Below are 44,653 nucleotides of genomic sequence, written 5' to 3' on the forward strand. Positions count from 1 at the left end.
TGTTTTTCGCACAATAAAAAGTAAATTCGCACGATAATCTTGTTTTTCGCACAATAAAAGTAAATTCGCACGATGATCCTGTTTTTCGCACAGTAAAAAATAAAACTCTCATGATAACAGTCAAACTCAAACGAAGGAGAGATCAAAATGCTTATTACGTTGACGGAGTCAGCTTTAAAGAAGCTGAAATTTTTGGATATAAAAGAAGGAAAAATTCCCCGGATTGATGCTGATGTTACCGGTGGCTGCGGAATGTCGGTGTCTTTCAAATTCGTCGTAGATGAACCGAGGAAAAACGACCATATAGTTGAATATAACGGTATTCAAATTGGTATGGACCGATTTACTCTTCGCAATTTGGGGAATATGACTGAAGTAGATTATACGGAAGAAAAGGGGTTTATTGTCGGAGACAGTTTATCCTCAGGCACCTGTGCAATCGAGTTCAATCATAAATATTGAATAAGAGGGGAAGATGGGAAATGAGAAAAATATATGATGTAGTCATTATCGGCGGAGGGCCAGGGGGATATGTAGCAGCCATTCGGGCTTCCAAGTTAGGGCTGCAGGCAGCTCTTGTGGAAAAAGCGAAATTAGGGGGAACTTGTTTACATGCCGGCTGCATTCCGAGCAAGGCATTGTTAAGAAGTGCTGAAATTTACGCCAACATGAAAAATGCAGAACAATTCGGGGTTGTTGTTCCGGAAGTGGATTTCGATTTTTCGAAAGCTCAATCAAGGAAAGAACAAATTACGGAGCAGCTTTATAAAGGTGTTCAACATTTAATGAAAAAAGGAAAGATTGATGTTTACGAGGGATTTGGAAGAATTGCCGGACCGCGAAGTGTCCTTGTAGAGAAGTCGGGGGATGGGATACTCACTTTGGGAGCTGAAAACATTTTAGTGGCAACGGGGTCACGGCCAAGGAGCCTGCCGGGCCTTGAACCTGATGGGAAATATGTGATGACTTCAGATGAAGCGTTGCAAATGACAGATTTGCCGAAATCGATTATCATTGTGGGCGGCGGTGTAATTGGTATCGAGTGGGCATCGATGTTCTCAGATTTTGGATTGGATGTAACGATTATTGAATATGAAGATCGTATCCTGCCATTGGAAGACCGGGATATCTCAAGAGAAATGCAGCGCCTTTTGAAGAAGAAAAAAGTGAAGATGATCACGAATGCCAAGGTTCTTCTCGAAACCTTGGAAAAAGGTAACGGAATTTTCATTAAGGCTGAACATAAGGGGGAGGAAAAATCTTTTACAGCCGAAAAAATCCTCGTATCGATCGGTAGAAACCCAAATACGGAAAATATCGGTTTGGATATTTTGGATGTTGAAATGGATCAGGCATTTATTAAAACGAATGAATATTATCAGACAAATGTGCCGAACATTTATGCGATCGGCGATGTTATTGGCGGGCTTCAATTGGCTCATGTGGCTTCTCATGAAGGGATGATTGCTATTGAGCATATGGCGGGGAACTGTCTGGCCAGACTTGACCCCATTCTTGTTCCAAAATGTATATATAGTAATCCGGAAGTTGCGAGTGTGGGATTAACGGAAGAACAGGCTAAAAAAGAAGGATTTTTTATAAAAACAAGCAAATTCTCTTTCCGGGCTATAGGAAAAGCCCTTGTGTTCGGAAATTCGGATGGATTTGTCAAGTTTGTGGTGGAAGAAGGATCCAGCCAGGTGCTGGGGGTACATATGGTTGGCCCAAATGTAACGGAAATGATCTCCGGAGCAGGGCTAGCACAGGTGTTTAATTTAACAGCAATGGATATTGCTGAGACTATACATCCGCATCCGACTTTGTCCGAAGCCATTGGTGAGGCTGCTTTAGCAGTTACCGGCATGGAGATTCATATGTAGTCGGCTTAATTAACAATAAACGGAGGAATAGATATGCAGTCAGAACAAAATAAAAACAGGGCGACCTTACTGATTTCCTGTCCGGAAAAACCAGGGATTATTTCGACAGTGTCCAATTTTTTACTGGAGCACCAGGCGAATATTGTCCAATTTGATCAGCATACAACAGACCCCAAAGCAGGAATGGTCTTTATGCGAATTGAATTTGAATTGAACGATTTTGAGGCCTCTCATGACAAACTGCATGAAGACTTGCAGACTCTCGGAAATGAATACAAGATGAAATGGCAGATAAACAACAAGAGGGATAGAAAACGTATGGCCATATTTGTAACCAAGCAGGATTCCTGCCTGATGGAATTGATATGGAGAGTCAAGTCAGGTGAAATAGACGCGGACATCCCAATGGTCATCAGCAATCACAATGAATTGAGAGAAATCGTTGAGAGAGAAGGAATTCCTTACTATCATATTCCAGTAAGCGCAGAAACAAAGGATGAGGCCGAAAAGCGGACTTTGGAACTCCTGGAAGGAAAGGTCGATTTTATCGTTCTTGCGAGATATATGCAAATCCTTTCTCCTGAATTCATCTCAAAGTTCCCGAATCGAATCATCAATATCCATCATTCCTTTTTACCGGCATTTGTGGGCGCGAACCCTTATGTGCGCGCTTTTAACCGCGGAGTGAAATTAATCGGTGCCACCGCCCATTATGTGACAAACGATCTTGATGAAGGTCCGATTATTGAGCAAGATGTAATTAGGGTTACGCATCGTTACACAGCGGACGACTTGAAGGTTGCCGGCCGCCATGTGGAAAAACATGTCCTAGCCCATGCTGTTGCGTGGCATGTGGATAACAAAGTGATTGTACATGGGAATAAAACAATCATTTTTACTTAAACGGCCTATCAATGGAGTGCCATTTTTGACTTAGCCGACCTGAGCATTCTCCATATTGAAGGAAGAATAGATAAAGGTGATATCCAAAATCATTTTGGGCAAACTAGCTCTATATCGAAGATTGTAGTGATTTTGGGAGGCTATCAAGTTGTTTAAACACTCATTACTTAAAAGTGTATGTGCATTCATCATATTGTTTTTAACAGGGATGGTTCAGTTAAAGATCGCATCGGCTGTTGAGACAGGGGCCTCACCGTCAAAAGATGGATATCATGTTCCCATATTAATGTACCATGCGATTGATGAATACAAAGGAAATGGCATGAAAGAATTGTATGTGACACCGGAAAATTTTGAGAGTCAGATGCTTTATTTAAAATCCGCCGGATTTACACCGATCACATTCGAAGACCTGTCGCATATTGGAAACATTAAAAAGCCAATCATCATTACATTGGATGATGGATATAAAAATAACATGAATGCTTATTACATCTTAAAGAAAATAAGTGATGCTTCATTTAAACCGAAAGCCGTCATCTTTATGATCGGAAAAAAAATAGGCAGCCAATCAGGGCTTTCTGTTAACCAATTAAGAGAAATCAGTGATTCCGGCATTATAAGCGTCCAACCCCATACGGAGACACATCCAAGACTAACAGAAACCGTAAATTACACAAAAGAATTGCAGGATATAAAAGCAAAGTTGGAAAAAATAACAGGACGAAAGGTTTCAACACTTGCTTATCCGTATGGAGATTATAATGATAAAGTGATTGAGGAAACAAAAAAGTACTATCAATATGCCGTTACGACAAATCCAGGTATAGCGAATACGACTGATTCTCCGTATGAACTGAAGCGTATACGTGTAAATTACAGCACATCATTGACTACCTTTAAAAATATGGTCAATCCATAACATCTTGCCAACAGAAACCTCCTTTTCACGAAGGGAATCAAATTTTCCTTCATGTAAAAATGTGGATGGGAATAAAACAACCATCTTTACCTGAGCAGCCGGCAGATACACGAAAAATGAAAAAGCATTTAGAGGAAACTCATACTTGAAAAAAAGTGAACAGATATGATAAAGTATAGAAGGAAAAATTCTTATAATCGCAAGCATGTATAACCTCAATAATCTGGTTTGAGGGTCTCTACCAGGAACCATAACTCCTGACTACAAAAATGGCAATTTTATTTTTGTAGTCAGGTTTTTTTATTTCTATAAAAAAGAATAAGAGGTTCATAAATGCAGTGTAACAGTATAAGGGGGAGCTTTAATGAATGTAAGAGTATTTATACTTGCTGCATCGACGATTGCAGTGGGGCTGGTTGAATTAATAATTGGTGGAATTTTACCAGTTATTGCTGATGATTTGCATGTTTCTCTTGGCACAGCCGGGCAGCTTATTACAGTGTTTGCTCTTGTTTATGCCATTTCCGGTCCTGTCCTTTTATCATTAACGGCAAAAGTTGAACGGAAAAAGTTATACCTTGTGGCTTTATTTATATTTTTTCTTGGGAATTTAATGACTTACTTCAGCCCTAATTTTTCTATAGTTATGGTTGCGAGAATCATAACAGCTATGAGTACAGCCCTAGTCGTTGTCCTTTCATTAACAATTGCTGCAAAAGTCGTTGAACCAGCACATAGAGCGAAAGCTTTGGGTTTTATTTATATGGGAATCAGCTCATCGCTTGTCTTAGGTGTACCAATAGGCATCTTGATTACGGATCATTTTGGATGGCGAACTGTGTTTTTGGGAATTGCTCTTCTTTCGATCATATCTATTCTTTTAATCTATGTATTTTTAGAGAGTATTCCTACTGAAAAAGTCCAGCCTCTATCCGTACAATTAAAATCTCTTGGCAGCATTAAAATGGCGAGTGCTCATCTAACAACTATGTTTATGCTGGCTGGGCATTATACGCTTTATGCCTATTTTACTCCTTTTTTGGAAACCACCTTAAACTTAGGTCAATATTGGATAAGTATTTGCTATTTCTTGTTCGGTCTCTCAGCCGTATTCGGTGGCGCCCTTGGTGGGACATTAGGTGATCGAATTGGGTCTCAAAAAAGTATTTTATTGGTCATCAGTTCCTTTGCCATTGTATTATTTTTACTTCCATATTCCACGTTTTCTTTTCCAATATTCCTAGTAGCGATGCTGCTATGGGGAGCACTAAGCTGGAGTCTTGCTCCTCCTCAGCAGAACTACATTATACAAATTGATCCTGATGCTTCTGATATCCAACAAAGCATTAACAATTCAGCTTTGCAAATTGGAATATCGTTGGGCTCAGCGATTGGCGGAGTGGTATTGGAGTATACACATTCAGTCATTAGCACAGCACATGTTGGTGCTGGAGTTGTTGTGATCGCTTTGATATGCGGGATTATTTCTTTAACGAGGCCCTACACGGTCAATCAAGCGGAAACATTAAAGCAAGAAGGTTGATTAATCCTTTATTTTTTTAATTTTAACGGAGAAGATGGGGGACACTATGTTCCGGTCTTGTGGGGTATGACAGCAGATCAATCAGGTCTCAGAGTATATTTATTCGGCAATTGACGAAAGGTATTACCATTATACTTAAAAGGTGGTAATGTGATGAACGCTATGCGTGCACAGGAAATTGCCAATTCTCCAGTAATGGCCATTGTAATGTTGAATGGAGAAAGGGTGTATATCCAACACGTAGATGGAGACAACGAAACAGCAAGAGTCTACCCGCTTGACGATCCTTCTAACGAACAGAATGTTCATCTATCTGATTTAGTGGAGCATGAATAACGTATTGTAGGAGGATCAGTGTCGGTGACATTTTCCTGAGACATCATCGACTATTTTCTGCTGGAATGCAGCTATCAAATATACGATGCTCTAAAAAAAGACTGCCAGAAAGTCATTATCATTGACTTTCTGGCAGTCTTTTTTATCGTGGGAAAAAGTGCCAAAAAATAAGTAGGGGAATATTGGATGAAATAACCTTTCTAAAAGACGAACATTAATAATTAAATAAAGTTTAATGTTCATAAATAAGCTAAAAAATATGCAGTTTTAACCGCTTTTTTCCTTTTTGCTATGTTATAATTAATTGCTTTTTGATATTGGATGTTTTCATACACTCAAAATAGTGGAGATTTTCCAATTTAATCCAAGGTTTTTAACCAAAGAAGTTAGAAACCTTCTCAATTCCTGGAGGTGTATTGAATGGCTCTTTTTAGTCTGAAGGAAAACAATACGAACGCCCGTACAGAGCTAACAGCTGGAGTAACTACGTTTTTCACAATGGCTTATATTATTGTGGTGAACCCGGCTGTTCATGCTGCGGCAGGAGTTCCATTTGAACAAGTATTCATGGCTACGATCATATCAAGCATTATAGGAACTTTGATTATGGCATTCTTCGCCAATTATCCAATCGCTGTTGCCCCAGGGATGGGTTTAAATGCCTACTTTGCCAGTGTTGTTGCTTCTCAGGGAATTTCGTACCAAGTTGTGTTTGGTGCAGTTTTTCTAGCAGGAGCAATATTTGCCCTGTTGAGCTTTACAAAATTTAGGGAGATATTAATCAGTGCCATTCCTGAATCTTTAAAGTACGCAATTACTGCAGGCATCGGCTTATTTATCGCCTTTTTAGGGTTTACAATGTCCGGTCTTATTGTTCCAGGTGAGGCAAATATCATCGAATTGGGTGATATACGTGAACCTATGACCGCTTTAACTATTGTAGGTCTTTTTATTACATTAATTTTAATGGCAAGGAATATTAAAGGAGCTTTATTTCTAGGCATGGCTGTAACGGGGATTATTGCCTACTTTTCCGGACAGCTCGAGTTCACAGGCTGGGTATCCGCACCGCCGACGCCTGTTTTCTTTGATTTGGATATTAGCGGAGTCTTTAAGCAAGGACTATATTCTATACTGTTCGCCTTTTTATTGGTAACCATATTTGAAACAACCGGAACAATCATAGGGGTGGCGGAACAGGGCGGTTTTATGAAAAACGGACAGTTGCCAAGGGCAAAATCGGCGTTATTTGCTGATGCAAGTGCAACAATGGTGGGCTCTATGTTCGGAACAAGCCCTTCAAGTGCCTATATTGAGTCTTCAGCGGGTGTGGCTGCGGGCGGAAAAACAGGAATGACTACTCTTGTTGTAGCAGCGTTATTTGCTGTTTCTGTCTTCTTTACCCCTATCATCGGGGCAATCGCTAATGTAGCGGCAATTACAGCACCGGTTCTGATTATCGTCGGCTGTTTTATGATGGATGGGCTGGCACATATCAAATGGAGAAAGTTCGATGAAGCCTTCCCGGCTTTTGCAGTCATCATGGCAATGCCCTTGACATCAAGCATAGCTACCGGTATTGCTGTAGGGTTTATTACTTATCCTTTATTAAAATTGGTGACAGGAAAAGGAAAGGAAATCCATTGGATTATCTATTTATTTGCTGTTATTTTTGTTTTGCAAATGTTATACTTCCCGGCGAATTAATTAAAACAAAAGACTGCCATGAAAGTCAGCGGTAACTGCTTTCATGGCAGTCTTTTTCATACAAAACTTATTCCGTACCTAATTTGACACCGAGCTTTTTCAAATATTGACGATAGGCAATACTCATGCGATCGCACACTAACGACAATTCAACCTGCAAATCAAGTGGCAGCTCTTCCGGCTTTTGGTTCTCGATGATTGGCTTGTCCTCTTCAAAGATTTCGTCTTGGAAGAAAACAATCTGTTCATCCGTCAATCCCGTATCATAATTAAATGATTCGATAGCGTATGCGACGGATGTCTCCTCATCGACCGGTCTGATGGTAAATGTAATAGACATGATTGAATCATCTTCAGGATCTCTTTTGGAGAATTTCACCGTGCAAGGGCGTAGGATTTCATACGTATAATACATAATCTTCTCTTTACCGGTCCCATCTGCATCAGGCTGGTAGACAGGGATCTCATCTGAATAGATTCGTCCGTCTTCTTCATGTACTTTATAGTCTTTAATTTCACGGTGTTCTTCAGATCCTAGAGTTCCTTCATGGACAACGGCAAGATGCCCGACATCAAGGAAGTTTTCCGCAACCCGCGGCGGTTTCGCTTTTGCTTCTTGCGGTCCCCAGATGACATGGTGGAAAGAGTCATCCTCCGATTCGGTATGGCGGAACATCTCCGGCTCATTTCCTGCAAAATTGACCCAAATCAGCCCATATTTCTCTGTACAGCTATATTTGAATGCTTTTGCCTGTTTAGGAATTTTTCGTCCTTCCGGTAATTGAGGGATACGGACACACGCTCCGCTGTCATCGTATTCCCAACCGTGGTAAGGGCAAACTAAACAATCGTTTTTAACTTCTCCCAAAGATAATGCCGCTCCTCGATGGCAGCACAAATCTTTAAAAGCATGAACACCTTTGCTATTTCTGAAAATGACTAATCTTTCACCCATTAATTTAATCTGGATGGGTTCTTCTTTCACATCTGCAGATCGGCAAGCAACTAGCCAGTCTTCTTGCAGTACTTGATCATCCAATAAGTTGCTCCGTTTTAAATTGGTTGCCATACATGTCCCTCCATAAGTAATAATAGTATTCCCTTTTTAACTATATCTTTTCTTTGGCTGTTGTAATGCCTGTTCTGTTTTCGGTTTGGGCTATCCATAAAAAACAGCACCTTTTATTGTAATGGATAACAATAGAAGGTGCAGGTGATTAATATAATTGAAACTCCATCGGAGGGGAGTATTATTTAACAGTCGGTCCACCCAATTCAGCAATGGAGTTATCGACATGGTCAAATTTTTTGAAGTTGTTATTAAACTTATCTGCAAGTTCTTTAGCCTTAGCCTTATAGTCTTCTTCGTTGTCCCAAGTTTTGATTGGTTGTAAAACTTCGTCAGGTACTCCTGGAACGTGAAGTGGAATAGAGAGGCCAAACACTTCATCTTTTGTTGTTTCCGCATTATCAAGCTCACCGTTTAAAGCTGCTTGGACCATGGCACGAGTATAGCCTAGGTTCATTCTTTTACCTACGCCGTATGAGCCGCCAGTCCATCCAGTGTTGACAAGGAAGACTTGAACGCCATGCTCATCGATTTTCTTTCCGAGCATTTCTGCATAGCGTGCTGCAGGAAGAGGCAGGAATGGTGCACCGAAGCATGTAGAGAATGTCGCTTCAGGTGAAGTGACCCCACGTTCTGTTCCAGCAAGCTTGGATGTAAAGCCGCTTAGGAAGTGATACATAGCCTGCTCTTTAGTCAGCTTGCTGATTGGAGGCAATACTCCAAATGCATCGGCTGTCAAAAATACGATAACAGATGGATGTCCTGCAATGCTTGGTTCGACAATATTATCGATGGCTTGAATCGGATATGCAGCTCTTGTATTTTCTGTCAAGGATGTGTCATCATAGAGAGGTTCACGTGATACTGGGTCTACAATCACATTCTCCAAAACAGAGCCAAAAGTAATAGCATTATAAATTTGTGGTTCTTTTTCATATGACAGACCTGCTGTTTTCGCGTAGCATCCACCTTCAACATTAAAGACGCCGTTTGGAGACCAGCCGTGCTCGTCATCACCAATCAAGCGGCGGTTCGGGTCGGCAGAAAGGGTTGTTTTACCTGTTCCGGATAATCCGAAGAAGAGGGCAACGTCGCCTTCAGTTCCTACGTTTGCGGAGCAGTGCATGGATAAGATATCTGCTTCTGGAAGTTCATAGTTCATGACAGAGAAAATGGATTTTTTCATTTCTCCTGCATATTCTGTACCGCCGATTAGCACGATGCGGCGTTCAAATGAGACAATGATGAATGTTTCGGATTTTGTACCGTCAACATTTGGATCTGCTTTGAAGCCAGGTGCAGAAATAACAGTGAATTTTGCGTCGTGTTCGGTTAGTTCCTCGCCAGTTGGGCGGATGAACAGTTGGTGGGCAAACAGGTTATGCCAGGCATATTCGTTGATTACCTGAATAGGCAGGCGGTATTTTTCATCGGCACCTGCAAATCCTTTAAATACAAAAATTTCTTCTTTTTCCTGTAGGTATGAAACAACTTTTGAATATAAATTTTCAAATGACTCGGATGAAATCGGCTGGTTCACAGAACCCCAATCGATCTTGTCTGTGACAGACGGTTCATCAACGATAAATTTGTCTTCAGGAGAGCGGCCTGTATATTTCCCAGTTTCGGCACGAACAGCACCAGAAGTTGTCAGAACCCCTTCTTCACGGCTTAGGACCTTCTCGACAAGTTGTGGTACTGATAATTGAGTATGAACATTCTGTCCATTCAATAATTGCACTAATTCGCTTTTGATGCCTACTGAACTCATATGTTTACCCTTCCTTTGTTATATATTTAAGCTATAAAGTTTACTTGAGAAATAGTATAACACATTTAATTCATTAGTCTATACTAATTTTGAATTATTTCTTGAACAGGATTTGACGAAATGAAATTTGTTTAGAAGGAATCAAATAAAATGGTGAAAATTAAGTCGAGATGGCTGTATTTTAACTTCATTCAGCAGAAGTCTCCCACTTCAGTAAGTGGTGAGACGAATGCCTATTGGTATTCCATTCAGCGGGGGTTCAAACCCGGACTGAATAAAGTTAAAGCCTCCGACGGATGCCACAGATTTTTAGAGGAAATTTATCGAGCGGAGATCGATAAATTCTGGGCGCAAATACGCCAAGGCGCATTTGATCTCTTAAAGCTGTAAAGAAAAAAGTGGATGTCTTCATTAATATTACTTTTCCCGGTTGACATTGATTTATTATTTGAGTTATGATTTTGAGTTGAACGGATACTCTTATCCTGAGATGGTGGAGGAAACAGGTCCTTTGAAGCCCGGCAACCTGCTGTCTGCTTTACAGACAGAAAGGTGCTTACCTGTAGCAAGGCTATTAGCCTTGGGCGATAAGAGTGAAAGGCTCGGAACACATCGACTAAACCTTTCCTCAACTTAATGTCAAGGAAAGGTTTTTTATTTTAATCAGTCCCATTTCCAAGGTGTGCTTCTATAATAAAGGACAGAGTACCGTTGTTTGGATAAATATTTCATTTTAAGAAGTTCAAAAAGTCACCAAATAATAAGCGGCAAATCCCTTCGTTGGCTTGTTTCTGTACTGCTCATGTATCTAAAAGCATGCATTCCGCTGCGTATAACAAGCCGCTTTGACCTTTTTGCATCTAAAATTGGTACCTTTTTGAACACGCATTTAACAAAAGGAGGAGCTTTGATGTCCCATAATCGGCATTTGTTTACATCGGAGTCTGTTACGGAAGGACATCCGGACAAAATTTGTGATCAAATATCAGATGCGATATTGGATGCGATTCTTTCGGAAGATCCTAATGCACGTGTTGCTTGTGAAACTTCCGTGACTACAGGGCTGGTGCTCGTTGCCGGAGAAATTACAACAACTACTTACGTGGATATTCCAAAAATTGTCCGTAACACGATTAAAGAAATCGGGTATACTCGTGCGAAATATGGATTTGATGCTGAAACGTGTGCGGTGCTCACATCCATTGATGAGCAGTCTCCAGATATTGCAGCAGGGGTGAATACAGCACTAGAAGCGAGAGAGGGCAATATGAGCGAAGAGGAGATCGAGGCAATTGGCGCGGGGGATCAGGGTCTTATGTTTGGTTTCGCGTGCAATGAGACAGAAGAACTCATGCCGCTTCCAATCTCACTTTCTCACAAGCTTTCCAGAAGGCTGGCACAAGTGCGTAAAGAGTCCATTTTGCCTTATTTGAGACCAGATGGTAAAACTCAGGTCACGGTGGAATACGACGAAAATAATCAGCCAGTAAGAATCGATACGATTGTTTTGTCTACCCAGCATCATCCTGAAATCGAACTTGAGCAGATCAAAGCGGATATTAGAGAACATGTGATCAAACCTGTAGTACCTGCTGAATTATTGGATGATGAAACGAAATATTTCATTAATCCGACAGGGCGCTTTGTGATTGGCGGTCCTCAAAGTGATGCGGGATTGACAGGAAGGAAAATCATTGTTGACACTTATGGAGGATATGCACGCCACGGCGGAGGAGCTTTCTCAGGGAAGGATGCTACTAAAGTTGACCGTTCAGCCGCTTATGCTGCTAGGTACGTTGCCAAAAATATTGTAGCAGCAGGGCTTGCCGATAAATGTGAAGTGCAGCTTGCCTATGCAATTGGTGTGGCGCAGCCAGTATCCATCTCAGTCGATACATTTGGAACAGGAAAAGTTTCGGAAGAAAAGCTTGTGAAGGCCATCAGGGAAAACTTCGATCTTCGTCCGGCAGGTATCATACTCATGCTTGACCTGCGCAAACCTATTTACCGTCAGACAGCGGCATACGGGCATTTTGGACGTACCGATATCGACTTGCCTTGGGAAAGAACAGACAAAGCGGAGGCGCTTATTCGTTCTACTTCACTTTAATTTCATTATGGAAATGTAAAAGGGCGGGGGTGCGGAAGGCATCTCCGCTCTTTTAGAGGATTGTACTTTTATGTAGAAACTTAAGTAATAAACCTGCCAAACGATGTGAAATAATGATAATATAAAAAAGGTGTGCAGAATTCACTAAGAGCACTTGAATCTTATTAGAGTAGGTGACACTAAATGTGCGGTTTTATCGGGTGTATGCATAATCATGCAAGGGAAGAAGCAACGACTGACCAAAAGTTTCAGCAAATGAACAATATAATTACTCACCGCGGGCCTGATGATGAAGGATATTTTCAGGATGAATATGTCCAGTTTGGCTTCCGTAGGCTAAGCATCATCGATATTGAAAGCGGGAGCCAACCGCTTTCTTATGAAAATGAGCATTATTGGATCATTTTTAATGGAGAAGTATACAACTTTGTCGAACTTCGTGAAGAATTGACTGAAAAAGGTTTCACATTTGAAACTGATTCCGATACAGAAGTGATTATTGCTTTGTTTAGTGATTTAAAAGAAAAAGCGGTTGAGAAACTTCGAGGAATGTTTGCCTTTTTGATATGGGATAAAGAAAAGCAGGAACTATTTGGAGCAAGAGATCCATTTGGAATCAAGCCTTTCTTTTATATAGAGGAAGGAGACCGTTCATTCTTTGCTTCAGAGAAGAAAAGCATATTGCTGGCCATGGATAAAAAAGAATTGAATACTGAAGCCCTTCAGCAATATATGACATATCAGTTCGTTCCGGAGCCGGAAACGATGACACGTCACATCAAGAAGCTTGAACCTGGGCATTATTTTACAAAAAAGCCTGGCCAATCGATGAACATTAAACGTTACTGGAGAGCGAACTTTAAGCCAGTCCAGCATAAGTCCGAAGAAGATTTCATCAATGAAATCAGGGATGTTTTATTCGACTCGGTCAATATCCATATGCGCAGTGACGTGCCGGTCGGTTCATTCCTTTCTGGAGGAATCGATTCTTCTATCATCGTTTCAATTGCGAAGCAGTTCCATCCAAATATTAAAACCTTCTCAGTCGGGTTTGAACGGGATGGTTTCAGTGAAATTGATGTGGCTAGAGAGACAGCCGACAGACTTGGAGTTGAAAATATCAGCTATGTGATCAGCCCGGAAGAATACATGAAAGAATTGCCTAAAATTATGTGGCATGCGGATGATCCGTTAGCTGATCCTGCTTGTGTACCGCTTTATTTTGTTGCAAGGGAAGCAAGGAAACATGTAACAGTTGTTCTTTCAGGTGAAGGAGCAGATGAACTTTTTGGCGGGTACAATATATACAGGGAACCTCAATCTCTCGAAATGTTCGATAAGATTCCAGAAGTGGGAAAATCCCTTTTACGGGCACTTGCTAAAACTCTGCCAGAAGGCGTTAAAGGCAAGAGCTTTATTGAGCGCGGTGTAACACCGATGGAAGAGCGTTATATTGGAAACGCAAAAATGTTTTTAGAGAATGAGAAAAAGGAACTGTTAAATCATTATCATCCGGATATCAATTATCTTGATGTTACAAAACCGCTCTATGCAGAATCGGCAGGATATGCTCCTGTTGAGCAAATGCAGTTCATCGATATCCATACTTGGATGAGAGGCGATATTTTACTGAAAGCGGATCGGATGACGATGGCCCATTCACTTGAACTCAGGGTGCCATTCCTTGATACGAAGGTATTCGATTTGGCTTCCACAATTCCGACAAGCCTCAAAACAGCAAACGGAACTACAAAATATGTTCTGAGAAAAGCAGCTGAGGGAATTGTCCCGGATCATGTATTAAACCGTAAAAAACTGGGCTTTCCGGTGCCAATCCGTCATTGGCTGAAGGATGAAATGCATGATTGGGCCAAAGATGTCATAAAAAACAGCCAAACAGATCATTTGATCAATAAGCAGTATGTTTTGAAACTGTTGGAAGATCATTGCCAGGGGAAAATGGATTACAGCCGTAAAATTTGGACTGTGCTTGTATTCATGGTTTGGCATGCAGTCTTTGTTGAAGAACGATATAATTTTGAAAAAGAAATGGCAGCCGCTCACTCAACCTTATAGGTGAGCGCTTGGCTGCCCATTTGCACCCATGATTTCTCGAAATCTCCAATGGGTGCTTTTTTATTTTTCTTTCCAGTAAGGGGATCATTGAAGTATACATATTTATCATCATAGCCAGTGACTAAAACTGAATGTTCTTCCATTGTGATTTTGATCGGTCCAGAACCTGTTTCCCACGTTTGAAAGTAAGAGTCGGGTAGTTCGCGGTATTCGGCGTTAATGATGACCCACACTGGCCTTTCGTCAGACAATGGAATTTTCAATTCTTGAAATGGTTTGCCGGATAAATCAACCATTTTCCCCGGCATATATTCTTCTCCAAGCTCCTGGATCGGTTCGTGATAAACACCGAGTCCCGGTTTGCTGAATGAGTACATATCGCCAACAAAGCCGTTATGCGGATTCCCAAAATGAACCTTCCCGTTCTTTATGACCCGGTGGGCGGGGTCTTTTTTTAATTCTTCGGCCAACTTCATCTTATCTGTCTCAATTCCTGCATGTTCAAGAAGCATTGCTAAGGAAGTCACTTCGCAGCCGCGTGGCAGTTCAGGGAGCTGATTGATAACAGGAGCATCAATTGAGACTTTATCCTTTATTTTGATTTCAGGCGGCTTTTCTTGTTTCACTTGGATAGGACGAAAGTCGGTTTGTGTTTCCACAGGTGGGGGAGCCGCTTGATCTCTGGAGCAGGCAACAAGAGTGGTGGTAAAAATTATCGGAAAAATACAGACGAAATTACGCCTGGCATATTTTAACGGGAGAAGAAATTTACAAATGGCAGTAATGTTGAACATCATGCCCTTCATTTTCACATATCTCTCCTTTGAACAGTACTTTAATCATATTGTCGGTATTTGACTGTCCAAGATACGGAACATTAAATGGAAGTCATGCAGGGACCCTTTTCCTTTTAATAAAAAAAAGCAGCCGCTCACTCAACCTTATAGGTGAGCGCCTGGCTGCCCATTTGCACCCATGATTTCTCGAAATCTCCAATGGGTGCTTTTTTATTTTTCTTTCCAGTAAGGGGATCATTGAAGTATATGTATTTTTGGTCGAATCCTGTTATCAGGACAGAATGTTCTTTCTTCGTGATTTTTACAGGTCCAGAATCTGTTTCCCATGTTTCAAAGTAAGAATCTGGAAGTTCACGATATTCGGCATTGATGATGACCCAAACAGGTCTGCCGTCAGACAGCGGGATTTTTAATTCCTCGAAAGATTCTCCTGTCAAATTCACTATTCTTCCAGGCAGATACTTTTCTCCTAGTTCCATGATGGGTTCATGGTAAACCCCAAGCCCGGGTTTACTGAAGTCATACATATCTCCCACAAATCCCTTATGGGGATTTCCAAAATAGACTTTTCCGTTTTTGATTACATAAGAGGAGGGATCCCTTTTTATTTCTTTAGCAAGTGTCATTTTATCTGCGCTTGTTCCCGCGCTTTCAATTAGCATGGCAAGCGAAGTGACTTCACAACCGCGCGGAAGCTCCGGCAATTGCTCGATAACAGGAAAGTCCAATAAAACCTTGTCTTTTATTTTAATTAACTGAATATCATCGTTTTGCTGCATTTCCTGGGATGCCGTAGCTGTTTGCTGTTCCGTATCATTCATTGTGTTAAAAAGGACAATAGTGAATGTGCACGCTGCTATAAAAAAGGAAAAAATTGCCTTGTGTGAGCTGCGATTTCCCAAAAGAAGAATGAGCATAAAACCGATAATAAGAACTAAGAAAATAGGCCATGCATTCATATTGGATCTCCTTTTTAAAGAGTAAGAAAATGTAAAATCCAACGAAATACTTACATATGTCTACAAGTGCAATCGAAGCGACAGGATGCCGCGTCCCGAGCCTGCCGAAGCCACAGGATGTGGCGGTCTGAGGCGGTCAGGCGCCATCGGCGCACGGATCAAGTCAAATGGTTGGCAGAGGGACTAGCTCCTCGCAATCGCCTCGAGCTTTTCTTAGAAAAATACTCCGTTATGAATTACATCGACATAATTGTACAAAGTTCCACTGTTTCATGTGAAAAGTATTTGAACTCTTATTTATTTTTTTGCATAGCTTGATAATATTGGCCTTTTTCAACATACTCTCTTGAGATGCGGATCATTTCTGCACGGTCTTTTTCATTCACTTCCCGGATCACTTTGGCAGGGCGTCCGAAAGCGACGGTGTTTGGAGGGATAATCTTACCTTGTGGCACAAGACTTCCTGCTCCAATGAACGCTCCTTCTCCGATTTCCGCATTGTCCAAAATGATGGACCCCATGCCAATCAAAGCTTTTTTCCTTATGACACAGCTATGCAAAATTACCTGGTGTCCAACCGTGACCTCATCTTCAATGATGAGTGGGTTTCCCGGACTTTGATGGAGTACAGAATTATCTTGGATATTGACTTTTTCTCCAATGATGGTTGGAGCTACATCACCTCTGATCGAACAGTTGAACCAAATACTTGAATTTTCGCCAATGATGACATCTCCTGTAATGGTGGAATAATCGGCGATAAGTACTGACGAAGGGATCTGCGGAGACTTCCCTTTATATGGATAGACAGCCATAACTAACATCCTTTCAATACTTTTTAACACTATCATAACGAAAAAATGTCCAGTGCTCTATAGGAAAAGAGATTCTTGAGTGGAAAAGGGGTAGAATACTTTTAGATACAATTGGGAGGAGTCTGGAAAATGCGGAAATGGGAAGCAGAAGGAAAAGCCAAGGGAGTTATGGTCATTGTTCATGGAGCCATGGAGCATCACGGGCGGTATAGCTGGCTACGAAACATGTGGGTGCTGAATGGGTTTCATGTTGTGATGGGCGATCTTCCAGGACAAGGACTGACGACAAGAGCATACAGAGGTCATATTGATTCATTTAATGAGTACGTGGTAGAGGTGAAGAAATGGATGCAGGAAGCGGCAGAATACCGCCTGCCCGTTTTTCTTCTTGGCCACAGTATGGGCGGATTGACTGTGATCAGGATGCTTCAAGAAGGGGAACAAGAGGTGGCAGGAGCTATTCTTTCATCGCCGTGTCTTGGCTTAGCTCACTACCCACCAATGTCGCTCAATGCCTTGTCAGTCGGTTTGAATTGGATTGCCCCAGAGTTAAAAGTAGACAGTCATTTAGACGTCGACCTTGCTACTCGAAGCTTGGATGCAAAAGATCGTGCGTTGAATGACAGTCTATTTGTGACAAAGGTTTCGGTCCGCTGGTACAGGGAGTTATTAAAAGCGATGAAAGAAGCCTTCGCGAATATTTCGGATTTTCCTGATGTTCCTATTTTGGTGATGCAGGGCGGAGATGATAAAATTGTGAATAAAATCGATGTGCAAAATTGGTTTAACGAGCTGGGCATAACCGAAAAGCTTTATAAAGAATGGCCAAAGTGTTATCATGAAATATTCAACGAGCCTGAAAGGGAAATGATTTTTGACTATGCAAAAAGCTTTGCCGAGCTTCGGCTGCGGCTTCTACAATATCAAATTTAGAGTAAGCTAGGTGATATCATTTATGCTGCCAACCCATCCTATTACACTTATGAATAAAGTTTACCGGGAGATAATGCCGACAGTTCATATGGAGTTATCCTACTGGAAGGACCGGGCGGGCGCGATTCCAAACGAAGAGCTGAGACGGCAGGCTCTGGCAAGTATACAATATAAAACTTTTCACTGCGAAGGCGGGGCAATTATGGCCCTTGCTGCTTTGGAGCATAAAAAAGACGCCATCAAATTTATCGTGGCCTATCAAACAATCAGTGATTATTTGGATAATCTATGCGATAGGAGCACTTCCATGGATCCAAAGGATTTTGCGGCTTTACATGAATCTATGGAGGATGCATTGACGGTAGGCGCAACAGAGCGGGATTATTATCGCTTTCGTGAGGACAAAGATGATGGAGGATATTTGGCAGACTTGATGAAGACGTGCCAATCCGTTCTTAAAAGCGAGCCTCATTATGAGATGATCAAGCCCTACCTGCTTGAGCTTTGTAAGTATTATTGCGATTTGCAAATACATAAACATGTTTGCAAAGAAGAGAGGGAAGAACGCCTTAAAAAATGGTTTGCTGAACATGAGCGCCACTTGCCAAAAATGGGCTGGCACGAATTCTCAGCCTGCTCTGGCTCGACGCTTGGCATTTTTTGCCTCGTTTCCTATGCTTTGAGGGATGATTTCGAAGAAAAGCATGCGAAAATGATTCGAGAAGGCTATTTTCCGTATATTCAAGGGCTCCATATTTTGCTTGATTATTTTATTGATCAGGATGAGGACAGGGAAGGTGGAGACTTGAACTTCTGTTTTTATTATAAGAATGAAGAGGAGATGCTGGACCGTTTTATCCATTTCCTCGAGGAAGCCGACAGACAAACCAAACACTTGCCAGACAGGAAGTTCCATAAGCTGATCAACCGTGGTTTGCTTGGGGTGTATCTTTCCGATCACAAAGTGAATGAGCAGGCCGATGTCAGGGCGCTCGCCAAAAAAATTATGAAGCGCGGTGGTCTGATTAGCCGTTTTTTCTATTGGAATGGCAGAGCGTACAGAGCATTCCAAAAGAAGTTTACTGGAACAAGAAAATTTTCATCGACCACAGTAAAGTCATAGATCATTCACAAAACGCTCTTCCCTAGTGGAGGGGCGTTTCTTGTTGAAAAGGATCAAAGTTTTTAGCATTCCTGGAAAGAGAAAGAGGTTGTACTGGTTGTAGGAGGAAAGAGGGGAGAAACGATTATCTTGGAACCAGGGTGAAATTGAAATTAGAATTGAAGTGATCGAGGATGACGGCGTGCTGCTGTATTGTGGAGAAATGTGAATAATAGCGAGCTCAATTAAACGTCCTCTTTCCTCACAAAGTCTAAACAATTCCGAGCTAAAAGAAAAGGCCCTGCAGAGACTTTTTGAAACTTCCCTAATAAAGGTTCGAGGAACTTCAGGAGCAGCAGGTACTATCTCCACTTTACAAGGATAATGAGGCATGTATATAGAGATATACTACATACTATAGTCAATGGGACACCAGAGGCAACTGGTATCCCGACATACGGCTGCACTGCATGAAGTGCAGCGACCCGACAGAAGAAACGACTCTCCTTACTGGTCAAAGCAAGGGAGAGTTATTTCTTTTACTCTGTAAAATTAAAGACAAGTGAATGTATTATCTAGTTGTAATAACATGATACTATCTTTAATGTCATACATTATATTTAATAATTAGTACATCATTTTAAAAAGTGGTGTACTTTTTTTGTTTAAAAGACCCTTTAAAAGACCTTATTTACTACTACAACATCCAAGTGATGAAGGTTTGCTGTTAAACAAACGAGCAGGTAAAAAACGAAAATTTATTTTTTACAAAATAATGTAAAATGAGAAATGAAAGGGTTCTAAGGGGAGGTAATATCTATGGAATTTTATACATTTAATAAAGAAGAAAGTAATGAAGTTAGAAATTATAATTCAATTTCAGCTTTTTATTCAAAAATATTAAAAACAGAAGAAGCAACTAATATAGGCTTTATCCATATTGAACCTAATGGTATTGTTGGTTATCACGAGGCACCTGTTCCACAGTTATTCATAGTAGTACAAGGGGAAGGTTGGGTAGAAGGAGAAGATGGACAGAGAGTTACTCTAAAAAGTGGAGAAGGTGTATTCTGGAAAAAGGGTGATGGACATTTATCAGGGAGTGTAAAAGGAATGACAGCCTTAGTCATTCAATCAGAAAGACTACCAAATCCATACATATAAGGGGATTGAATCAGTCACACATTAGTTTTAGAAAAAGTTTGTGAAGGATTGTACTTAAACAAACGGGGCTTCAATTCAAGAAGGATTAAGGAACCTTTTTGTTGAACTCCTTATTGAGCTAAAGTTGCAGGTTAGGGTAAGAACGAAGTTAAAATGTAAGAAACAAAAGAGCTGTGGAGGGAGGGAAATAGTTGAGGTGAACATACGAAATAACTTTAACCCCATATTGAGAGATAAGATTAGAAAATGTATTAACCTTTTAGATGTTGAATACAAGACACTGGACTATACAATTGATTTTTACGTAACAAGGGAACGCCTGGAGAAAGAGCGAAAAAACAAACCAGATTTAGACGGTAAAGCTTATAATCAGATTCTTAACGGGAAAATCGAAACTTCAGCAATAACGCTTGGACAGAAGAAACTAATCAAGATTTTCTTATATATGTATGACAACTCAGAAACAAATTTCGAACAATGTATCAAGTTAATAGCAAAAGTTTACCATGAGATACGTCACGCATGGCAAAATGCCAATCGTCGTTATGAAAACGAACCAGAAATACTTAACGTTGACGCAAACTGGGAAGAGTATGTAAGATTACCCTCTGAGAAAGTCGCATATAAGTTTGAAGAACAACAAATGAACAATCATATGTTGAAAATATGTGAGATATTTGGGTCTGATAAAGGGTTCAATTATACTTTTCACAAGCCCATAAAAGAAATAGTTTATTCTGAATGAGCAGTTTGATTAATAACTAATTCTTGTTCAACGAATGGGTGCTTTAGTGCAACAATTGATATTGTTGTTGTAGTAAATGAGGTCATTTGTAGTACAAAAAAGGATAGTTAGAGCATATTTTGATCTACTCCCTATCCTTTTTTGTTTTAGTCAATAGAATGTGTGACATTACATCGGGAAACTTATAGATAAAAAATTTTTAAATATCCTTTGACTTTAATAAAATTGTGTAGAGAAATAACTACGGCGAACACTGACACGACTAGACTTGAAAACATTATCATCAAGACTATTGCTTCGTATAAGCTTACCATCAGCGTCACCTCTCCTCTATTGAGGAAGTGGCCGCTGCCTAATCTGCTTATGTAGCTGTAATCCTGTAATATATCATAATCGACAGGAATTTTTTGAAAGCTTTCATTTTGTTGAACGAATCGTTCACTTATTAAATAACCTTTCGCCCATCGGTGAAAGGTCTCTTTTTTTCCTCATTGCGGTACGAAAAATTTCCGGGAGTGGCAGGCATTACCAGCCCTACCAAAATATTTGACATATATTTATCATTTTTTCTCAAACGCCAGCAGAAAAGGCGGGTTGTTTTTCTGATTGATAAAACCGTATTGAAGTACGTTTACCTTTGATTGATCCAAATTTTTAGCATACTCCATAAGTTGATCCCGTTCATAGGCTCCTTCTTCATGCCCAGGGTAAACGATAAGTCCCAGAATGCCTCCTTTAGCGAGTATTCTGATCACCTGGTCAATGGCAGCAATCGTTGTATTCGGCTTCGTTACAATCGATTTGTCACCGCCTGGCAAATAGCCAAGGTTAAACATGGCTCCCTGGATTTTCCCTTGATATTTGACAGGCACAGATTCCTCAAGTTTTTCATGTCCCTTTTGGAATAGCGTTACCCTTTCTGCCACATTATTTTTTGTTAAAAGCTCTTCTGTCTGTATAATGGCCTGTTGCTGGATGTCAAAACCAAAAACATGGCCCTTTTCACCGACAAGCTCGGCTAGATACAAAGTGTCGTGCCCATTGCCGATAGTCCCGTCGATTGCCATACCGCCGGGTCTGACTACTCTTTGCATAAGGGAACGGGAATATGAAAGAATACCCTCAATATTCATCCCAAAATACCTCCTCATAATCATACGAAAAATTGTATCATAACTGCCTTGAAATGAGTACAAACTATAATTGCCAGGCTACAAAGCTGAGCCACTGGAGAAGGGGAGGATGACGTGACTACTCGGCAATCCATTGACAATTTTATTAATCGCTGTGAATCAGTGATTCTTTTGGCAGAGGAACAGTACGAGGAAGGCAGCCGGCAGGAGCATTATCATGATGTGGATTATAGCGAAGCGATGATGGATCTAGAAACAATGCTTCAGCAGCTCCATAAAATGAATGAAAGTGCGAATGCGCAGCAGCGCGACCAGCTCCACCGGGTACGTCTAAAGATACAGCAGCTCCAAAATAAAATGATCCTTCTGAATCACGATAGGCCGCTATATAGCACATGGCACTGATATAGAGACAGGGAAAACCTGTCTCTCTTTTTATTACCTGTGAGCTCTCGATGCTGATAGCTTCGCGGGTCTGCGCTTCAATATAGGCTTGAAAATATGTCTAAAATTGTCTACAATGGGGAATAAAGGACTTAATATATACAACGGTTAAAAAGGACCAGTAATGGTGCCATCCTGTTTCAGAGAGTCGGCGGGAGGTGGAAGCCGACCAGGACCATCATGAACTCCCCTTTCATTCTGCAGGTGTGAAGGAACAGATCTGAAAGCAACGATCAATCTTGTAATACTTGCCGTATTCTGCGTTAAAGAATAAAGAAGTGAGTGGCCTATGCACTAAATTGGGTGGTACCGCGGGAGAAAGCAACCTTCCGTCCCAGGAGTTTTCTCGGGGATGGGAGGTTTTTTAATTGAAAAAGTCAGGAGGTTTCTTCATGAGTTATAGCCATAAGGAATTGGAGCAAAAATGGCAACAATATTGGGAAGAAAATAAAACATTCAAAACAAATACGGATGAAGCTAATGAAAAATTTTATGCGCTTGATATGTTTCCGTATCCTTCGGGAGCCGGACTTCATGTTGGGCATCCAAAAGGATACACAGCGTCTGATATTCTTGCGAGAATGAAACGAATGCAGGGATGCAATGTGCTTCATCCTATGGGCTGGGATGCCTTCGGCCTTCCGGCAGAACAATATGCTATCGATACAGGGAATGATCCGGCAGAGTTTACTCAGCACAATATCGATACATTCCGCCGCCAGATTAAATCTCTCGGGTTCTCTTATGACTGGGACAGGGAAATTAACACCACAGATCCCGACTATTACAAGTGGACACAATGGATTTTTGTCAAGCTGTTTGAACATGGTCTCGCCTATGTGGATGAAGTGCCGGTAAACTGGTGTCCGGCTTTAGGAACCGTTCTTGCTAATGAAGAAGTCATCGATGGAAAAAGTGAACGCGGCGGACATCCCGTTGAACGCCGTCCGATGAAGCAATGGATTTTAAGGATCACGAAATATGCAGATCGGCTTCTTGAAGACTTGGAAGATTTAGATTGGCCTGAAAGCATCAAAGACATGCAAAGAAACTGGATTGGCCGTTCCGAAGGCGCAGAAGTCACTTTTGCCATTGATGGTCATCCAGAAACTTTTACTGTATTTACAACAAGGCCTGATACGCTATTTGGAGCAACATATGCTGTTCTTGCTCCTGAGCATCCATTCGTGGCGAAAATCACAACGTCTGAGCAACAGGCTCATGTGAATGCTTATATTGACCAAGTCAAGTCAAAAAGTGATTTAGAAAGAACAGATCTTGCAAAAGATAAAACAGGTGTATTTACAGGCGCATATGCCATTAACCCGGTTAATGGCGATAAAATTCCGATTTGGATTGCGGATTACGTATTAATGAGTTACGGAACTGGAGCTATTATGGCAGTGCCGGCACATGATGAACGTGATTATGAATTTGCGAAAAAATTTGGCTTAGATATCAAAGAAGTTGTGTCTGGAGGAAATATCGCGGAAGAGGCGTATGTTGGCGACGGTCCGCATGTAAACTCAGGATTTTTGGATGGAATGGATAAGGACGAAGCTATTTCAGAGATGATTGACTGGCTTGAAAAAGAAGGCTGCGGTACGAAAAAGGTTACGTACCGCTTACGAGACTGGTTATTCAGCCGTCAGCGCTATTGGGGAGAGCCGATTCCGATTATTCATTGGGAAGACGGTACAATGACAGCAGTACCGGAAGACCAATTGCCGCTGATTTTGCCTGAAACGGACGAAGTGAAGCCTTCAGGTACCGGTGAATCACCACTTGCTAATATTACAGATTGGCTTCACGTGGAAGATCCCGAAACAGGCAAAAAAGGCCGCCGGGAAACAAATACGATGCCGCAATGGGCTGGAAGTTGTTGGTATTTCCTAAGATTTATCGATCCTCATAATTCCAAGGAACTTGCAGATAAAGAATTATTGAAAGAATGGCTTCCAGTTGATATTTATATCGGCGGGGCAGAGCATGCGGTTCTTCATTTACTTTACGCACGTTTCTGGCATAAGTTTCTATATGATATTGGGGTTGTACCGACAAAAGAGCCATTTCAAAAGCTTTTTAACCAAGGGATGATCCTCGGAGAAAATCATGAAAAAATGAGTAAATCCAAAGGAAATGTAGTTAATCCGGATGATATCATTGAAAGCCATGGAGCGGATACACTGCGTCTCTATGAAATGTTCATGGGGCCGCCAGAGGCTTCAGCAGCTTGGTCAACGACCGGATTGGACGGAGCACGCCGCTTTTTGGATCGAATTTGGCGTTTATTAGTAACAGATGATGGTAGTTTAAGTGACAAAGTACAGGAGGTCACTGGCGGAGAACTTGAAAGAGTGTATCATCAAACGGTCAAGAAAGTAACGGAAGACTGTGAAGCGATGCATTTTAATACAGCTATTTCACAGCTTATGGTCTTTATCAATGAAGCGTATAAAACTGAAGTTCTTCCAAAGCAATATGTTGAGGGATTCGTTAAAATGCTTTCTCCGATTGCTCCGCATATCGCCGAAGAGCTTTGGGATAAACTTGGTTATGAGGAAACAGTGGCTTATGAAGCTTGGCCTCAATATGACAAAACCAAGCTTGTATCAGAAGAAGTAGAGATCGTAGTTCAGGTCAACGGCAAAGTTCGTACCAAACTTCTGGTTTCTCGAGAAGCAAGCAAAGAAGAATTGGAAGAAATCGCCTTAAATGATGACAAAATCAAATCAGCTATCGACGGAAAAACAATTCGAAAAGTCATTGCAGTTCCAAGCAAACTTGTGAATGTTGTGGCAAATTAAATAAGTGAGTGAAATCAGTCGCCTATCATTGATTTGGCGGCTGATTTGCTGTTTATGAAAGCATGAAGCTGTGTATACTGTTGGGTGCTCATTCTCTTACATAAACATGAGCAATGCTTTGTTTTCCTGTATGTAGAACCTTTGTTGCCATAAAATTGTAGGCTATTTACACTGCCCTTCAAAAGCCCACTTTTGAAAGTTTTTTTCTATTGAGCCAGGAGAAGCTTTGTTATAATGGAAATTGAAATTTCAACGAAAGGTGATAGTCATGGAAATTAAAACAATAACACCTGATGAGGTCAAATCAAAGCTGGAAAATGACGAAACTTTATACTTGGTAGATGTACGTGAAGATGAAGAAGTAGCCGAAGGTAAAATTCCTGAAGCGGTCCATATTAGAATGGGCGAAATTCCGAACTACCTGGATTTCTTTGACAAAGAAAATGAATATATTATTATATGCAAAGCTGGTGGCCGCAGCTATAAAGTATGCAAATATCTAATGGCTAACGGTTATAACAATGTTGTGAATATGACCGGTGGCATGCTTGCCTGGACAGGTGAAACAAAGCCAAAACATCGATGAATTTTGTTGAAGATTTTAAATTGTATAAAAATAAAACAGACGGGCCATACTAATGGTAAAAACGGAGAGGTGTGGCCCATGGTGCAGGTCAAGTTGTTCGATTGCGAACATGAACAGGACCTTGAGGAAGAAATCAACCGGTTTTTAAGCGACCTAGAACACAAACAGGTGGTTGACATTAAGTATAACATTGCCGCCCTGAGGGAAGCGGAAGATGAACAAATATACTGTTTCAGTGCCATGGTTATGTATATTAAATAGAGGACTTCCGATTTTGGAAGCCCCTCTTTATTTTGAGTAAAGCAAGTAATGGAAAATTTTATCCAGATAAGTCTTTTACTATAAAGTTTTTCTGTCAAAACGATACAGCATATAAAAATACTGTCCGAGGTCTGGAGAATACTATTCAGAATTTTTAAATACTATCCCAACTCCGGTAATATTGTCCAGAATTTCAAGAATACTATCCGTATACGAAGAAATACTGTCCGAAGTTAGGCATATCCTCTTATTGTTTACAGTATTCTGCACTATTACTTCCAGCCAGTCGTCCAGTAACTAGGGCGGCGGTGATATTATACCCGCCAGTGTAGCCATAAATATCCAGTACTTCTCCACAAAAATAAAGTCCAGGCATCTTTTTGGATGCCATCGTTTTAGGCTCGATTTCTTTAATGGAAACGCCCCCGCCGGTCACAAATGCTTTATCCAGTGGCAATGTCCCGTTAACGGTGAAGCAGAATTGCTTGCATATTGTTGAAAAACTCCTTAGTTTTTCAGTTGAAACAGTTGAGCAAGGGGAGGACGGGTCAATGTTACTGCGTTCAAGCAAGAAAAGCAAATAGCGTTCTGGCAGCAGCCCTTTCAGCGAATTTTTGATTGCTTTCTTTGGCTCCTGTTTCATGTCTCCCTGTATTTTTTGAAAAAGCTCTTCCTGTCCCATTTCCGGCAGGGCATCAAGATGCATTATAACCTCTTTTAAATCCCATTTTTTCATTGCTTTTACAACAAACTGGCTGCATCGCAAAACCGCGGGTCCCGAAATGCCTAGATGTGTAAAAATCATATCCATCCTGTGTGTGATGATCGGTCTCCCTTTTGGATTCAGGACGCTGAGTGCGATTTCCCTTAAAGAGAGTCCTTGAAGAGTTTTTTCTTTGATAAAAGATTCATTGGAAGTGAGTGGTACTTCGGTCGGAAACAGCTCTGTGATTGTATGGCCGGCCTTTTTGGCCCATGGATAGCCGTCACCTGTAGAGCCAGTCTGTGGAACGGACTTTCCTCCAACAGCAATAACGACGGTGCGGCCTTCTATTGTTTCGCCATTTTCAAGCAAAACACCTGCTGTTCGGCCTTGATCAAACAGAACGTCTTGAACAGGGCAGCTTGTTCGGACTTTGACGCCAAGGTCATTCATATATGACAAAAGGGCATCAACAACGGATTGCGCCTGGTTTGAAACAGGAAACATCCGCCCGTGATCTTCTTCCTTGAGCTCAATTCCGAGATTTTCAAAGAAACGGATAATATCCTCATTATTAAAGACAGAAAACGCTCCATATAAAAAACGTCCATTTCCTGGGATATGGCGGATGATTTCATCAATCGGAAGCCGGTTGGTTACATTACATCTTCCGCCTCCAGAGATCGCAAGCTTTCTGCCTAATTTATTTCCCTTATCGATCAGCAGGACGCTTCCTTTTTTCTCAGCCGCAGCAATAGCTGCCATCAACCCAGAGGGCCCCCCGCCGATGACAATGACATCATAAATCATTTCATTCAACACCTTAATTTGCTTTTAATCACTTCATTTTAAAATGCTGTTTATGTAAAAGCAAATACATACTACGAGAATTTAATAGAAGGAGTGATTATTTAAAAAGATGTTCATTATTCCTCAATCACTTTATCATCATATTAATTGAAAACGGTGAAAAAATTCGGTGATAGGGGAAGAGAGCCATTTTTCGAACTCTATAATAATCATAGAATGCTCACAATTGGACAATTTTACGAAAATAGAGCATAACCGTACATGGGAATTGAGTTGAATGGGAATTGTAGAACAAACCGGTGCATTGTCAAAAGCAGTCGTTAACTGTAAACTAGTACAGGGGAGTTTTATCGAGTGTGTTTCCGAATACATACGGAATCGGATATTCCTTTAAAAATAAACATACGGAGAGTCAGAGATTGAATGTCATCTAAATTAATTCGAGGAACCTTTATATTAACGCTTGGCACCATCTTATCCAAAGTTTTGGGACTTATATATGTTATCCCATTTTATAAAATCATCGGCGGGGCTGAACAAGCTGCTTTGTATCAGTTCGGATATGTGCCGTATACAATTTTTATTAGCATTGCGACAGCAGGAATCCCGCTTGCCGTTTCGAAATATATCTCAAAATATAATACGCTTGAAGAGTATGCGGTGGGCCGAAAGTTATTTCGTTCCGGCATCTATGTCATGCTTGCTACGGGGATTGTGTCTTTTTTGGCAATGTATGGGCTTGCTCCATGGCTGGCAGAGCTTGTATTAAAAGGTGTAGATACAAAACACAGTTATACTGCTGCTGATGTTGCGACTGTCATCAGGGCTGTCAGCTTTGCATTGCTGATCATTCCTGTCATGAGTTTGATCAGAGGTTTTTTCCAAGGTCATCAATCAATGGGACCGTCAGCCGTGTCAACCGTTTTAGAGCAGTTGGCCAGGATTATCTTTCTTTTAGCTGGTGCATTTATTGTTCTGTATGTATTGAAAGGAAATATTGTCACGGCCATCAGTGTCGCGACTTTTGCGGCTTTCATCGGTGGTCTGGCAAGTCTGCTTGTTCTATTATGGTATTGGTATAAGCGGAAGCCGGGGCTTGACGAGCTTCTAAAAAAAGATAAGGGCACAATGGATGTTTCATTGCCTGAAATGTACAAGGAAATTGTTGTATATGCTTTTCCTTTCGTAATGGTTGGCATCGCCAATCCGCTTTTTCAGTTTATTGACCAAATTACTTTTACAAGGGCGATGGCGGAAGCAGGGAAGGCTGCAGGAGCATTGGATGCATTGGGGATATTGAATATGACGACACACAAGCTTGTCATCATTCCAGTTTCATTGGCAACCGCTTTTGCTCTTACAATCGTACCTCTCGTAACGGAGTCTTATGTGAAAAAAGATAAAACATTGATGTTTCGCCAGTTGGATCAGACGTTCCAGGTATTGTTATTCATTACGATGCCGGCAGCAATAGGACTTGCCCTTTTAGCGGAACCGATGTACACCATGTTTTATGAATTCGATGAATTTGGAGCTCAGGTGCTCCGCATATATGCGCCGGTGGCCATTCTGTTTGCGCTGTACTCTGTAACTGCAGCGATCCTGCAGGGGATTAATGAACAGCGGTTTACAGTTTTGAGCCTATTGACCGGAATACTTGTCAAATTGACATTTAATATTCCGTTAATCAAGCTTTTTGCCACGGAGGGAGCTATTTATGCAACCGCACTCGGGTATGGTGTAGCCATTGTAATCAATATAATCGTCATTAAAAAATTCGCTTATTATCCATTCAAGCTCGTTTATAGAAGAACCTTGCTCATCGTTATTTTTAACGTGATGATGGCAATCCCTGTATATGTTATCTATAAAGGCTTATTATTGTTCTTGACGCCGGAATCTACTTTTCAATCTATTATCATTATTGTGGTTTGTGCCGGGGCTGGTGGAATCATTTACGCTTTTCTCGGTTTAAAATCGGGGCTGGCCGACAGACTGTTTGGTTCGAAGCTTCAAAAGTTCAAGCAAAAGCTGCGAATCTCGTAACGAATAAAAGAAAGAGGCTGCGGGGGAGCGCCTCTTTTTTTCATATTTTAACCATAGTATCCGGAGTGATCGGGAAGATCGTAATAATCAGGCCGGGTGTATCCTAATTGTCTTTCAATTCTAGAGACACGCCGGTCTAATCTTTCCATTTGCCTTTCAAGCTGGCTAATTCTTCGATCTATGCCGCCACCGCCACCGCTGCCTCCTCCGGGAAAGCCTTGATATCCGGGAGGAAATTGCTGAGGTACTCCACCTTGCTGTTCGGCAAGCTGAGGATGAAACTCCATTGGCTGCTGCAAGCTCCCCATTGGCATAGGCATTTGCTGCATTCCCATCGGAGGCTGCTGCCGGTAATCAATAAACATTTTTTTCACTCCAATCTTTTCATTCCTGCATCAATAGCCTATGTAATTGTGACAAAAGCGTGTAGACAAACGCCTATTGTATATTCCTTTCAAATATGAATCCTAGGTGGAGGTAAAAAAAATGAGAATCGATAAATTACTAGCCAATATGGGTTATGGAAGCCGTAAGGACGTAAAGAAATTCCTTAAGAGCGGGAGAGTTACTGTTAACGGTGAATCTGTAAAAGATGGAAAATTTCATGTAAGTCCTGAAGAGGATACTATTGAGGTTTTAGGGGAAGAGGTACATTATAAGGAATTTATTTATCTTATGATGAACAAACCGCCAGGAGTCATTTCTGCCACGGAAGACCTAAGGGATCAGACCGTGATTGATTTGCTGAATGAGGAGGACGCTATTTTCAATCCTTTTCCAGTGGGACGATTGGACAAGGATACAGAGGGGCTCCTGCTTTTGACAAATAACGGCCAATTGGCTCATCAGTTATTATCGCCTAAAAAAGATGTGCCCAAAACGTATTTTGCTGTTATTGATTCTGTCGTAACTTCAGAAGATGTGGAAGCTTTCATAAAAGGTGTGACATTGGATGACGGATATAAGACGAAGCCAGGAAAGCTAGAAATTATCAAATCCGGAACGTATTCGGATATTGAGCTGACGATTACAGAAGGAAAATTTCATCAAGTAAAGAGGATGTTTGAAGCGGTAGGAAAAAGAGTGATTTATTTAAAGCGTCTGTCTATGGGACCGCTTAAGTTAGACGAAAATCTGGATCTTGGGGAATATCGCGAATTGACGGATAAGGAAGTCCAAGTAATAAAGAATTACTTGGAAGAACAAAAATGATAGATGCAGAAAAAGCCGCTTGTTTTCCTAAAAGGATAAACAGGCGGCTTTTAAAAATGGTTTTATAAGACTTGTCTTTTGTCGGGGCTGACCAAGGCGCCTCCGCTTTTCTATTTACGATGTTATTTTGACTTTTTTCTCTGTTGTTGTCCACTTCCCGCGGCGCGGGCTACTGATCAGGTCATTGTATTCTAACACATTCAAATCTCTTTGAATGGTGCGAGGTGTACTTCCGAATGCATCTGCAAGTTCCTTTGTTGAAACTGTACCGTTCTCTTTGATGTATAAGTATACATCTTTGATTCTGGTGAGCATTCTGTTCGTCGACGGCTTCAAAAAACCACTCCCTCATCTTAAAATTCCTTGGCAGAGGATGCGGACTGCTTTATGCCTTTACGATATTAGGCTGTTGATAGCGCAATTCCAGAGGACAACTCCTTTTCAAAACTAGCTTTTAAATTTTCTGCATTTCGAGACTGAAATGTCAGACACTTTTATTCTAACTCATTAGTTTGTATTTTTAAAGCATAATATCTAACTTGGAAGAAAAAGGTTAAATCATGTCGAATGTATAAGTCTAAGGGTCTTTATATTATTCCCTTTCAAATCAAGTTTGAAACTTCTTAGCAGTTAAATCGTATGGAGAAATAGTGAAATAGAAAGGAATGAAGCTGTTTTGCCAATATTGACAGTGGATATTAATAAAGCTGGGTATAAAGCTCAGGAGCCGGTGATTTCTCAAGTTGGGTTTAAGCTGGAGCGTTCCTCTCTTACAGGAATGATTGGAGCGAACGGAGCTGGAAAAAGTACGACCATCAAAGCGATTCTTCAGGAGCTGCCTTTCGTTGAAGGCAATGTCGCGAGAAAAGATGGAACTTCCTATTCATACATACCTGAAAGACCTATTTTTTATGATGAACTGACGCTTTGGGAGCATTTTGAGTTTGTCGCTGCCGTTGAACAATTGAGTGAAGGACATTTATCATATGCTAAATCTTTATTGGAAAAATTCCGCCTGGCAGACAGAATCCATGAGTTTCCTTCCACTTTTTCAAAAGGGATGCAGCAAAAGGGAATGATTTCGCTTGCTCTATTTACAAAGCCCGATCTTTTAATTATTGATGAACCATTTATGGGGCTTGATCCAGGTTCAACTAAAATGTTGCTTGATATGCTTGATGAAGAAAAAAAGAAAGGAACAGGGATACTTATGTGTACTCATATTCTTGATACAGCTCAGCGGATATGCGATTCTTTTATCGTTATTGAACAAGGGACAGTCAGGGCTTGCGGTACGCTGGATGAGGTGCTCGCAAAGTGTGGAGCTGAAGACGGAAGTCTGTATTCCTGCATAGACATGGCGGATGGGGACAATGAATAGCAGTCGGCTTCTATTTCATAGAATGAGGGAAAATTGGAATTATAAGTATAAGATTATCAAAACCGTTATCGATTGGACGATTCTCATCTATCTTGTCGTTCCAGCAGCTGCCATTACCATTTTTGTGTATCGCTCTTGGTGGATTGACCCACCCGCCTGGATTGCATCCGTGCCATTTCCGCTTTTATTCGCCATCTATTTCTTTTTGTTATGGGGAAGCTATTTTAAAACTTATATCAGAGAGGCAGACATTATATTTTTAAGAAAAAATGAAATGCTAATGCTTGGATTGAAACGTGGCGGCATCATTGTTTCATATTTGACTGAGGCTCTTTCAGCAGCTTTCTTAGCCGTACTTATTTCTCCACTTTGGATGATCCATTATGGACTAAGTGTGAAACAACTTATTTTATTTTTCGGAATGTGGGTTTCCTTAAGGTGGCTCATTATGGCTGTGAATGGGAAGCTGAATGTGCATTTAAGGGGATGGCGAAGTCTTGTCAGAAGCATCCCTGTTGTAGTTGGTGCAGGAACCATATGGTGGCTCAGTTATAAGGCTCTTCAATCTAGCAGTCTGCTTTCGGTTTTCATTATCATTATATTGAATGGAACAGCATCTATGCTGCTTTTGAAAAAGCGTTTCACCTCCATACAAACCTTTGAGCAGGATCTTTCAATTGATGAGAAAGATAAAAACAAATATACCGAAATGATTTTCGGGCTGTCCATGGATATTGAAAAATTGCCGAAGCCAAAACCAATCCGTAAAAGCCCAAGGCTTTATTCGAAGTCAAACAGGATATTTAAAACTCGATCCCCAAGAAACGGTTTCTTGGAGTTGTTCATTAAAGCCTCAACTCGCGATACGGAATATGTTCGGGGATATTTTCAGGTCCTCGGTATTACTGCAGTAGCAATCTTTTTTTCACCTCCTATATGGTTAAAAATCACGATTGGCGCAGTTGGAGTTTTTTTTCTGATCGTTTGGATTGGCAGCGTTTGGTATAAATTGATCGGCGGCCATCCGTTCACGAAGAAATATTCTGGAAAAGAGGGTTATATAAAGGGAAAACAGATTGTTACAGTAGTGCTGTTGATTCCTTTTGTCATCATATGTTTTTTAAATGTATGGATTCTCCCGTGGATTCGCAGTCTCTTTCTCTTTTTCTGACCGGACAAAAAGTTGTACAATGGAAGAAGCGACAATAGACCAAAGGAGTTATGTGCATGGCAAACATTGACTGGAAGGACGAAGTGGATAAACGAAAGAACGAACTGATCCGGGATTTGCAAGGGCTGCTCCGGATAAAAAGCGTATTGAATGAACCTAAAAGCACCGAAGATGCCCCTTTAGGCATGGAAGTTAAGCAAGCATTGGAGTATATGCTCGAGATTGGAGAAAGAGATGGTTTTACATCGAAGAATGTAGGGAACCTTGCCGGTCACCTGGAAATGGGAGCAGGAGATGGACTTATTGCAGCCTTATGCCATGTAGATGTTGTTCCAGAAGGGGATGGCTGGTCTGTAGATCCGTTTGGCGGCGAAGTGAAAGATGGAAAAATCTTTGCCAGAGGTGCCATTGATGATAAAGGGCCGACAATGGCAGCGTATTACGGAATGAAAATTGTTAATGAGTTGGGCCTTCCCATTGATAAACGGATTCGACTCATTATTGGAACGGATGAAGAAAGTAAATGGCGCTGTGTTGATCACTACTTTAAACATGAAGAAATGCCGGAAATGGGATTTGCGCCAGATGCCGACTTTCCAATTATCAATGCCGAAAAGGGTATTGCAGATTTTGATTTGAAACAAAAACGTGATTCACCAAAAGAGCATGGAGCTAAAATCACGCTCATTTCATTTTTTTCTGGAAGACGTTACAATATGGTTCCGGACCATGCCCGGGCTGTTCTTGACATACAGTGTGATCAAACTGAGCTCCTGCAGTTATTTAATGATTTTAAATACAGACAGGATTTGAATGGAAGCTATTATGTAGAGAGTGGATACCTCGTCTTAGAGCTGGAAGGCATTTCTGCTCACGGAATGGAGCCTGATAACGGGAAAAATGCCGGACTGCATTTAGCCAATTTTCTTTCCACAATCAAGCTAGATAGAAAAGGGATGGACTTTGTCAATGTGGCTGTTCAATTCTTCTTTGAGGATTCCCGCGGCAGGGCGCTTGGGGTACGGCATAACGATGAAATGATTGGAGATTTAACGATTAATGTGGGCAAAATGACCTTCAATGATGAGGATGGCGGACGCTTCGGCTTGAATATGCGGTACCCTGCTTCCTTCTTAATGGAAGAGGGAATGCAGAAAATCATGAAAAAGGCAGAAGAAGCCAATTTTGAAGTAACTAATGTATCCAATCTGCAGCCACATTATGTTCCAACAGATGATATTTTAATCCAAAAGCTCATAAAAGTTTATGAGGAGCAAACAAATGAGAAGGCAGAAATGCTTTCCATCAGTGGTGGGACGTATGCACGTTCATTGAAAACCGGGGTTGCCTTTGGCGCTTTGTTTCCGGGAAGACCTGATGTTGCACACCAGAAGGATGAATATATGGAAATCGAAGATCTTTTGAGAGCGACGGCCTTATATGCTCAGGCATTTTATGAGCTTGCACAAGATTAAGGAAGATGGGAGGAAGAAGTAATGGGGAAAATTATTCTTGGTGATCAAATTCTTGAACGGTCGGATGTAAATATCGATTTAGAGGACCGCGGTTACCAATTTGGCGATGGAGTTTATGAGGTTATCCGTGTTTATGGTGGAGAACTTTTCACAATAAAGGAGCATATCGAACGACTTTTTCAAAGCGCAAAAAAAATCAAATTGGATGTTTCCATGAGTTCTGAACAAATTCGGGGGCTGACTGAGGAGCTTGTGAAAGAAAATGGAGTGGACTTTGGCTCCGTTTATATGCAAGTGACGAGGGGAGCAGCACCGAGAGCCCATATGTTTCCTAAGCCTGAAAGCAGCACAAAGGCTGTTTTTACGGCATATACGAATGAAGTGCCAAGACCTGCCAGCCTGCTTGAAAAAGGGGTGGAAGCCATTACGACCGAGGATATCAGGTGGCTCCGCTGTGATATTAAAAGCCTGAACTTGCTTCCAAATGTCCTCGCGAAACAGGAGGCAGCGGATTCCGATTGTTTTGAGGCGATTCTGCACCGCAACGGCATCGTGACTGAAGGGTCATCCTCGAACGCCTACATCGTAAAAAATGGCGAAGTGATTACTCATCCAGCTAATAATTTAATACTTAATGGTATTACGAGGCAGGTGCTTGCAGAATTATGCAAAGAAAATGGCATTCCGTTCATTGAAAAGGAATTTGAATTGATAGACCTTCAGAATGCGGATGAGGTATTTATTACAAGTACGGTTTCAGAGGTCATGCCGGTGATTAAGGTGAACGGAGAAACAGTAGCTAACGGTAAACCTGGAAATATCACATGCAAATTGCAGGGGCTGTTTGAAGCGAGAATCAATCAGGATACAAAAGTGGAAATTTAACTTCATTCAGCAGAAGTCTCCCACTTCTGTAAGTGGTGAGATGAAAGCATATTGGTATTCCATTCAGTGGGGGTTCAAACCACTGAATAAAGTTAAAGCCTCTGGCGGATTCCACAGATTTTCAGAGGAAATTTATCGAGTGGAGCTCGATAAAATCTGGGCGCAAATACGCCAAGGCCCATTTGATAAGAGGAGCAAAAAAACATGCATTCAACCCACTATTTCTTTGCATTGACATTGCCCGATGAAGTAAAAGTTCATTTATCTAAAATCAGCGAACAGTTGAAACCGAACTTCCCTTTTAAAAACTGGGTACATCGCGCGGATTACCATATTACTCTGGCTTTCCTTGGAAATGCCGATCAACGCCGGCTTGCTGAAAGTGTTTTAAGTGTAAAGGAAGCATTGAAAGATGTTCATTCATTTCAGGTGGATTTGAATCAGGCAGGGACGTTTGGGCGTCCAGATCTTCCAAGAATATTGTGGGTCAATACGACTGAAAGCTCGTCTTTAGCAGAGGTGAGGGATAAAGTCTATGCATCATGCATTGAAGCGGGCTTCGAGCTTGAGACAAGGCCCTTCAAGCCTCATATTACTCTTGCTAGAAAGTGGATGGGACAGGGGAAATTTCAAATGACAGCGGCTGAAAAAAGCTTGGCATCCTTACTTCCTGGTCCAGTTTTTACAATGGAAGAAGCAGTGTTGTATCGCACCCATCTCGATAGAACACCGAAATATGAAATGGTGGAGTCTTTTAAGCTTATATAGGATGTTCAAAAAGGTACTAAATGACCAGAGGCGAATCTTTTCATTGGATTGTTTCTGTATCAAGGGAACTTCCGTTGAGACCACTCATGTCCTGCGAGTAACATGGAGGTCATCATATCCTGTGAAATCCAGCGTCTCAAACCGGCCTTCCGGATTCAATTTGGAGACTTTTTGAACACGTTTTATGTAGAAGAGGGGAAGCATGAAGTTAAATGGCTCAGCTTATAAAATTACACGATTGTATATCTCGTTATGAATCTGATTTATCCAGGTATACTTCCTTGTTTGTCCGGCTAAAAATGAGAAGATGGAAGGCAAATCTTGAGGAGGAAACCAATAGACTTGGCGTTACACACTTGGAGAGGGACAAAGTAGAGAAACTGAAGCAGGCATACCTTGATCAGCTCTTTTTTTCACAAATTAAATGGGCCAGTTCCACAATCAAGGAAAAGTCGAACCCCCTTGCATCATTATTTACTGATTCTCGGTTGCGCAGCCTTGTTCAGCGTTTTCCTGATACATTTTTTTTGATGTACAATCCCGTATTTCAGTTAAAAAAGGCGAAGATGCAGATGGAAGTATTAATGGTCACTCCATCTAAATTAATGTGCATGTCTTTTTTGGATGGAGAAGAAGACGCACTTTATATCGGCTCGAACGGACATTTTTGGCAGAAAAAAAATAAAGACAGGGAAATGAAAATTTTGAGTCCGGTTCTATCTGTCAGACGGATGAATCATGTGGCGAGACAAATATTTCAGTCATCTGAAACAGACCTGCCGATTGAAAAAGTGGTTGTTGCTGAAAAGGGATATATTACTCATCAAAATCCTCCTGAGGATGTTCTGTTCATCGATAAGCAGGACTATGAAGCTTGGTTAAATGAACTGAAATCCTTTATTTCACCTATGAAAATGATGCAATTTCGCGCGACCAAGGCATTGCTTGACAGGTGTGCAAAAACAAAAGTAAGGCGGGCTAACGGGGGAGCTCTATCAGGGGCTGAAAAGCAGGTTTGATAAACATTGCCAAATCAGACAGCATTGCAGGATTGAACTGTAAAAAAACTTTGCGAAAATAATGAATCCCATTGATTGGGTCTTGACGAAAAAAGTCGGTTCGCGTTAAACTTTAAGGAAGGGATGGCTATTGTTGTATTTTCAAAAATCCAATAGCTGTCTTTTTTCTTTCTGATGAGATGAACGGAGTGTCGCCTCCGGTATTTTAATTGAAGGTGAATGACGGTGAAACACTTATTAGAGCATGACTGGGAAATCATTCCTGCCGGCGGTGCGACAGGAAAGGCTTTTTTTGCGTCTAAAAATAATGAAAAGCTTTTTTTGAAACGTAATTCCTCACCTTTTTTGGCCGTATTATCAGCAGAGGGAATCGTCCCTAAACTAATATGGACAAAAAGGATGGAGAATGGTGATGTGATTACTGCGCAGGAATGTTTGAACGGCCGGGAATTCAAGCCGGAAGAAATGGCCCAGGATGGCGTGGCAAAGCTTTTAAAGAAAATACATGAGTCCAGCCCGCTTTTATCCATGCTTGGACGTCTCGGAAAGACACCTTACAAACCGGAGATGATGCTGGAAGAAGTGATTTCAGCGCTGGATGAAGAACTGTTGTTGGATCCTGCGGTCCATAAATCGCTTCAGTTCCTGCAAACTGAACTTCCTCATGTAAGCAGTGAGAAATTTACAGTCTGTCATGGGGACATAAATCATAATAATTGGCTTCTTTCAGACAACAATGAAATTTTTCTTATTGACTGGGACGGTGCCACCATTGCAGATCCTGCCTTGGATATCGGGCCGCTTTTATATTGGTATATTCCAAGGGATGACTGGAAGCATTGGCTTGGCCTGTATGGTCTGAAACATACAGAACATCTTCAACTGCGAATGAAATGGTATGTTATCGCACAAACGATGCTTTCCATCGGATGGCATAAGAGTCAGCAACGCTACCAGGAGATGAATTTTTGGGGGAACTATCTGGAAACAGTTTTTTAGAGAATGTCCCAAAAATCATCATAAGTACTGAATTCTTAGGGGGAAACTTCCGTTTGTCCACCTCCCGCGGGCAAAATGGAAGTTTTCATCTCCAGTATAAGCAGTTGCTCGAAATTTCGCCTCCTCGAACTTCTTACTTCTAGTTTGCACCTTTTGAACATTTTTTAGGAATATTGATCGATATGACCAATCCATTGTGATAGATGTCCCTGATGGTCACCAATGTGCCTTTCCAAATCATTAGTTTGGAAGCTCTTTTGGCAGTACAAATATATTTCCTCAAGCACGGGGGCTAATTGATAATCTATTTGGTGATTGGCAAGCAGTGATTTGACAAGCCTTCCGATTTGACTATACTCTGAAGCGGAACCTTGGGAATCTTCCAAATGGTTCACCATGATATCTTTTAAAAGCCCAATTTGATGTTGATAAGACAGAGACAATAGAAATCATCCTTTCGCCAAGTAGTATTTTATTGTATGGAAAAATATTTTTCCTATCCTTTATAATCAAAAATGTATGATACAATGATTCGAAAAGCTGGGAGATGAGAATATTGGAGACGATGCAGGTTGGAAATTTGAAGTTGACTTGGTTGAATGGGGGAGTGACCAATCTTGATGGAGGGGCTATGTTTGGTGTTGTTCCAAAAGCACTTTGGTCAAAGAAATACCCTGTTAATGAGAAGAACCTTATTGAATTGCGATCAGATCCCATTTTTTTGCGAAAAAACGGTAAGAATATTTTAATAGAAGCTGGGCTCGGAAGTGGGAAGTTATCGGAGAAACAAGTCCGAAACTTCGGTGTAACGGAAGAATCCAGAATCGAAGAATCACTGGCTGAACTGGGATTATCGCCTGCAGACATCGATATAATCTGCATGACCCATATGCATTTCGATCATGCAGGGGGGCTTACCAAGCGTGATGGAGATGGCCACACATCCTTTTTTCCGAATGCTGTCATTTACACTTCTCAAATTGAGTGGGATGAAATGAGGCATCCGAATATTCGGTCAAGAAATACATATTGGAAGGAAAATTGGGAGTCGATTGCTCATCAAGTGGAAACGTTTACAGATGAATTGATTATTGAAGACGGTATTAAAATGTTCCATACTGGCGGACATAGTGCGGGGCACAGTATCATTACCATTGAAAGTGACGGCCAAAAGGCTGTTCACATGGCAGATATTATGCCGACACACGCCCACTCGAACGTTTTATGGGTATTGGCGTATGATGACTATCCGATGGACTCCATCCATGCTAAACAAAAATGGATTCCTGCGGAAATTGAGTCGGGAAGTTGGTTTATCTTCTATCATGATGCTATCTATAGAGCGTTAAAGTGGGACGAAGAAGGAAATATCACTGATGCTGTTAAGAGAAAATAGTAAAAAAACAGGTGAAATTCAATTTCCACCTGTTTTTTCGTTGCATAGGAAATTATAAAATTCTATGCTTGTGTATAACTTGTTTATCAGATTGTGCTACGTCCAGCTCCAGCGCCTATCGACTAGCAGACTTCGCGCCTCCTCCTACGATAAGTCAACATCGGCTCCTTCGTCGCCGTGTTTCCTTTATCTCGTTGGAGTCACTCCAGTCTGTACGTCGATGAACAGGCGCTTGCGCTTTTGTTCTATGTAGCCGCATGATCAGTTCAGGAGCAGCTCACTATAACATTTACGCGTAAGTCACTGGATATACATCAACGACTGTACCAGTGTTGGCATCGGCAAGGAATTCATATTGTTTTGTTTCGCCATCTTCTTTTGTAGTAATGCCGCCTCGGTACACTTTTGTTTTTACTGCGTATTTTTCATATTCTTCAGGTCTGAATTTAATCCAGGATCCTTCAATGCTGCCGGAATCTTTAAATGCTTCTTTTACAGTTTGAAGAACTTTTTCACCAGATGCCAAAGAGTTTTTCTTTAATGCTTCATTTGCAAAATAGCCGGCAATCACACCAGCGCCAGCGCCGAGAATAAAGTTTTTCCAATTCACAACGAACACCTCCATAGTCAAATCATCTCTTCTAGTATATCGTAATTTCAGGGGCAGTTCGAATATTAAATGCTACTAAATTATGAAAGATTAACGATCTTCTAAAAAGAAGCCCCCTACTTCAATCGGTGATAGTCGATAAGTGGGGGATGAATTTTAGTTTGGCGAAGCCAAAAGGTTTTTGGGTAAGAACGCTTGTTTTCTATCGAACCAAAAGAGTAAAATAAATATAATCTAAATATTTAGAAAGGTGGATCGTTGTGTTCAGAACACTAAAAGTCGGATTCAAAGCAAACAAGCAAATCATTGACCGATTGTTTGATATCCGTCGTACTTGCGGGCAGGTCTGGAATGACTGTGTGAGCCTTGCTAGATATTATCACCGTCTCAGCGGTAAATGGATCTCTAAAACTCAACTACAAAAAGAATTGAAAGGTCTATACCCCATCCATAGTCAAACGATACAAGCAGTGGCTCACAAGTATTTGAATGCCTGTGAAGGAACGTTAGAAGCCAGGAAAAAGGGCCTGAATACCCGTTACCCTTGGAAGTTCAAAAACCAGTTCAACCCTAAATGGGTGGACGAATCTTTTTCCATCAAAGGCAAGAAACTAGCGCTTAGCCTCGGTAATTGGAACGGCAAACGTCAGAAAGCTTTAGTGCTGACGCTGGCAAAGAGCATTCCGTTCGAGGTGAAAGAAGTCGAATTGGTATTTGACCAAAATCTTTACATTTGCCTCTCTTACGACGATGGAAAAGAAACAGAAGAAAACACCAACACTCAAACAGCAGCGGTGGATTCAGGGGAAATCCACACCATTGCATCTGTTCACGAAAATGGAACCAGCATTATTATTACTGGAAGGAAACTGAGAAGCATTCACAGACTGCGAAACAAAAAACTAAGGGAACTACAAAAATTAATGTCTCGATGTAAGAAGCACAGCCGACAGTGGAAAAAATATAACAGAGCGAAGCAATATATCCTTTCAAAGAGCGAAAAGCAGCTAAAATATCACCTGCACAAAACAACGAAGCAATTTGTAGAGTGGTGCGTAGAAAATAATACAAAAACTATTTTGATAGGGGACACCGAAGGTGTCCAAAAGAACACCAAAAAGAAAAGAAAAACAAACAAAAACTCGCGCCAAAAGCTATCCAACTGGAGTTTCGGAAAAATCAATCATTACATCAAATATAAAGCTGAAACTTACGGCATAAAAATCATCAAACGAAAAGAACTTTATACGTCGCAAGAATGTCCTTCTTGCGGGAACCGCAAAAAAACAAAAGGCCGAGTTTATACATGCCGCTGCGGTTATGAATGTCACCGCGATCTCCATGGTGCAGGGAACATCCTAACGGAGTACCTTTACGGAAACTTCCGGGTAATCAAACACAAAGATCACATATATCTACGGGCCTCCTAGAAAATCGCTGATTTTCCGGGAAGAAGTAGTAGACGGGCAGAACCGCCCCAGAAGGAGAAGCTTTCATCGTGGTATAGGAAATTATAAAATTCTATGCTTGTGTATAACTTGTTTATCAGATTGTGCTGCGTCCAGCTCCAGCGCCTATCGACTAGCAGACTTTGCGCCTCCTCCTACGATAAGTCAACATCGACTCCGACGGACAGGACGTCCTAGTGCAAGCGAAGCGACAGGATGTCGCGTTTTGAGCCTGCCTTCCTCGCCGTGTTGTCTGGCTGCGAGTGCCATCGGCTCGAGGTCATAAGCCAATCGCTGCTGAAGGCAAACAACACCTTCTTCAGCGCTCGTCTTATGCTTGTCGCCGATAAGCAGGCACTCTCGCACTTCGTGTTTCCTTTATCTCGTTGGAGTCACTNTCTTCACATTTCAGCTCAGTCTGTACGTCGATAAACAGGCGCTTACGCTTTTGTTCTTCGTTCGTACTTCTGTTGCCGAAGGTGGCAGCCTGCTTTGCAGGTGCTCAACCACTATAATGTCTTACAGACATTATCTGGTATCGCAACACCTTTTTTCTGCCCCCCGGGCAACGGCTGCTCCTTTGCAGTCGCCGGCGAAAGCTGGATGTCGCGCAGGCCAGCGGAAACCGCCACTTCAAGACGCTTTGTTTTTTAATCGGCTAAGTGGGGGAGGTTCATATGTTGGTAAAATATATAAAAGAAAAATAAAATGGAAGCAATACATCAAAAGGGCAAGCGCAGCCATGAACAATGCTCAAGTGACACATAGCTGGTCAGGATTCGGCGTCCTGTCGCTTGCAATACGTCGGCAGGGCTCAGAGTACAACCTCCTGTCCGTCGAATCTGGACAGTATAATTAGTGATAAATCAGTTATTCACATAAATCATGAAAAGGGGTAATTTCATTGGAAAAAGAAACGAAAGATTTGTTTCAGACTCTGACAGAACTTCCTGGAGTTTCAGGTTTCGAACATCAAGTACGCCGGTTTATGAAAAGCGAGCTGGAAAAGTATTCAGATGAAATCGTACAAGACCGTCTGGGCAGTGTTTTTGGTGTGAAACATGGACAGGGGCCTAAAGTCTTGGCGGCCGGTCATATGGACGAGGTAGGATTCATGGTGACGCAAATTACGGAAAACGGCATGCTGCGTTTTCAAACGTTGGGTGGATGGTGGAATCAGGTACTGCTTGCTCAACGGGTGCAAGTTATCACAGATAACGGGCCGGTTATAGGAGTAATTGGTTCAATACCTCCTCACCTGCTTAGTCCGGAACAGAGGAAGAAGCCGATGGAAGAAAAAAATATGCTGATAGACATTGGGGCTGATGATCGAGAGGATGCTGAGAAAATCGGAATCAAGCCTGGCCAGCAAATTGTCCCAATTTGCCCATTTACTCCGCTTGCAAATCCGAAAAAAATCATGGCAAAAGCATGGGATAATCGTTACGGGTGTGGTCTTGCTATTGAATTGATGAAGGAGCTGCAGGGGGAAAAGCTGCCTAACACTCTTTATTCAGGAGCGACGGTACAGGAGGAGGTCGGTTTAAGAGGAGCTGCATCTGCTGCGAATATGATTAAGCCTGATATCTTCTATGCACTGGATGCCAGTCCTGCAAATGATATGACCGGTGACAAAAGAGAATTTGGCCAGCTTGGAAAAGGCGTTCTTTTAAGGATTCTCGATCGTTCCATGGTGACGCTAAAAGGAATGAGAGAATTTGTCCTTGATACGGCTGAATCCAACGATATTCCTTACCAATATTTTGTATCAATGGGAGGAACTGATGCCGGACGGGTACATATTTCCAACGAAGGGGTTCCGAGTGCAGTAATCGGAATTTGCTCCCGATATATTCATACCCATGCGTCTATTGTACATGTGGATGATTATGCTGCAGCCAAAGAACTGCTTGTGAAGCTCGTGAAAGCGACGGATCAGGCGACAGTGGATTCGATTCGAAACAAATAATAAGGAGTTTTGACTAGTTCTTAAAGGGGCTCATCAATTCAAAAGTCCTTGTGTAACAAGAGTTTGGGGCTAATTTATCTTATTAATTAGCCCTAATTTTATCCCCGCATGAGAGATGCTATCACTGCCTTCCTCTAAAGCTTTAAAAGAATATGAGTGTGCTTTTCATCATTTTATGTATTCCTTCAACGATCAGCTGTAGATTTAACAACTTAGGGCAGAAGTCCCTTTCCTCAACGCAAAGCGTAGGTGGGGGATGAATGCTTGCCTTTGTGGAATTTCGCAGGAACATTTGTTCTGTTTTGTGTTATAATGAGACATATGTATCCTCATTATTCACGAGTGGGAGGAAACGAAATGCTCCGTTGTATGAAAACTCTGTTTCGCGCAAGCAAGGAAACCATTGACCGACTGTTCGAGTGCAACCGCGTATCAGGCGAAGTGTGGAACTTCTGTCTCGCCCTTGCCAAAGAAACCCATTTGAAAACAGGAAAATGGATAACAAAAAGCGAGTTGCAAAAAAGGTCAAAAGGAATCTTCCCTATTCATTCTCAATCCGTGCAGGCGGTTTGTCATAAGTATTTGTTCGCACGGGATGCGGCATTAAAAGCAAGAAAAGCGGGCCATAAAACAAAGTACCCATATAAAAAGAAAACGTACTTCAATACAAAGTGGGCGAACAACGGCTTCAAAGTATT

Annotated in this window: 43 protein-coding genes, 1 pseudogene, 2 riboswitches and 1 other annotated feature; of the genes and pseudogenes, 32 read left to right on the forward strand and 12 right to left on the reverse strand. The window is 41.4% G+C overall.

Annotated elements, in window-relative coordinates:
* Positions 1–147 precede the first annotated feature (147 nt).
* The 7 genes from D5F11_RS23545 (at position 148) to D5F11_RS23575 (ending at position 7,291) form a co-directional block, all read left to right on the forward strand.
* Positions 148–462 carry an iron-sulfur cluster biosynthesis family protein gene (locus D5F11_RS23545; protein WP_120118699.1) on the forward strand — a complete coding sequence of 105 codons (315 nt, stop codon included), beginning with the start codon at positions 148–150 and terminating at the stop codon, positions 460–462.
* Positions 463–482: 20 nt separating this feature from the next.
* A complete protein-coding gene (gene lpdA, locus D5F11_RS23550; RefSeq protein ID WP_120118698.1) occupies positions 483–1,880 on the forward strand; it encodes a dihydrolipoyl dehydrogenase in 1,398 nt (465 codons plus the stop codon).
* Positions 1,881–1,913: 33 nt separating this feature from the next.
* Positions 1,914–2,783, forward strand: coding sequence for a formyltetrahydrofolate deformylase (gene purU, locus D5F11_RS23555; RefSeq protein ID WP_120118697.1), 870 nt, complete (start codon positions 1,914–1,916; stop codon positions 2,781–2,783).
* Positions 2,784–2,931: 148 nt separating this feature from the next.
* Positions 2,932–3,705, forward strand: coding sequence for a polysaccharide deacetylase family protein (locus D5F11_RS23560; RefSeq protein ID WP_120118696.1), 774 nt, complete (start codon positions 2,932–2,934; stop codon positions 3,703–3,705).
* Between the two features lie 185 nt (positions 3,706–3,890).
* Positions 3,891–3,989, forward strand: a riboswitch (purine riboswitch).
* A gap of 80 nt (positions 3,990–4,069) precedes the next feature.
* A complete protein-coding gene (locus tag D5F11_RS23565) occupies positions 4,070–5,248 on the forward strand; it encodes an MFS transporter (protein ID WP_120118695.1) in 1,179 nt (392 codons plus the stop codon).
* A 153-nt stretch (positions 5,249–5,401) separates the two neighbouring features.
* Positions 5,402–5,584: an H-type small acid-soluble spore protein gene (locus D5F11_RS23570; RefSeq protein ID WP_120118694.1), complete on the forward strand. Its 183-nt coding sequence runs from the start codon at positions 5,402–5,404 to the stop codon at positions 5,582–5,584.
* A 420-nt stretch (positions 5,585–6,004) separates the two neighbouring features.
* On the forward strand, positions 6,005–7,291 hold the full coding sequence (locus D5F11_RS23575; protein ID WP_120118693.1) for an NCS2 family permease: 1,287 nt from the start codon (positions 6,005–6,007) through the stop codon (positions 7,289–7,291).
* 67 nt (positions 7,292–7,358) lie between these two features.
* Here D5F11_RS23575 and D5F11_RS23580 read toward each other — a convergent pair whose 3' ends face one another.
* Positions 7,359–8,360, reverse strand: a complete 1,002-nt coding sequence (locus tag D5F11_RS23580; RefSeq protein WP_120118692.1) for an aromatic ring-hydroxylating dioxygenase subunit alpha — start codon at positions 8,358–8,360, stop codon at positions 7,359–7,361.
* A gap of 181 nt (positions 8,361–8,541) precedes the next feature.
* Positions 8,542–10,131: a phosphoenolpyruvate carboxykinase (ATP) gene (gene pckA / locus D5F11_RS23585; RefSeq protein ID WP_120118691.1), complete on the reverse strand. Its 1,590-nt coding sequence runs from the start codon at positions 10,129–10,131 to the stop codon at positions 8,542–8,544.
* A gap of 150 nt (positions 10,132–10,281) precedes the next feature.
* Here pckA and D5F11_RS23590 point away from each other — a divergent pair, with 150 nt between their 5' ends.
* From D5F11_RS23590 to asnB, 3 genes are all read left to right on the forward strand, one after another.
* Complete coding sequence (locus D5F11_RS23590) at positions 10,282–10,521, forward strand: hypothetical protein (protein WP_126646673.1); 240 nt, start codon at positions 10,282–10,284, stop codon at positions 10,519–10,521.
* Between the two features lie 87 nt (positions 10,522–10,608).
* Positions 10,609–10,725: riboswitch (SAM riboswitch) on the forward strand.
* Positions 10,726–11,041: 316 nt separating this feature from the next.
* Positions 11,042–12,241, forward strand: coding sequence for a methionine adenosyltransferase (metK, locus tag D5F11_RS23595; RefSeq protein WP_120119600.1), 1,200 nt, complete (start codon positions 11,042–11,044; stop codon positions 12,239–12,241).
* 183 nt (positions 12,242–12,424) lie between these two features.
* On the forward strand, positions 12,425–14,317 hold the full coding sequence (gene asnB, locus D5F11_RS23600) for an asparagine synthase (glutamine-hydrolyzing) (RefSeq protein WP_120119601.1): 1,893 nt from the start codon (positions 12,425–12,427) through the stop codon (positions 14,315–14,317).
* Here the strand turns inward: asnB and D5F11_RS23605 are convergent.
* The 3 genes from D5F11_RS23605 to D5F11_RS23615 form a co-directional block, all read right to left on the reverse strand.
* Entirely contained in the window at positions 14,302–15,129 is an 828-nt protein-coding gene (locus D5F11_RS23605; RefSeq protein WP_126646674.1) for a C39 family peptidase, read from the reverse strand. The genes asnB and D5F11_RS23605 overlap by 16 nt on opposite strands.
* Positions 15,130–15,248: 119 nt before the next feature.
* Positions 15,249–16,073 (reverse strand): C39 family peptidase, encoded by an 825-nt coding sequence (locus D5F11_RS23610; RefSeq protein ID WP_126646675.1) that lies wholly within the window; start codon positions 16,071–16,073, stop codon positions 15,249–15,251.
* Positions 16,074–16,366: 293 nt separating this feature from the next.
* Positions 16,367–16,888 (reverse strand): gamma carbonic anhydrase, encoded by a 522-nt coding sequence (locus tag D5F11_RS23615; RefSeq protein WP_120119167.1) that lies wholly within the window; start codon positions 16,886–16,888, stop codon positions 16,367–16,369.
* Positions 16,889–17,017: 129 nt separating this feature from the next.
* Between D5F11_RS23615 and D5F11_RS23620 the strand changes: the two genes are divergently transcribed.
* The 4 genes from D5F11_RS23620 (at position 17,018) to D5F11_RS23635 (ending at position 20,832) form a co-directional block, all read left to right on the forward strand.
* The gene (locus D5F11_RS23620) at positions 17,018–17,821 is read left to right on the forward strand and encodes an alpha/beta hydrolase (RefSeq protein ID WP_120119168.1); all 804 of its coding nucleotides are present in this window, start codon (positions 17,018–17,020) and stop codon (positions 17,819–17,821) included.
* A 22-nt stretch (positions 17,822–17,843) separates the two neighbouring features.
* Positions 17,844–18,944: a tetraprenyl-beta-curcumene synthase family protein gene (locus D5F11_RS23625; protein WP_120119169.1), complete on the forward strand. Its 1,101-nt coding sequence runs from the start codon at positions 17,844–17,846 to the stop codon at positions 18,942–18,944.
* Positions 18,945–19,742: 798 nt separating this feature from the next.
* A complete protein-coding gene (locus D5F11_RS23630; RefSeq protein ID WP_120119170.1) occupies positions 19,743–20,087 on the forward strand; it encodes a cupin domain-containing protein in 345 nt (114 codons plus the stop codon).
* 196 nt (positions 20,088–20,283) lie between these two features.
* Positions 20,284–20,832 carry a hypothetical protein gene (locus D5F11_RS23635; protein WP_120119171.1) on the forward strand — a complete coding sequence of 183 codons (549 nt, stop codon included), beginning with the start codon at positions 20,284–20,286 and terminating at the stop codon, positions 20,830–20,832.
* A 182-nt stretch (positions 20,833–21,014) separates the two neighbouring features.
* Here D5F11_RS23635 and D5F11_RS28250 read toward each other — a convergent pair whose 3' ends face one another.
* Together D5F11_RS28250 and mnmM are read right to left on the reverse strand one after the other, a co-directional pair.
* A complete protein-coding gene (locus D5F11_RS28250) occupies positions 21,015–21,146 on the reverse strand; it encodes a putative holin-like toxin (protein WP_221768463.1) in 132 nt (43 codons plus the stop codon).
* Between the two features lie 246 nt (positions 21,147–21,392).
* Positions 21,393–21,965 carry a tRNA 5-(aminomethyl)-2-thiouridylate-methyltransferase MnmM gene (mnmM, locus tag D5F11_RS23640; RefSeq protein ID WP_120119172.1) on the reverse strand — a complete coding sequence of 191 codons (573 nt, stop codon included), beginning with the start codon at positions 21,963–21,965 and terminating at the stop codon, positions 21,393–21,395.
* A gap of 114 nt (positions 21,966–22,079) precedes the next feature.
* Between mnmM and D5F11_RS23645 the strand changes: the two genes are divergently transcribed.
* The 4 genes from D5F11_RS23645 (at position 22,080) to D5F11_RS23660 (ending at position 26,063) form a co-directional block, all read left to right on the forward strand.
* On the forward strand, positions 22,080–22,370 hold the full coding sequence (locus tag D5F11_RS23645; protein ID WP_120119173.1) for a YtzC family protein: 291 nt from the start codon (positions 22,080–22,082) through the stop codon (positions 22,368–22,370).
* 138 nt (positions 22,371–22,508) lie between these two features.
* Positions 22,509–22,749: a binding site (T-box leader), on the forward strand.
* Between the two features lie 52 nt (positions 22,750–22,801).
* Positions 22,802–25,216: a leucine--tRNA ligase gene (gene leuS / locus D5F11_RS23650; protein WP_120119174.1), complete on the forward strand. Its 2,415-nt coding sequence runs from the start codon at positions 22,802–22,804 to the stop codon at positions 25,214–25,216.
* A 268-nt stretch (positions 25,217–25,484) separates the two neighbouring features.
* A complete protein-coding gene (locus D5F11_RS23655) occupies positions 25,485–25,802 on the forward strand; it encodes a rhodanese-like domain-containing protein (RefSeq protein WP_120119175.1) in 318 nt (105 codons plus the stop codon).
* Positions 25,803–25,880: 78 nt separating this feature from the next.
* Entirely contained in the window at positions 25,881–26,063 is a 183-nt protein-coding gene (locus D5F11_RS23660) for a sporulation protein Cse60 (protein ID WP_120119190.1), read from the forward strand.
* Positions 26,064–26,310: 247 nt separating this feature from the next.
* Here the strand turns inward: D5F11_RS23660 and D5F11_RS23665 are convergent, their stop codons facing one another.
* Positions 26,311–27,576, reverse strand: coding sequence for a BaiN/RdsA family NAD(P)/FAD-dependent oxidoreductase (locus D5F11_RS23665; RefSeq protein ID WP_120119176.1), 1,266 nt, complete (start codon positions 27,574–27,576; stop codon positions 26,311–26,313).
* A gap of 423 nt (positions 27,577–27,999) precedes the next feature.
* Between D5F11_RS23665 and D5F11_RS23670 the strand changes: the two genes are divergently transcribed.
* Complete coding sequence (locus tag D5F11_RS23670; protein ID WP_120119177.1) at positions 28,000–29,622, forward strand: putative polysaccharide biosynthesis protein; 1,623 nt, start codon at positions 28,000–28,002, stop codon at positions 29,620–29,622.
* Between the two features lie 47 nt (positions 29,623–29,669).
* On the opposite strand, the gene D5F11_RS23675 is transcribed toward D5F11_RS23670, so the two are convergent.
* Complete coding sequence (locus D5F11_RS23675; protein WP_244862196.1) at positions 29,670–29,987, reverse strand: hypothetical protein; 318 nt, start codon at positions 29,985–29,987, stop codon at positions 29,670–29,672.
* A 121-nt stretch (positions 29,988–30,108) separates the two neighbouring features.
* Here D5F11_RS23675 and D5F11_RS23680 point away from each other — a divergent pair, with 121 nt between their 5' ends.
* Complete coding sequence (locus tag D5F11_RS23680) at positions 30,109–30,834, forward strand: pseudouridine synthase (protein ID WP_120119178.1); 726 nt, start codon at positions 30,109–30,111, stop codon at positions 30,832–30,834.
* Between the two features lie 114 nt (positions 30,835–30,948).
* Here the strand turns inward: D5F11_RS23680 and D5F11_RS23685 are convergent, their stop codons facing one another.
* Entirely contained in the window at positions 30,949–31,170 is a 222-nt protein-coding gene (locus D5F11_RS23685; RefSeq protein WP_120119179.1) for a DeoR family transcriptional regulator, read from the reverse strand.
* A gap of 340 nt (positions 31,171–31,510) precedes the next feature.
* On the opposite strand from D5F11_RS23685, the gene D5F11_RS23690 reads away from it, so the two are divergent.
* The 8 genes from D5F11_RS23690 (at position 31,511) to D5F11_RS23725 (ending at position 38,532) form a co-directional block, all read left to right on the forward strand.
* Positions 31,511–32,215 (forward strand): ABC transporter ATP-binding protein, encoded by a 705-nt coding sequence (locus D5F11_RS23690; RefSeq protein WP_120119180.1) that lies wholly within the window; start codon positions 31,511–31,513, stop codon positions 32,213–32,215.
* On the forward strand, positions 32,208–33,386 hold the full coding sequence (locus D5F11_RS23695; RefSeq protein WP_185830884.1) for an ABC transporter permease: 1,179 nt from the start codon (positions 32,208–32,210) through the stop codon (positions 33,384–33,386). Before D5F11_RS23690 ends, D5F11_RS23695 begins: the two co-directional genes overlap by 8 nt.
* 56 nt (positions 33,387–33,442) lie before the next feature.
* A complete protein-coding gene (pepV, locus tag D5F11_RS23700; protein ID WP_120119182.1) occupies positions 33,443–34,861 on the forward strand; it encodes a dipeptidase PepV in 1,419 nt (472 codons plus the stop codon).
* A gap of 21 nt (positions 34,862–34,882) precedes the next feature.
* A complete protein-coding gene (gene dat, locus D5F11_RS23705) occupies positions 34,883–35,746 on the forward strand; it encodes a D-amino-acid transaminase (protein WP_120119183.1) in 864 nt (287 codons plus the stop codon).
* A gap of 40 nt (positions 35,747–35,786) precedes the next feature.
* Positions 35,787–35,981 carry a hypothetical protein gene (locus D5F11_RS23710; protein WP_126646676.1) on the forward strand — a complete coding sequence of 65 codons (195 nt, stop codon included), beginning with the start codon at positions 35,787–35,789 and terminating at the stop codon, positions 35,979–35,981.
* Complete coding sequence (gene thpR, locus D5F11_RS23715; RefSeq protein ID WP_120119184.1) at positions 35,951–36,514, forward strand: RNA 2',3'-cyclic phosphodiesterase; 564 nt, start codon at positions 35,951–35,953, stop codon at positions 36,512–36,514. Before D5F11_RS23710 ends, thpR begins: the two co-directional genes overlap by 31 nt.
* A gap of 212 nt (positions 36,515–36,726) precedes the next feature.
* A complete protein-coding gene (locus tag D5F11_RS23720) occupies positions 36,727–37,533 on the forward strand; it encodes a hypothetical protein (RefSeq protein WP_120119185.1) in 807 nt (268 codons plus the stop codon).
* 225 nt (positions 37,534–37,758) lie between these two features.
* Positions 37,759–38,532, forward strand: a complete 774-nt coding sequence (locus D5F11_RS23725) for a phosphotransferase family protein (RefSeq protein ID WP_120119186.1) — start codon at positions 37,759–37,761, stop codon at positions 38,530–38,532.
* A gap of 164 nt (positions 38,533–38,696) precedes the next feature.
* Here D5F11_RS23725 and D5F11_RS23730 read toward each other — a convergent pair whose 3' ends face one another.
* Positions 38,697–38,975 carry a YtzH-like family protein gene (locus D5F11_RS23730; RefSeq protein ID WP_120119187.1) on the reverse strand — a complete coding sequence of 93 codons (279 nt, stop codon included), beginning with the start codon at positions 38,973–38,975 and terminating at the stop codon, positions 38,697–38,699.
* 113 nt (positions 38,976–39,088) lie between these two features.
* Here D5F11_RS23730 and D5F11_RS23735 point away from each other — a divergent pair, with 113 nt between their 5' ends.
* Positions 39,089–39,928 carry a YtnP family quorum-quenching lactonase gene (locus D5F11_RS23735; RefSeq protein WP_120119188.1) on the forward strand — a complete coding sequence of 280 codons (840 nt, stop codon included), beginning with the start codon at positions 39,089–39,091 and terminating at the stop codon, positions 39,926–39,928.
* Positions 39,929–40,217: 289 nt separating this feature from the next.
* Here the strand turns inward: D5F11_RS23735 and D5F11_RS23740 are convergent, their stop codons facing one another.
* Entirely contained in the window at positions 40,218–40,538 is a 321-nt protein-coding gene (locus D5F11_RS23740; RefSeq protein WP_120119189.1) for a PepSY domain-containing protein, read from the reverse strand.
* 260 nt (positions 40,539–40,798) lie between these two features.
* Here D5F11_RS23740 and D5F11_RS23745 point away from each other — a divergent pair, with 260 nt between their 5' ends.
* The 3 genes and pseudogenes from D5F11_RS23745 to D5F11_RS23755 all read left to right on the forward strand — a co-directional run.
* The gene (locus D5F11_RS23745; RefSeq protein WP_126646677.1) at positions 40,799–41,968 is read left to right on the forward strand and encodes an RNA-guided endonuclease InsQ/TnpB family protein; all 1,170 of its coding nucleotides are present in this window, start codon (positions 40,799–40,801) and stop codon (positions 41,966–41,968) included.
* Between the two features lie 922 nt (positions 41,969–42,890).
* Complete coding sequence (locus D5F11_RS23750) at positions 42,891–43,955, forward strand: M42 family metallopeptidase (protein WP_120119615.1); 1,065 nt, start codon at positions 42,891–42,893, stop codon at positions 43,953–43,955.
* 357 nt (positions 43,956–44,312) lie between these two features.
* Positions 44,313–44,653: pseudogene (locus D5F11_RS23755) on the forward strand (transposase); the annotation flags it as partial.

The organism is Siminovitchia terrae, from assembly GCF_003605405.2.
Lineage (GTDB): Bacteria > Bacillota > Bacilli > Bacillales > Bacillaceae_C > Siminovitchia > Siminovitchia terrae.

Coding starts and splice junctions, on each gene's coding strand:
- D5F11_RS23580 (WP_120118692.1), bottom strand. CDS start 8,360: ATGGCAACCAATTTAAAACGGAGCAACTTATTGGATGATCAAGTACTG.
- D5F11_RS23615 (WP_120119167.1), bottom strand. CDS start 16,888: ATGGCTGTCTATCCATATAAAGGGAAGTCTCCGCAGATCCCTTCGTCA.
- D5F11_RS23630 (WP_120119170.1), top strand. CDS start 19,743: ATGGAATTTTATACATTTAATAAAGAAGAAAGTAATGAAGTTAGAAAT.
- dat (WP_120119183.1), top strand. CDS start 34,883: ATGGGGAAAATTATTCTTGGTGATCAAATTCTTGAACGGTCGGATGTA.
- D5F11_RS23670 (WP_120119177.1), top strand. CDS start 28,000: ATGTCATCTAAATTAATTCGAGGAACCTTTATATTAACGCTTGGCACC.
- pckA (WP_120118691.1), bottom strand. CDS start 10,131: ATGAGTTCAGTAGGCATCAAAAGCGAATTAGTGCAATTATTGAATGGA.
- D5F11_RS23665 (WP_120119176.1), bottom strand. CDS start 27,576: ATGATTTATGATGTCATTGTCATCGGCGGGGGGCCCTCTGGGTTGATG.
- D5F11_RS23675 (WP_244862196.1), bottom strand. CDS start 29,987: ATGTTTATTGATTACCGGCAGCAGCCTCCGATGGGAATGCAGCAAATG.
- D5F11_RS23570 (WP_120118694.1), top strand. CDS start 5,402: ATGAACGCTATGCGTGCACAGGAAATTGCCAATTCTCCAGTAATGGCC.
- D5F11_RS23655 (WP_120119175.1), top strand. CDS start 25,485: ATGGAAATTAAAACAATAACACCTGATGAGGTCAAATCAAAGCTGGAA.
- pepV (WP_120119182.1), top strand. CDS start 33,443: ATGGCAAACATTGACTGGAAGGACGAAGTGGATAAACGAAAGAACGAA.
- D5F11_RS23660 (WP_120119190.1), top strand. CDS start 25,881: ATGGTGCAGGTCAAGTTGTTCGATTGCGAACATGAACAGGACCTTGAG.
- D5F11_RS23710 (WP_126646676.1), top strand. CDS start 35,787: ATGAAAGCATATTGGTATTCCATTCAGTGGGGGTTCAAACCACTGAAT.
- leuS (WP_120119174.1), top strand. CDS start 22,802: ATGAGTTATAGCCATAAGGAATTGGAGCAAAAATGGCAACAATATTGG.
- D5F11_RS23695 (WP_185830884.1), top strand. CDS start 32,208: ATGAATAGCAGTCGGCTTCTATTTCATAGAATGAGGGAAAATTGGAAT.
- D5F11_RS23720 (WP_120119185.1), top strand. CDS start 36,727: ATGGCTCAGCTTATAAAATTACACGATTGTATATCTCGTTATGAATCT.
- D5F11_RS23565 (WP_120118695.1), top strand. CDS start 4,070: ATGAATGTAAGAGTATTTATACTTGCTGCATCGACGATTGCAGTGGGG.
- purU (WP_120118697.1), top strand. CDS start 1,914: ATGCAGTCAGAACAAAATAAAAACAGGGCGACCTTACTGATTTCCTGT.
- D5F11_RS23620 (WP_120119168.1), top strand. CDS start 17,018: ATGCGGAAATGGGAAGCAGAAGGAAAAGCCAAGGGAGTTATGGTCATT.
- asnB (WP_120119601.1), top strand. CDS start 12,425: ATGTGCGGTTTTATCGGGTGTATGCATAATCATGCAAGGGAAGAAGCA.
- D5F11_RS23610 (WP_126646675.1), bottom strand. CDS start 16,073: ATGAATGCATGGCCTATTTTCTTAGTTCTTATTATCGGTTTTATGCTC.
- metK (WP_120119600.1), top strand. CDS start 11,042: ATGTCCCATAATCGGCATTTGTTTACATCGGAGTCTGTTACGGAAGGA.
- mnmM (WP_120119172.1), bottom strand. CDS start 21,965: ATGAATATTGAGGGTATTCTTTCATATTCCCGTTCCCTTATGCAAAGA.
- D5F11_RS23680 (WP_120119178.1), top strand. CDS start 30,109: ATGAGAATCGATAAATTACTAGCCAATATGGGTTATGGAAGCCGTAAG.
- thpR (WP_120119184.1), top strand. CDS start 35,951: ATGCATTCAACCCACTATTTCTTTGCATTGACATTGCCCGATGAAGTA.
- D5F11_RS23625 (WP_120119169.1), top strand. CDS start 17,844: ATGCTGCCAACCCATCCTATTACACTTATGAATAAAGTTTACCGGGAG.
- lpdA (WP_120118698.1), top strand. CDS start 483: ATGAGAAAAATATATGATGTAGTCATTATCGGCGGAGGGCCAGGGGGA.
- D5F11_RS28250 (WP_221768463.1), bottom strand. CDS start 21,146: ATGGTAAGCTTATACGAAGCAATAGTCTTGATGATAATGTTTTCAAGT.
- D5F11_RS23545 (WP_120118699.1), top strand. CDS start 148: ATGCTTATTACGTTGACGGAGTCAGCTTTAAAGAAGCTGAAATTTTTG.
- D5F11_RS23575 (WP_120118693.1), top strand. CDS start 6,005: ATGGCTCTTTTTAGTCTGAAGGAAAACAATACGAACGCCCGTACAGAG.
- D5F11_RS23590 (WP_126646673.1), top strand. CDS start 10,282: ATGGTGAAAATTAAGTCGAGATGGCTGTATTTTAACTTCATTCAGCAG.